Source organism: Polaromonas eurypsychrophila (assembly GCF_014641715.1).
GTDB classification, from domain to species: domain Bacteria; phylum Pseudomonadota; class Gammaproteobacteria; order Burkholderiales; family Burkholderiaceae_C; genus Polaromonas; species Polaromonas eurypsychrophila.
Genome location: NZ_BMIG01000006.1, coordinates 172415 through 226852, shown reverse-complemented (window position 1 = coordinate 226852; position 54438 = coordinate 172415). Strand labels below are relative to the sequence as shown.

The window sequence follows — 54438 nt, the reverse complement described above, 5'->3', positions numbered from 1 at the left end:
GCGGTAGAAAAAGTCCCAGTCGGCGGATGTGATGTCTGTACCCAGCGACCAGCGGAAGTGCACGCCGGCATCGAGCACCTTGCGCCGCTCCTGGCGGATTTTCTTGCGCTTGTCCTGGCTCAGCGACATCAGGAAGTCGTCGAAGTCGCGAAAGAAGCGAGGCTTGTCATCGGTGCCAGGCGTGAGGGCAGAATTTTCCGACGGGCCGCCCCTAGGAAAATTAGCCCCCTCGGGGGGCAGTGCAGTACACGAAGTGACAAGCGTGGGGGCCACATTCGTCCAATGAAATTGCACGTTGTGCCGGAGCATCAAGCCGGCTTGCGCGCAGGCTGCCACATCGGCCTCACTGGTGAAAAGCAGGTGCAATGAGGACAGCTTCTCCTCGCTGCACCAGGCCACCAGTGCTTTCACAAGCAGAGTACGGGTTGCGGCATCACGCGCCAGCAGGCGCGGGCCGGGCACTGGCGTGAAGGGCGGCGCCACCAGCGCCTTCGGGTAATACGAAAGGCCATGCTCGTGGTAGGCGTTGGCCCAGGCATGGTCGAAGACATATTCACCGTAGGAGTGGTCTTTTATGTACAGCGCGCAGGCGGCGATCAGTTCATCGCCGTGCCAGAGGGTGATGAAGCGTGGCGTCCAGCCGGTGGCTGGCGTGGCACTGCCGCTGTTGTGCATGGCACCCAGGTACTCGTGACGCATAAAAGGGTTCAGTCCGCCGTTCGGGTCCTGTAGCGCCACCAGCGTATTCCAGGCGGCGCCATCGACCAGCCCCGGCGTGTCCAGCACACGGATGACATAATCGTTTTCAGTCACAACACCCACCGTTTTCTTCTTTTTTCATGACTCTCAAAATCTGCGTTGCCCAATTGAACTACTGCGTTGGTGATATGACAGGCAACGCGCAAAAAATCATTGACGCGGCACGCACCGCTTATGCCGAGGGGGTCAGACTGCTGCTCACGCCCGAGATGGCGATTTGCGGTTACGCCGCCGAAGACCTGTTTTTGCGCCGCTCCTTCATCGAAGCATGTGATGATGCCGTGATTCGGGTTGCCCGTGAGCTGGCCGGGTTAAAGGGCCTGACCGTGGTGGTGGGCACACCCACCCATGGGGACAGCGACAAGGGCCTGCGCACCAAAAGCGTCGAGGTGCAGCAGCGCCACAACGCCGCGCGCGTATTGCGCGAGGGTGCGGTCATCGCCAGCTACGCCAAGCGTGAGCTGCCGAATTACCAGGTGTTCGACGAGCGACGTTACTTCACCCCGGGGCAGGGCGTGTGTGTGTTTGAGGCTGGTGAAGGCGCCGACGCGGTCCGCATTGGGTTGCTGATCTGTGAAGACGCCTGGTTCGATGAACCTGCGCGGCTGGCCAAAGAGGCCGGTGCGGAGATGCTGGCCGTCATCAATGCCTCGCCCTTTCATGTGGGCAAGGGTGGTGAGCGTGAGCTCATGATGCGCGAGCGCGTGCTGGCCACTGGCTTGCCCATGGTGTATGCGCATCTGGTGGGCGGGCAGGATGAGATTGTTTTCGAAGGCCGGTCCTTTGCCTTGCAGGCCGACGGCACGCTCGCTGGACGGGCCGAAAGTTGCAGGGAAGATCTGTTTGTAGCCCATGCGCAGCATGCGCAGGCAGCTATCAAATTAGTAGCGGATGTCGCGCCGGAACGTAGCGCCGAGGCTGATCTGTGGGATGCGCTGGTGCTGGGCGTGCGCGACTACCTCGGCAAAAACGGCTTCCCCGGCGCGATTCTCGGGCTGTCTGGCGGCATCGACTCGGCGCTGGTGCTAGCGATTGCGGTGGATGCCCTGGGCGCCGACAAGGTGCGCACGGTGATGATGCCTTCGCCCTACACCGCCGATATTTCGTGGATAGACGCACGCGAAATGGCGGCGCGGCTCAAGGTTCGGTACGACGAGATTTCGATTGTTCCGGAGTTTGAAGCCTTCAAGGCCTCGCTGGCTGACGAGTTCAAGGGCCTGCCCGAAGACACCACCGAAGAAAACATCCAGGCGCGGATTCGGGGCGTGTTCCTGATGGCGCTGTCCAACAAGTTTGGCGCCATCGTGCTGACCACCGGCAACAAAAGCGAGATGGCGACCGGCTACTGCACCTTGTATGGGGACATGGCGGGCGGTTTTGCCGTCATCAAGGATTTGCTCAAGACCACGGTGTTCCGGCTGGCCGAGTGGCGCAACCAGAACGACCCCTATGGCACGGGCAGCAAGCCGATTCCAGAGCGCATCATCACGCGGCCACCGAGCGCAGAGCTGCGTGCCGACCAGACGGATCAGGACAGCCTGCCACCTTACGAGATGCTGGACGCGATCTTGCAGCGCTACATGGAAAACGACGAGAGCATCGAGAGCATCGTCGCCGCTGGCTTCGACCGCGCGGTGGTCGAGCGCGTGACCCGTTTGATCAGGATCAACGAGTACAAACGCCGCCAGGCACCGGTCGGCATCCGGGTTAGCCACCGCAGCTTCGGCAAGGATTGGCGCTATCCTATTACCAGTAAATTCCGCGCTTAGGATATGCCCCCACGCTTGTCGCTTCGCGTACTGCGCTGCCCCCCGTGGAGGCCGCTGCGCCTGCGGACTGGCGGAGCCAGATCCGCGGCCCCTGCTGGGTTTAAGAGATGTTGCGCCTCGTGCTTTTATGACAATTTAAAAACCAACGGAGATATTCAGTGAAACAAATTACCGCCGTCCTCAAACCGTTCAAGCTCGAAGAAGTCCGCGAAGCCTTGGCCGAATGCGGCGTGACCGGCCTGACGGTGACCGAAGTCAAGGGTTTTGGCCGCCAGAAGGGGCATACCGAGCTTTACCGCGGCGCTGAATACGTGGTCGACTTTTTACCCAAGGTCAAGGTCGAGGTGGTGGTGAAGACCGAAGACGTGGACCGCTGCGTGGACGCCATCGTGCGGGCCGCCCGCACCGGCAAGATCGGCGACGGCAAGATTTTCATCACCAGTGTCGAGCGTGTGGTGCGTATACGCACCGGGGAAGAAGACGAAGCTGCAGTTTGAGCCCCCCCGCTTTTCACTTCGTGTAATACGCTGCCCCCCGAGGGGGCGCTGCGCCTGCCGGCCGGCGAAGCCGGCTCGCGGCCCCGGCTGGAAAAGAATCCTGAACCGAGGCGATGCGTTAAATCTGGTCCAGCCGCTGGCCTTCGGGCGCCATGCCGGCGACTTGAACCAGCTGTTGAAGCAGAGCTTCTGGCTCGGTGCCGACATGGATCAGCTCCATCTGCCAGTCGCTCATGAAGCCGCTTTTGACCGATGAGGCCAGAAAAGTCAGCAGTTCGGTGTAGTACCCGTTCAGGTTGAGCAGGCCCACCGGCTTGGCGTGGTAGCCGAGCTGGCGCCAGGTCCAGACCTCGAAAAATTCTTCCAGCGTGCCTATGCCGCCGGGCAGCGACAAAAAGGCGTCGGCGTGTTCGGCCATGAGGCGTTTGCGCTCGTGCATGGTGTCGACAATGTGCAGTTCGGTGCAGCCGGTGTGCGCCCATTCTTTTTCCACCAGCGCTTTTGGGATGACGCCGATCACGCGCCCGCCGGCCGCCAACGTGGCATCGGCCACGATGCCCATCAGGCCGTTGCGCCCGCCGCCGTAAACCAGTTGCCCATCATGGCCGCCTATCCATGTGCCGACCGCGTGCGCGGTGTCGGCAAAGACCGGCTCTGCGCCGGGGCGCGAGCCGCAATACACGCAGATTGAAAAAGCGGGGGTCATGCAACAAGCCGGTGGAACAGCGCCAGCGCCCAGGTTCCGGCGCACAGCAGCAAGCTCAGCAGCACGGCTGCGCTGCCCATGTCCTTGGCGCGTTTGGACAAATCGTGCCACTCGGGGCCGATGCGGTCGATCGCGGTTTCGATACCTGTGTTGAGCAGCTCAATGATCATCACCAGGATGACCGAACCGGCCAGCAGCACGGTCTCGACCCAGCTTCGGCCCAGCCAGAACGCGGCTGGCAGCAACACCAGCGAGGCAACAGCCTCCTGGCGGAAAGCGGTTTCGTGCCAGCCGGCGTGCAGGCCAGCCACCGAATAACCCAGCGCATGCCAGACGCGGCTCAGGCCCTTGCGATCTTTCTGGGGGTTGACGGGGGAGGCCGGTGCGGGAGGAGCGGCATCGGGAACGCGGAAGGAAGCAGAATCGGGCATCCGGCGATTGTGACCCGGCTCTGTGGCAGTTTGATGTGAAGCCTGCATGCGGGGCCCGCCTCAGGCCGCTTTGGGCGCTTTGCCAGCCGGCAGACTGGTGACCAGCCGGGTGCCTGCGATGGCGTCGTGCCAGAACTGCCGGTCTGGATGAAAACGCGCAAGAATCGCCCAGATCGGCACCCAGCCCAGAGCCAGCACAGCGGCCTCCCGGCCAGGCAGACCCAAAGCCCAACTGACGGCCAGCGGCGGCAAGAACCATAACCAGCTCAACACATACCGCAGCAAGGCACGGGGTTGGGTAATGGGTGCTCCATGCCTGTCCACCACACGGATGTTCCAGGTTTTCATGGCCAGGGTCTGGCCTTTGGCCCAGAACCAGACAAAGTAGATGCCGAAAATAACGAATAAAAACGCCTGCAGTGCGTGGCGGTTATCCAGCGCATTGCGCGTCTGGCTGAGCGTGCCGAACAGGTAACCGGCGATGAAGACCACGCCGAACATCAGCAGGCCTTCGTACATCCAGCAGGCCATGCGCCTGCGCAGCGACGGTGTAACAGCTTGGGGGGCGGAATTGACTATCAATTTTGTAGCGGCCAGGTGAGGGCGGATAAGGGCTACAGCACGAATTTGCCCTAAAAATTAGGCGCGCCGCGCGGCGCGCGGCCCTTCAAGCCTACTGGGGCTGGGCCGGCGTGCCGTTCGGGCCGGCTGGTGTGGCGGCGGGCGCCAGACCGGGCGGGGTGTCAATCGACTGCGAAACTGCAATTTTAGGCGCAGCTTTGGCTTTGGCCTGATCTGCCGCCGAAGGAATGGTGGCCAGCTTCTGCTTGGCGACGGGTTTGGAGGCCGGCGCAGCACCAGCCGGCTTGGCCGGCGCCTTGTCGGCCAGTTTTTGTTTTTCCTCGGAGCTGAGCGACTGGTAAGCCTCCCACTTGGCTTTTTTCTCTTCAGCCGTCAGCTCTTTGGACAGTTCCTTGGTTTTTGCAAAATTCAGCCGGGCCTCGATACGTTGCTGGGGGCTGAGCGCCACCCATTCCTTCATGCGGCCCTGCATTTTGGTCTGCTCGTCAGCCGGAAGAGAGCCATAGCTGCGAGCCATTTCCAGCCATTTGCGCTTGTGACTCTGGCTCAGGGAGGGCCAGGCCGAGGCCAGAGGCTGGAGAATATCGCGCTGCGCCGGGCTCAGTTCGGTCCAGCCGGGTCCGGTAAAAGCCTGGGCGACTATGGTTTTGGCCGGGGCCGCAGCTGGTACAGGTGCGGGCGTGACAGTCTGGGCAGTGGCGGCCATCGCCGAGAGGGTCACCAAAAGCAGTAGAGCCCACCGGCCAGCCAGCCTCGCAAGCTCCTTGCCAGGCAGGCAAAACCCGTCGTCAGCTAGGAAGGTAGGCGCAGTCATGGATAAGGTGTTGACGGTTTCAGCCGTGGCAAACGGCAGGCTTAAAGCGTTGTTTTGAGAAATTGCACAAAACCGGGGTCAGAAAAAGCATCCGGCGGCAGTTCGTCGGTCAGCAGGGCCGAGTCCACCTCGGCCAGTTCTTGCACCAGCTTGTCGGTTTGCAGCGAGCTGATGGCCAGCAGGCCCACCACCAGTGCGATCAGCGGCAGGATGGAGCCGATCCGGCTCCACAGGCTGAAACCTTCGTCCGAGCCCCAGGTCAGGGTGGAACCCATGCTGGCCGTGGCGCTGACGGGGGCAGTCTGTACCTTGGCAATCTTGCGAGCTGCGACGGCCTGAGCGCGCGCGGCGCGCAGGCGTTCCGAGATGTCGTAAGGCAGGTCGGCGGTGCCGGCAGACAGGTAGGAGGCGGTTTTCAGGCCGTAGCGGTCCTGCAGGATGTCGGTGTGGTTTTGCGGTGAGCGGTTCATAGTTTGATTCCCCTGGCGGCCAAAGCTTTACTGAGTGCATGGACGGCTCGCGAACAATGCGTTTTAACGCTACCTTCGGAGCAACCCATGGCAGCAGCCGTTTCAGCCACGTCCATTTCCTCCCAGTAACGCATGAGAAAGGCTTCCCGTTGACGGCCGGGCAGCTCCTTGATTTCCAATTCGATTTCTCGCAAGATTTGAGCCCGTTCCGTGGCGTCCTGGGCGCTTTCAGTTCCCTCTGAGTTGGTTGAGGACTCCAAAGTTTCAAGCAAATCGAAATCTCCGTCGTCACCGGCCGATTCGAAGTCGCTCATGTTGGAAAACAGCGCGTTGCGGGTCTTGCGGCGCCGGAACCAGTCCAGCGTGGTGTTGGACAGGATGCGCTGGAACAGCATGGGCAGCTCGGCGGCAGGCTTGTCGCCATAGTGGTGCGCCAGCTTCATCATGCTGTCCTGAACAATGTCCAGCGCCGCCTCGTCATCCCGAACGTGGTAAACGCTGCGCTTGAAAGCTCGTTTTTCAACGCTTTTCAGGAAGTCGGAAAGTTCTTGTTCGGTTGCCAACGGTTGATTTCCGGTTTGTCCCGGCGCTGTCCTTGTTTTTACTTGTTGCCGGCCGCTCTGGGTTGCGGCCGGCCCGACAGGCCTTGTGCCAGTGACACTCACCGGCAGCAAAATTATCGCATCAAGCACCACTTGGCCGGACTTTATTGCGGCTTGCTTCTGCGCACCAGCCCGTGCCCTATAATCCCGCTTGCAATTCAAACAGCAAACGGGTCATGATCCGGCGGTTTATGTTTCCGCCCATGGTTTTGGCCTCAAGTCTTGACGCTACTCCACAAGAGTCAGTGAAGAGGCACCCAAGGTATTTCGTTAGAGAAATTCACAAAGGTTCATCATGGAAATCACAAAGGCCGAACTCGCTTCGGCAGCGGCGGCAGCATCTGCCCCTACACATTCGCAAGAACTCCGCGGCGCGGAAATCCTCATCAAGGCCCTGCAGGCCGAGGGCGTCAAACACGTCTGGGGTTATCCCGGCGGCGCTGTGTTGCACATCTACGACGCTTTCTACAAGCAGGAAACGATTCAGCACGTCTTGGTGCGCCACGAGCAGGCCGCGGTGCATGCCGCCGACGGTTATGCGCGTGCAACGGGTGAGGTCGGCGTGGCCCTGGTCACCTCCGGCCCCGGCGTGACCAATGCGGTCACCGGCATCGCCACGGCCTACATGGACAGTATTCCGATGGTGATCATCACCGGCCAGGTGCCCACGCACGCGATTGGTCTGGACGCCTTCCAGGAGTGCGACACCGTCGGCATCACCCGCCCCATCGTCAAGCACAACTTTCTGGTCAAGGACGTGCGGCAGATGGCCGAAACCTTGAAAAAGGCTTTCCACATCGCCCGCAGCGGCCGGCCCGGCCCGGTGGTGGTGGACATTCCCAAGGATGTGTCCTTCAACAAGACGATGTATGCCGGTTATCCGCAAACCGTCGAAATGCGTTCCTACAACCCGGTGCGCAAGGGCCACGGCGGGCAGATCCGCAAGGCCTTGCAGTTGCTGATGACGGCCAAGCGGCCTTACATCTATACCGGCGGCGGCGTGTTGTTGAGCAACGCCTCGCAGGAGCTGCGTACGCTGGTGGACATGCTGGGCTATCCCTGCACCAACACGCTGATGGGCCTGGGCGCCTATCCGGCCAGCGACAAAAAGTTTCTTGGCATGCTGGGCATGCACGGGACCCTGGAAGCCAACAACGCGATGCAGAACTGCGACGTGTTGCTGGCCGTCGGCGCACGGTTTGACGACCGCGTGATCGGCAACCCGAAACACTTCGCGCAGAACGAACGCAAGATCATCCACATCGACATTGACCCGTCCAGCATCTCCAAACGCGTCAAGGTGGACATCCCCATCGTTGGTGACGTGAAAGACGTACTGACAGAACTGATCGCCATGATCCGTGAGTCGGGTCTGAAGCCCGACGGCGATGCTTTGGGCTGCTGGTGGGAAACCATTGAAGGCTGGCGCAAGCGCGACTGCATGAAATACAGCCTGGGCAAGGGCGATGTGATCAAACCGCAATACGTGGTCGAGACGCTCTGGAATATGACCAAGGACGCCGATACCTACATCACGTCTGATGTGGGACAGCACCAGATGTGGGCGGCGCAGTACTACAAGTTCGACGAGCCACGACGCTGGATCAACTCGGGTGGCCTGGGCACCATGGGCGTCGGCATTCCCTATGCCATGGGCATCAAGCTGGCCAAGCCCGACAGCGAGGTCTATTGCATCACCGGCGAAGGTTCTGTGCAGATGTGCATCCAGGAACTGTCAACCTGCCTGCAGTACAACACGCCGATCAAGATCGTTTCGCTGAACAACCGCTACCTCGGCATGGTGCGCCAGTGGCAGGAAATTGATTACGAGGGCCGCTACAGCAGCAGCTACATGGACGCGCTGCCCAATTTCGTCAAACTGGCAGAGGCCTATGGGCACGTCGGCATGCTGATCGAAAAACCGCAGGACGTCGAACCCGCCCTGCGCGAGGCGCGCAAGCTTAAGGACCGCACCGTGTTCATGGACTTCCGCACCGACCCCACCGAGAACGTGTTCCCGATGGTCAAGGCCGGCAAGGGCATCACCGAAATGCTGCTCGGGTCCGAGGACCTGTAAGCGGCGCACACCATTTTTTCACCCGTCTTCTGACGAATCTATTGTTTGCCGAGCCTGTGCATTACCGTGCACAGGGGAGGGCAGCGAAAAGAGGAATCTTCTTATGAAACACATCATTGCAGTTTTGCTGGAAAACGAGCCGGGCGCCCTGTCCCGCGTGGTGGGCCTGTTCTCTGCGCGCGGCTACAACATCGAAAGCCTGACGGTGGCGCCGACTGAGGATGCCAGCCTGTCGCGCATGACCATCCAGACCACCGGATCGGATGACGTGATCGAGCAGATCACCAAACACCTGAACCGGCTCATTGAAGTCGTCAAGGTGGTGGACCTAACCGAAGGCGCTTATACCGAGCGCGAATTGATGATGGTCAAGGTTCGCGCCGTCGGCAAGGAGCGCGAAGAAATGAAACGCATGGCTGATATATTTCGCGGCCGGATCATTGACGTGACCGAGAAGAGCTACACGATCGAGTTGACTGGCGATCAGTCCAAAAACGATGCGTTTCTGGAAGCGATAGACCGTACGGCGATTCTGGAAACGGTGCGCACCGGCTCCAGCGGCATAGGCCGCGGTGAAAGAATTTTGAGAGTCTGATTTTTACCTGTCCGTTCGCGCGTTTTCGACAGGCGGGGTGCGAACGGACGAGAAGCGGCGATGTGTGTTTACCGTTCGCCCTGAGCCTGTCGAAGGGCATTTTCGCCAGAACCATCAACGACACCTACGGAGAGAGAAATGAAAGTTTATTACGACAAAGATTGCGACCTGAGCCTGATCAAGGGCAAGACTGTTGCCATCATCGGTTACGGTAGCCAGGGTCATGCCCACGCACAGAACCTGAACGAGAGCGGCGTCAAGGTCGTGGTCGGCCTGCGCAAGGGTGGCGCATCGTGGCCCAAGGTCGAGAAAGCCGGCCTGAAGGTCGCTGAAGTCGCTGATGCCGTCAAATCGGCCGACGTCGTGATGATTCTGCTGCCTGACGAACAAATCGGCTCGGTTTATGCCAACGACGTGGCTCCCAACATCAAGCAGGGCGCTTCGCTGGTGTTTGCCCACGGCTTCAACGTGCACTATGGTGCCGTGGTTCCGCGTGCCGACCTGGATGTCTGGATGGTGGCGCCTAAAGCCCCTGGCCACACGGTGCGCAACACGTACACCCAGGGCGGCGGCGTGCCTCACCTGGTGGCGGTACACCAGGACAAGAGCGGCAAGGCCCGTGATCTGGCCCTGAGCTATGCCATGGCCAACGGTGGTGGCAAGGCCGGCATCATTGAAACCAACTTCCGCGAAGAAACCGAGACCGACCTGTTCGGCGAGCAGGCCGTTTTGTGCGGTGGCACGGTCGAGCTGATCAAGGCCGGTTTTGAGACGCTGGTGGAAGCCGGTTACGCCCCTGAAATGGCCTATTTCGAGTGCCTGCACGAGCTTAAGCTGATCGTCGACCTCATCTATGAAGGCGGCATTGCCAACATGAACTACTCGATCTCCAACAATGCTGAATACGGCGAATACGTGACAGGCCCGAACATCGTGACCTCGGCCACGAAAGAGGCAATGCGCAAATGTCTGAAAGACATCCAGACTGGCGAATATGCCAAGAGTTTCCTGCTCGAAAATCGCGCAGGTGCACCAACGCTGCTGAGCCGCCGCCGCCTGAACGCCGAGCACCAGATTGAAATCGTGGGCGAAAAACTCCGCGCCATGATGCCCTGGATCGCGAAGAACAAGCTGGTTGATCAGACCCGCAACTGATGAAGCTGCCAGGCCTCACCAGTCCTGGCCAGGTTCAGCTTTAAGCCGCGCAGAACACCTGCGCGGCTTTTTCCATTTCTGCGGACTACCGTTTGGTATCCTCTGTGCATGACTGAATCACTCTATGCGCCGCACATTGGGCGCGCCACTTTCCCCCCCACCCGGAGCAGCTTCCATGCATGACGGCCACGACCCTGACATCGACGTCGAAGAAGTTGTTCCGCGCAAGCGGCGCAAGGGCATCTACATCCTGCCCAACCTGTTCACGTTGGCAGGTTTGTTTGGTGGGTTTTACGCGATTGTGATGGCCATGAACGGCCGGTTCGACCAGGCCGCGATTGGCGTGTTCTCGGCCATGGTGCTGGACAGCCTGGATGGTCGCGTAGCACGCATGACCAACACCCAGAGTGCTTTTGGCGAGCAGATGGACTCCCTGGCCGACATGGTGTCATTTGGCGCGGCGCCTGCCCTGATTGCTTATGTTTGGGCGCTAACCGGGCTGGGTCGCTGGGGCTGGATTGCCGCTTTTGTGTATTGCGCCTGTGCTGCGCTCAGACTCGCACGTTTCAATGTCAACACGGCGGTCGTCGATAAACGGTTTTTCCAGGGCTTGCCTTCGCCGGCTGCTGCAGCGCTGGTGGCCGGGTTCATCTGGCTGATGGACGAAGCAGGTGTCCAGGGCGAGGATGTGCGTTGGTACATGTTTGCCCTGACGCTTTATGCTGGCCTGACCATGGTCACGAATGTGCCTTTTTACAGCTTTAAGGATCTGAGCATCAAGCGCAGTGTCCCTTTTGCCGTGATTGTGTTGATTGCTCTGGGCATAGCGGTGATCAACATTGACCCGCCTACGGTGATGTTTGCGCTCTTCATTGCCTACGGTTTATCAGGCTACGTGCTGTATGTGTGGCGCAAGGCCAAGGGTTTACAGACCAGCGTGATTTCGACCTCGACTGATGAACCCGATGAACGCGGCCTGCACAAATAAACCTGTCATCTCCGGAAGCCCGTACCTGAAAATTTTGTGATACATTGCAATCTATGAACAAGATTTCGCTAGCGCTGCTGCTATCTGCCAACGGGCGGAGACGGTAGAGCGCACGCGTTCACCCAATTCAACGGCCCGTTTGCACCAGCAACGGGCCGTTTTTCTTTGGGTTGCTGGGTTTGAAATGTCACAGTGGATGAGAACCAACATGTTGAAAACACCTTCAAGCAAATACAAGTCCTTTCCCCCGGTTCGCCTGGCCGACCGCAGCTGGCCGGATGTGGTGCTGACTCAAGCGCCGATCTGGTGCAGTGTGGACCTGCGTGACGGTAACCAGGCGCTGATCGAACCCATGGACATCCCGCGCAAGCTCAGGATGTTCGACACCCTGGTGAAGATCGGTTTCAAGGAAATCGAGGTGGGTTTTCCTTCGGCGTCGCAGGTTGAGTTCGATTTTTTGCGCAGATTGATTGATGGAAACCTGATCCCGGCAGATGTCACCATTCAGGTGTTGACCCAGGCCCGCGAGCCACTGATCCGGCGCACGTTTGAAGCACTGCAGGGCGCGCCGCGCGCCATCGTGCATCTTTACAACGCGACCGCGCCGGTCATGCGCCGCGTCGTGCTGGGCATGAACGAGGACGAAATTGTCAAGCTGGCGACCGACAATGCGAGGCTGTTCAGTGAACTGGCCGCAGCGCAGCCGAATACTCGGTGGACCTTCCAGTATTCACCTGAGATGTGGTCTGGCACCGAACTTGAATTTTCCAAACGGGTGGTCGATGCCGTCACCGAGGTCTGGCAGCCTACGCCAGCGCGCAAGTGCATCATCAACCTGCCATCGACTGTAGAACATTCGACGCCCAACATTTTTGCCGACATGATGGAATGGATGCACCGTCATCTGGCGCGGCGCGACGCGATAGTGTTGTCGGTGCATCCGCACAACGACCGCGGCACCGGTACGGCCGCTGGCGAATTTGCGTTGATGGCGGGGGCCGACCGCATCGAAGGCTGCCTGTTCGGCAACGGCGAGCGTACTGGCAATGTCGATCTCGTCAACATCGCGCTCAACCTCTACACGCAAGGCGTTTCACCGGGTCTCGATTTCTCGGAAATCGACGAGATCCGCCGTACCGTCGAGCATTGCAACCAGTTGCCGGTGCCTCCACGCCATCCTTATGCCGGTGACCTGGTCTACACCTCGTTTTCGGGCTCGCATCAGGACGCGATCAAGAAGGCCTTCGCTGCACGCAAGGAGGGCGACATCTGGGACATGCCTTACCTGCCAATTGATCCGAAGGACCTGGGCCGCAGCTACGAGGCGGTGATTCGCGTGAACAGCCAGTCGGGCAAGGGCGGCATTGCTTACCTGCTCGAAAGCGAGTTTGGGCTGGAGTTGCCGCGCCGCCTACAGATCGAGTTCAGTCAGGTGGTGCAAGGCGTGATGGACGCGACCGGCAAGGAGTTGACGGCGCAGGATTTGTTTGCGTTGTTTGAAACAGAATATGGTGTGCAGAGTGTTCCGGCGCCGCAGCACCTGGTGATTGAGGAAGTGGTTAACGCCGGTACCAAATCCTTCAACATCCGGGCCGATGTGCAGGTGCACGGTATTCGCCACCAGGTGGACGGCACGGGCACGGGGCCGATTGACGCTTTTGTGGCCGGACTCAACAATGCCACCGGTCACGCCGTGCGTGTCCTCGATTACCACGAACATGCCATCGGGTCGGGCGCCGCCGCGCAGGCCGTGGCTTATCTGGAGCTGCGCGTCAACGGCCAGACGCTGTTCGGTGTCGGCATGGACGGCAACATCGTTTCGGCGTCGTTGAAAGCCATTGTTTCTGGCCTGCAGCGCACCCGGACTTCCGAGGCAGTCGCCGTTAACATAGCGGACTGATTCGAATCTCAACGACGTATAGCGAGCACGCAGCAGGAGCCAGCCATGACCGACAAACTGATTATTTTCGACACCACCTTGCGCGACGGCGAACAGTCACCGGGCGCGTCCATGACGCGCGACGAGAAGCTGCGTATCGCGCGCCAGCTCGAACGTCTGAAGGTCGATGTGATTGAGGCCGGGTTCGCAGCGAGCTCCAACGGGGATTTTGAGGCGGTGCAGGCGATTGCCAATGCGATCAAGGACTCGACCATCTGCTCGCTGTCGCGCGCCAATGACCGCGACATATCTCGCGCTGCCGAGGCACTCAAGGGCGCCAACCGCGGGCGCATCCACACCTTCATCGCCACCAGTGCGCTGCACATGGAAAAAAAGCTGCGCATGAGCCCGGAGCAGGTGCTGGAGCAGGCCAAGCAGTCGGTGCGGTTTGCGCGCAACCTGGTGGCCGATGTCGAGTTCAGCCCGGAAGACGGCTACCGCAGCGACATGGACTTTCTGTGCCGCGTGCTGGAAGCCGTGATCAATGAGGGAGCGACCACCATCAATGTGCCCGACACCGTTGGGTATGCAGTGCCCGAGCTGTACGGAAACTTCATCAAAACCCTGCGTGAACGTGTGCCCAACAGTGACAAGGTCATCTGGTCGGTGCACTGTCACAATGACCTCGGCATGGCCGTGGCCAATTCGCTGGCCGGTGTCAAAATCGGCGGCGCGCGCCAGGTTGAATGCACCATTAACGGTCTGGGCGAACGGGCCGGCAATTGCTCACTCGAGGAAATTGTCATGGCCGTGAAAACGCGCCGCGATTATTTCCAGCTTGACATGAACATTGACCCGCTGCACATCGTGGCCGCCAGCCGCATGGTCAGCCAAACCACCGGTTTTGTGGTTCAGCCGAACAAGGCCGTGGTTGGCGCCAACGCCTTTGCGCATGCGTCCGGCATTCACCAGGACGGCATGCTCAAGGCGCGTGAAACCTACGAAATCATGCGTGCGGAAGACGTGGGCTGGAGCTCCAACAAGATAGTGCTGGGCAAACTCAGCGGACGCAACGCCTTCAAGCAGCGCCTGCTTGATCTCGGCATCCAGATGGACAGCGAGGCTGACACGAATGCGGCGTTTGCGCGTTTCAAGGAACTGGCGGACGGTAAAAGCGAAATTTTTGACGAAGACATCCTGGCGTTGGTCAGCGACGAAAGCGTCACGCACGAAAAAGAGCAATACGGCTTTGTCTCGCTGTCACAGCACAGCGAAACCGGTGAGCGCCCGCAGGCCAGCGTGGTGTTCACCGTGGACGGCAAGGAAGTCAGGGGCGAATCCGACGGCAATGGCCCGGTCGATGCTTCGCTCAAGGCCATCGAAACGCACGTCAAAAGCGGCGCCGAGATGGTGCTGTATTCGGTCAATGCGATCAGCGGTTCCACCGAAAGCCAGGGCGAGGTGACGGTTCGGCTGCAAAATAGCGGTCGGGTTGTCAATGGTGTGGGTGCCGATCCGGACATCGTGGTGGCCTCGGCCAAGGCTTATTTGAGTGCGCTGAGCAAATTGCACAGCAAAGCTGACCGGGTGGCAGCGCAGGGCTAAACCGTGCAGATTACAAAATCCTTATAAATCAATAACTTAGTAATTTTTTGTGGTTTTACATCGGCGCCAAAACAGAACTTGGGATTGAGTTAAACGTTGTGATTAGGAAAGTAACGCAAACGATTGATATTGCGTGACTTTTTCTATTTGGATACACTCCAGCATCGCATTAATTGCAACTGGAGGCGAACCAATGGTCAATACGCTGGACTTGATATTCAAACGCAGCTTACAACTCGTTGGACTTCTTACTTTTTCGGTCGCGTTGATTTTTCCGGTTGCTTCGGAAGCGGCTCCCGCCAAACGCCAGGTAATAAAAAAATCCCAGGCGACAAAGACGGTTTCCAAAAACGTCGTCTCCAGCCGCAAGAGCGTTCGCTTTGTAACCAAAGCCCCGCGTAAGCCCATCATCGTCGCACTACCTGCCAGGCCTTCGTTTGGGCAGATCGCCGGCCTGCACAGCGCGCAGGATCCGCTGGACCTGAAGTCCAGTGTGGCGCTGGTGATTGATCAGGATACGCATGAAGTTTTGTTCAGCAAGAACGACCAGGCCGTGTTGCCGATTGCGTCTTTGACCAAGTTGATGACCGGCATGATCATTAGCGGTGCCCAGTTGCCGATGGATGAAAGCATCACCATCACGCAAGACGACGTGGACACGGAAAAAGGCAGCAGCTCACGCCTGCGCGTCGGTTCCAGCCTGACCCGTGGCGAACTGCTGCATCTGGCTTTGATGTCCAGCGAAAACCGCGCTGCGCATGCGCTGGGCCGCACTTACCCCGGTGGCATGCCTTCGTTTGTCAATCTGATGAACGCCAAGGCCAAACTGCTGGGCATGAAGGGCACCCGTTATGTCGAGCCCACCGGCCTGTCCAGCCAGAACCAGTCCAGCGCGCAGGACCTTGCCACATTGGTCAATGCCGCGCACGCCGACCCGGTGTTGCGAGAACTCTCTACCTCCACCGGTTACCAGGTGGCACTGGGCCGGCAGACGCTTCAGTACAACAACACCAACCGGTTGGTCAAAAACCCCGACTGGGACATCGGCCTGCAAAAGACCGGCTACATCTCGGAAGCAGGTCAGTGTCTGGTGATGCAGACAAAAATTGCAGGCCGCAAGCTGATCATGGTGTTTCTGGATTCGGCCGGCAAACTCAGCCGCCTCGGTGATGCCGAACGTGTTCGCCGCTGGGTCGAATCGCAGCCGGTCAATGTGCCGAAAATCAGCGCAGCCGCCAGACCCAGCGCTGGCTGAAGCAGCGCAAAACCTGTTTTTCAGCTTCTCCGACCAGCGATCCTGCTATCTTATTGATAGCTTATGCCGCTTGCTGAAAAAGGGCCAGACCTCTTTTTTACTTGAAATTTTCGGATCTGTAGCCGAGCGCTGCAGAAATTTCATGTGCGGTTGCCTCAAGCTTTTGCAACCAGCTTTCGTCCAGCCTGTCCGCAGGGGCCGAGATCGAAAGGCCCGCCACCAGTTTGCTCTGGTCGTCGTAAATACCGGCAGCCATGCAGCGCACCCCGAGTTCCAGTTCCTCATTGTCGCGGGCAATGCCGTATTGGCGAGCTTTTGACAGTTCGCGCTCCAGCGTGGGTAGCTGGGTGATGCTGTTTTTTGTCTGGCCCGGCAAGCCGGTGCGGGTGGCATAGGTTCGCAGGCGCTGCGGATCATCAAAGGCCAGGAACAGCTTGCCCACAGAGGTCAGGTGCAGCGGCGCGCGCCCGCCAATCGCCCGCACCACTTGCATGCCCGAGCGTTCGCTGTAGGCGCGCTCCACATAAATGATTTCATCACCTTGGCGCACGCTCAGGTTCACCGGTTGCTGGATCAGGCGATGCAGCTCGCGCATCGGCGTCAGGGCAGCATCACGCACGCTGAGCCGTGCTTTCACGAGGTTGCCGAGTTCGAGCAGTCGCATGCCCAACCGGTAGCTGCCGGCGACAGGTCTGTCCACAAAGCGGCCGGTCGCCAGATCGTTCAGGATGCGGTGCGCCGTGGACGGATGCAGTCCCGATTTTTCGCTGATTTCCTTGAGCGAGACTGCTTCCTCACGCGTCGACAGAATCTCCAGCAAGGTGAACATGCGTTCTATCACCTGAACTGTAGGTTTGGCGGGCTGAGCGGAGGGGTCGGATTTTTTCATAGGAGGCCAGGGCCAAATTTTACCCTGTGAAATGCGAGTTAACTGCCAAAGCGCAGCGTGCTTTGCGCTGCGAACGGTTTCAGCCAGCGCTGCGCTCGGCAGGGGCTGTAACCCATTCTCCATCGACCAGAATCTGGTTCGGCAAAAACCGGGCCTTGTAGTTCATCTTCGGACTCTGGGCGATCCAGTAACCGAGGTAAACATGGGGCAGCCCCAACTGCCGGGCCTGTTCAATCTGCCAAAGCACGCTGTAGTTGCCGTAGCTGGCCTGGGCATCGGGCTCGTAAAAGGTGTACACAGCAGAAACGCCGTCTTCGAGTACGTCCAGAATCGACACCATTTTCAACGCGCCCGCCTCCCCACTGGGCAAGGTCTCACGGAATTCCACCAAGCGCGAGTTGACGCGACTTTGCAGCAGAAACTGGGTGTACTGGTCCACGCTGTCGTGGTCCATGCCGCCGCCGGAGTGGCGGCCGTTCTGGTAGCGCAGGTAGAGCTGGTAGTGCTCGGGCATGAAACACAGTTTGAGCACACGCGACAGAAGCAGTTGGTGGCGCTTCCAGGCACGACGCTGGCTACGGTCGGGCGTAAAGCTGGCGACGGGAACACGCAAGGGCACACAGGCCTGGCAGCCATCGCAATAGGGGCGGTAGGTGAACATGCCGCTGCGGCGAAAGCCGTTGGTGACAAGTTCCGAATAGGCTGCGTTGTGAATCAGGTGGCTGGGTGTGGCAACCTGAGAGCGTGCCTGCCGGCCGGGCAGGTAGCTGCAGGGGTAAGGCGCTGTGGCATAAAACTGCAGCGCCTGAAGGGGCAGGTCTTTGAGATGCGTCACGTAGTCAGGTAGTTCTGAATTCGAGCGTCAATAACTGATTCCAGTATAGGGGCTCAAATTCCCAACTTGGTGGCGTCTGTGTCGCGCTGCTTGCCACCTGCGCGACAAATTGCGCACGCGGAATTTCCGCCGCGCCCAGCGAAGCCAGGTGCCGGGTATTCTGCTGACAGTCGATCATGGTGAGGCCTTGAGCCCGGCAAAATGCCACCAGAGCCGCCAGCGCGAGTTTGGATGCATCGGTACGGTGCGCAAACATGGACTCGCCAAACACCATACCGCCGATGTTCACGCAGTACAGCCCCCCGGCGAGTTCGCCGTCTATCCAGGTTTCAACGCTGTGTGCATGGCCCGCCCCGTGAAGCGCGATGTAGGCCTGCACCATGTCCGGAACAATCCAGGTGCCTGCCTGTCCCGCGCGCGGTGTGTTGGCGCAGGCGCCTATCACCTGGGCAAACGCCGTATCGAAGCGTATGTCGTGTCCGGGCGTTTCACGGAAGTGGCCGATGCTTTTGCGAAGCGAGCGATGCAGCCTGAAATCCTTTGTGCGCAGCACCATGCGTGGGTCAGGGCTCCACCACAAAACAGGCTGTCCAACGCCAAACCACGGAAAAATGCCGAGAGCGTAGGCTTGCAGCAAGGTCGGCACATTAAGAGTTCGTCCCGCCGCCAGCAAGCCCGGCGCCGGATCGCTCTCGCCCCAGGCCGTATCAACCAGGGGGAAGGCGTCGTTGGCATCAAGCCAGGGCAGGGTATGGGGAGACTTGCGCATCGCAGGCAAATAAAAATAGGAGCTTGGAGCCAGCCTGTCGATTCACTCCCGCGATGTGTGCACGCAGAGTAGAGACGCAGCCTGCGGGAATGGTACTCCACGCGGCCATTCGCGTGCACTGCCAGTGCTCGCGATGCTTGTCGGGGGGAGAAGCGCAAATATTTAAGGCTATAATGTTAGGCTGTATTCCTCAATAGCTCAGTTGGTAGAGCGCCGGACTGTTAATCCGTAGGTCCCTGGTTCGAGCCCAGGTTGAGGAGCCAATTAGGTTCCGATCTGGGCACTCTTGTAGTGCCCATTTCTTTTTGTGCCGCAGCAGCCAGCAAAACCGCCTTTTTGCCGCGCATCACGATCCGCTTTCCATCGAACCGGATTTCGCTCACGAACTCGCGCAGATAGCGCTTTGAGAACCCTGCCGTTCGATCCAGCACCCGAGCCCGCAAAGCTGTGCCGAACGTGTCCAACTGCCGGGCTGACAGCATAGTCACCGGAAGCTCCTTCATGCGGTTGGTGCCCGCGACCTCAATCAATAGGGCTTCACGCCTTGCCTTGAGCTTTTGAGCCCGTCCCTTGAGCGTGTCATCCATTGGCAGTAGGCCTTTCTCCACGGCCTCATAAAGCCGGTTGGTGGCGGTTTCCAGCTCGACCAGCTCCTTTTTCAGGGTGCGCAGCGTTTCATCTTGTCCTGAAGCGGCCTGTTTCAGGTGTTGCTTCATCTCCTGCAGCATTGCCCGCAGGCGTTCTGGAGTCAGTACCTTGTCCGCAAACGCAGCCAGGACAAGATCGTCCATCTTCTGCATCGGCACGGCCGGGGTACAGCAAGCGCCAGCGCCCCGACCGATGCGGGTATTGCACTTGTAATACTGGTACCGCCCGCCTTTGCCCGTGGCAGTCGTCATACCCGCGCCGCAGTTATCGCAGCGCAGCAGGCCAGTGAGCAGCGTCGGTGTGCTGACCACCCGGGCAGGCGTGACAGCCGGCGATCTGTCGTGACGCCTCTGGGCCACCGCCAAAAATACCTGCTTATCAATAATGGGGTCGATGGACACGCGCACCCACTCTTCCTCGGGCTTGATCTGCTGCGCCTGCATATCCTTTTTGTTGAAAACGTAGTCGCCCATGTAGGCCGCGTCACCGAGCAGCTGCTGCACCCTGTTTCGCGTCCATTTGGCACCCCTGCGCTTTACCCCGTGTTCGTCCAAGTTCGCAGCAATCTGCAAGCACCCCATCTCGCAGCCGTTCAAGCCGCTGTAGTAGAGCTCGAAAATTCGCCGCACCGTGGGCGCTTCGGCCTCATCAATCACCAGCCGCTTTTTCTTGCCCTTGGCCGCTGGCAAATCCAGTTCTTCGGTCTTGTAGCCAAAGGGCGGTTTGGAGCCATTAAAGAAGCCTTGCCGAGCGTTCTCTTTCAAGGCCCGCAGCGTGTGCTTGCCGGTTTCCTTACTCTGATACTCATCGAACATGCTGAAAATCTTGCGTGCCATCTCCCCGCCCGCATCGTCGCTGGTCTGCTGGGTGATCGAAATGAGCTTGACGCCAGACTTTTTGAGCTGGCGTTCATAGAGCGCAAATTGCAGCGAGTCCCGAAAGAAACGCGACAGGCTGTGCACGATGATCGCCTCATAGGGTGAAGGCTTGAGGGTGGAGTCCGAGATCATCTGCTGGAACTCTGGCCGCCGGTCATCGGTGGCAGAGGCTCCGGGCTCGACGTACTCCTTGGCGACGGAATACCCGTTGCGCTTTGACCAGTCCCGCATCTGTCGCAATTGGTCAGGGATGGATAAATCCTTGTCCGCCTGCTTGGTGGTGGATACCCGGGCATATAGCGCAACAGCCATTTTTTACTCCTTGTCGTCTTGCAGCCAAAGAACATCTTTGACCAGCTCGGGCAGCAGTTCCTGCACCAGTTTCAGTTCAGCAGGCAGCAAAGGCAAGTTTGCTTGCAGATCGCAATCGACGATCAGTTCGGATTGTGGTTTTTTCAATCATGGGGCACCTCCTTTCCTGCATGTATCGGCCTGCCCAATTCCGCTCCTTTTCGCTTTTGATCTTCGGCCACGATCCGCGCCAATTCCGTTTCCAGTCCATTACGGCCAAACTCATCCAAGAACAGTCGCCGGAAGGCCCGGAACTGTGATTCCGACAGTGAAGCTTCAGCCACCAGCAGCGCCCGGTTCTTGCGAGCGTTGACAGCTTCCAGCAGGTGATCGAGCAACATCACGACGCAAGCCTCAATTGATCCATGCGCTTTTGCACATCCCCGCGCCAGGTCAAAGCGTTGTGCACTTTGTCCAGCAAGGGAATCAGCCGGTCAATGGTTTGGACTTGCGAGAGCATGGGCCGGCCTTCTTTCAAGCACTCAATCGCTGCAATTTTCTTGAGGTAGCCTTCCATGCTGATCGCCATGCGTAGGAGGATTTCGTCCAGCGCCATCCGGGGATCAATCTCCCGGTACACGCCTTGAGCGGGCAGGGTGTTGATGTGTTCGCCCAGCATGGTCCAGAGGGGATGTACGGGCCAGCGTGAGCGGTTGGCGTCCTCGGTCTTGACCCGCAGGCTAGTGTGTTCGCTGATGAGGTAGCGCAGCACGTCGCCGTAGCCGTCAAACAGGTCCTGAAAGGTACGCAGGCCAAAGCGTTTCAAGGTTTCCTTGCGAATCTGCCACTCCACGCGCCAGACGTTTTCTGTTTGTTCTTGCCAAAAGAGATAAAACCAGTATTTGCCGCTGGCCTCTTTGATTTCGTCGGACTTGTTGTAGACCCGCAGGACGATTTCATCCCGCCCGAAGGTGAAGGTCTGCACCTTGCCATTTTTTCGATGCTGGCTGTCTTTCTCGGCGGTGGTGACGAAGTTGTCCTCATCAAAGTCAATCTGCGGCAGCAAGAAGTCAAACGCGAAATCGCACCGAGAGAGTCCTTCCGGCCTGAGCGCCTGCAAGCCCAGCGACTCAGCCCAAGCCAGGAATCGTTCATGTAAAAACTTGGCCCCCTTGCACCACAGCGCAAAGCTGCTGTAACGCACGAAGAAGCTGGGATTGTTGAATTCTCCAAACTGGATGGTGCAATCCTGATTGGAAATGACGAAGGGGTAGCCAGACTTGGTGCCGTTCGGCGACAGCAAAAACTCCATGCCTCCCAGTTCCAGCACAGCCGCCTCAGGCTGTTTGGATTCACGCATGTACTCACGCTGAAGCCGCAGAGCAGCGAAGTCCAGCTTGCACCCACTACCGGCATGCAGGTAATACGCGCACTCGACGGTATCGAGACCAGAGGCGAGAAGGTTCATTTTCCTTCTGCCGTGACAGAGTAATTTGCGGCAAACAGGAGGCTAGGGTTCTCATTACCCAGTTCAGTCTCAATAGCCGCGTAATGTTTGTTTGCCGCTTGATGGAATTGGAGAATTTGTCCCGCCATTGCGAACATTTCCTCGTCAGTTTCTGGATGTTTGTGCCCCATCGGAACGCCTGCATGACACTCAAGATTTTTCTCAACTTCGGCAAGAGCAGCGGTAAGCAAATCGCCCACAAGTTGAGTGCGTGAGCGCGTTGGATAAAGCTCCTCCAAGGCAGCGAGTTTTGCAGCTACGTGAACCGGTAAGCGGAAGGAATACTGCTTGGCTGTGAGGCGCGAGTTGTCCGGCGCAGACCATACTGTGACGAGATCGGATGCTTTCATGGAGACTCCTGAAGTTCTCCTGAATGTCTCAAATATTTAGTTAAACGTCAAATGACATTTATTCGACAGTTGTAAAAAGGCTGCATCCGGGGGCGGTGCGCCCACGGGGCACCTCCGCCCCGGTCGCAGCCTATCCCACAATTGAATGAGGGGAATTGGTAACAAACCTCGTACTATGTGTGTTTTGTATTTATAGCCCCCCGTGTTACTTGAACGGGGGCAACCCGAGGGTATCCCCCACGGGGAAAAGCAACTAAAAATAGTTGCATAATTGCCATATCGAAGGTTTACTACGTGAGTCGAAAAGAAAAATTACTCGAGCGCTTGCGAAGCAAGAGTGCTGACTTCACATGGAATGAAGCTGTAACTTTGATGAAGTACTCCGGGTTTGATTTGATTAATGGCGATGGGGCTAGTCGCAAATTCGTGCACAAGGAAGCAAAAGTGAAGGTTTTCATCCACAAGCCTCACCCAGGAAATGTTGTCAAAGCGTATGCGCAAGAGGACCTACTGCAAGGGCTACGAAACGCAGGAGTGATTAAATAGTGAGTAAATTTTTAGAGTACAAGGGCTATCTAGGTTCTGTCGAGGTCGATCTGGACGAATTGTTTGTGTTCGGAAGATTGATGTTTATTAGGGATGTCGTTAGCTATCGCGCCGATGTTCTCGGAAACATTGGAACGGCGTTTGAAGAAGCTGTTGATGACTACCTAACCACATGTCAGCAACTTGGGGACGCGCCAGAACTGCCGTGTAAGGGTACTTTCAACGTTAGAGTTGGTCCTAGCCTTCATCAAAGAGTGGCAATTGACTGCTCTACCGAAGAAATTAGTCTCAACGAGTGGGTCAAGCAGGCATGTGAGTTAAAGCTTGCATGTAGCGATTCAGCATCCACCGATAGTTCAACAATGAGACCGGGTACGTTGCTAGAGGTGAAGTTCGAGGAAGAGCAGGTGTTCGAATTTGGAGGTAATTTAGATTGGCAGACGCAAAACAACCGCCGCACTCATTGAACTATAAGATCAAAAATTTAGCGACTTTGAAGGCTGCTTGTGAGAGATTTACTCCGTTCGGCGAAGCGGCTAGTGGGGTATTTCGTAATACTGGTAAGTTGGAAGTGACTCAGCCACCCGGCAAATCAAATGAGCTAGAGATCAAATTTCAAAGAACAGTGACTGGCCAGCCCAAGGGGCAAGAAAATGGACAGGTGGCGTTCATTGCTAGCTGTCAAGTTAGTTGCTTGATAATTTTTGATGAAGCGCAAAGCAACGATTTGCCAGAACCGCTTTTGAGGGAGCTGACGGCCCCGTTATTCTTTGTTGCTGCCGAGAGATGTCGTCACTTGGTATCAAGCATGGGATATCCCAGTCCAGTTGTCAACGCGATGCCCTTACTCGAAGTGTCTAAGCCAGATTCTCAACCGGCAGCACGAGTCAGTACTATTAATCGCCCCGCCAAAAGTGCTCTGGCTAGTAAGTCGCGTACTAAAGCCAAGGCATAAGGTTTCCATTAGGTTGTCCAGTTATGCCAAAGATCTACCGCGCAGTTTCACATGTGAACGGCTATGAGGCGATGCCACAGTACGAGATAAGAGGTACCAAGATCTACCGCACAGTTTCACATGTGGATGGCTATGAGGCGATGCCACAGTACCAGATAAGGGATACCAAGATCTACCGCACAGTTTCACATGTGGACGGCTATGAGGCGATGCCACAGTACCAGATAAGGGATACCAAGATCTACCGCACAGTTTCACATGTGGACGGCTATGAGGCGATGCCACAGTACGTAATTAAGGGTTAACTTGGATTATCGAGCGCTCTTTTAGTTGATCGACATCACTACACTCCAGTTCTCAGCATGGCCCGGATAGGGGAGCCACCGAATCAAGGGCTTGCACACATCGTGCAGGCCTTTTGTTTTTGTAGGCCTGGTCGGCGAGTTGTTCGTTGCTCTCGCCGGACTGGCGCGTGCGTCCCACAAACTTTCCAGCTTGCGATGTTACGGGAACGCCGTTTCCGGACTGTTCGGTATTTGTGCGCAATGCCCATCGTCATGGTCCGCCGCTTGGAGGAAAAGACCTTTCCGCTGGCTGCTATGGTCGATAGGTGGAAACCCTCTGCAGCTCCTTTGAGAGCGAAAGTTAGCATGCAAATCTTCGCCCCAATAATTCAATCAAAGGGAGATCTTCCATGACAAGAAACCGGACATTCTGGAGTTCACTGATTGCGATCGGTGTTTTGTCAGGCTGCGCGCAGACGCCGCCTCCTCCTGCTTCAACTCCCGCGGCCCCTCCCGCAGCCGCTGCGCCCGCGTGGCAACAGGGTCGGACGGCCGATATGGCCAGCTCCAAGCTTGCCCCGCATGCGGGAAAATTGACCGCGACTCCGGCGGCTGACATTCCCGTGCAGAATCTGAAATTGCCAGCGGGCTTTAAAGCAGAGATCTGGTCGCATGGCACCCCTGGAGGGCGGGCCATGGCCCGCGGTGAAAGCGGAAAAATCTACGTAGGCACCCGAGGGCTGGGCCGTGTCTACGAAATTTCCGATAACGGCAGGGAGCGCACGAGTCGCGTGGTGGTGGACAAGCTGAATCAGCCAGCGGTCGCTATGCACAATGGCTCACTTTATGTCATGGCGATCGACAAGGTGTTGCGCTATGACGGGATCGAGAGCAATCCGAACGTCCAGCCGGTCGACTTGACGGCCAAGTTCAACTTGCCGCCCGAGCAGCACCACAACTGGAAGTACATTCGTTTCGGTCCTGATAACAAGCTGTATGTTCCGTTTGGCGCGCCCTGCAATATCTGCCTGTTGCCGGCGGAAGGCTACGCGCAACTGCGGCGTTATAACGCGGATGGGTCCAACATGGAGGTGGTTGCCCGTGGCATACGGAACACGCAGGGCTTCGACTGGCATCCGGTCACCAAGGAACTCTGGTTCAGCGACCATGGACGGGACTGGATGGGTGACGACTCCCCTGAGGACGAACTCAACCGCATCACGCGGGTCGGGCAGAACTTCGGCTTTCCCTATTGCCATGCCAACGGCGTAGCTGACAAGGACATCAAGAAGGACAAGCCCTGCGAAGGCGTCACCTTGCCGGTGCAAACCCTGGGCGGCCACACCGCCGCCATGGGCGTGCATTTCTACACGGGCAACATGTTCCCCGCCGATTACAAAAACGCGATGTTTGTCGCCCGCAAGGGATCATGGAATCGCACCAAGAAAAGCGGCTATGACGTGCTTATGGTGCGTACCGACGCCAATGGGCAGAACCCCCAGGTCACTCCTTTTGTCACTGGTTTCCTCGACGACAAGACCGATGCATTCTGGGGCCGTCCGGTGTACATGCTGCAACTGCCTGATGGCTCCCTGCTGCTGTCTGACGAGCAGTTGGGCGCGATCTACCGCATCACCTATGCCCGGTCCTGAAACCGGCAAACTCCCGCGGGCATGCAGGGCACTGGCAGCAGTCGCCCTGCTTTTTTTTCTGGGTCAGCCCCAAGCCCAGGTGCTGCAACCCAACGCCGCGCAATTGACCCTGTGCATGGCTTGCCACGGTCCCCAGGGCAACTCACAGATTCCCCTGACGCCCTCACTGGCGGGTCAACCCAAGGTGTTCATTGAAAACCAGCTCGTGCTGATCCGGGAAGGCTTGCGGGATATTCCGCAGATGAAGGGGCTTCTCGATGGCGTGAAAGACCCCGAAATCGTCGGGCTGGCCACCTATTTTTCAGCGCAGACGCCAGCCAAGGTGTCGGGGTCCGCTAATAGCGCAACGTATCAGCGTGGTCTGCAGACATCCCAGCGGATGCTGTGCGGCACCTGTCATTTGCCTGATTACTCCGGACGTGAACAGATTCCCAGATTGGCGGGCCAGCAGGAAGCATTTCTGCTGTATGCCATGAAACAATTCCGCGACCATCCCGGCCTCGGGCGCGACACCATCATGGCTGCCTCGCTGTACGGACTCAAAGATGCCGACCTGGTGGATATGGCGCATTTCTTGACGTACTTTAAATAGACGGCTCATCGGGCGTCGGAGGGCCTTCGCAGGTGCTGTCCGATAATCGGATTCTTTCCCACGAGATCCGGGCGACCGGATGGCAACTGCCTCATGAGCAACGACCTTTTTGTATTTGAATACCCGCGCGTGTTGTCGATTGCCGGCTCCGACAGCGGCGGTGGTGCGGGCATCCAGGCCGATCTAAAAACCTTTGCCGCGCTCGGTTGTTACGGCATGACGGCGATCACCGCGTTGACCGCCCAAAATACCCAGGGGGTGCGCGCCATTCACGGTGTCCCACCGGACATCCTGCGCCACCAGATTGACGCGGTGATCGAAGACATCGGTGTCGATGCCGTCAAAATCGGTATGCTACATGCGCCCGAGATTGTGCTGGCGGTGGCCGAGGCGATAGACCGCCATGCACTCCGGAAAATTGTTCTCGATCCTGTCATGGTGGCCACCAGCGGCGCGGTACTGATCGACAACCCGGCCATAGCAGTGCTGGAGCGCGAACTGTTTCCGCGCGCTGTGCTGGTAACGCCCAACCTCGATGAGGCTGCTTTGCTCGTAGGCCGGCCCTTGCGCAATGCGCAGGACATGGAGCGCGCGGCGAACGAATTGCTGGCCCGCGGAGCCCATGCGGTGCTGCTCAAAGGGGGCCATTTGCCGGGCGATACGGTGATCGATTTGCTGGTCACGGCTCAAGGTGGCAAACACTGGATGCAGGCGCCGCGTATCCAGAGTCCCAACACCCATGGAACCGGCTGTACCCTGTCGTCGGCGATTGCAGCTGGACTGGCGCTGGGCCAGCCCTTGCTTGAAGCTGTCGAGATGGCACGGGCCTATGTGCGCGCGGCCATGCTGGCCGGAGCGCAGGTGAAAACCGGCGCAGGCGGCGGCCCGCTCAACCACGGCCACGCACCTGTGCCGATGCGGCTCAAACCGTTGGTTTAAAGGCGGATCGCGGACGACTGGCGGGTGCCCGGAGTCAGTCGACTAGGGGCGGCTCCACACCCAGCAGCTTGTGCAGTTTAGGACTCGTGGTGGTGTACTGGAGCTGGATCTTCTGGTCAGGGAAAATCAGTGCGGCCGCCCCGAAAGCTGCGAGTGCGCACTCATGGAAGCCGCAGAGGATCAGTTTTTTCTTGCCAGGGTAGGTGTTGATGTCGCCAACCGCAAAAATACCGGGGATGCTGGTGGAGAATTTTTCGGTGTCTACCAGCAACTGCTTGCGTTCCATGTCCAGCCCCCACTGCATCAGCGGTCCGAGCTTGGGTGACAGGCCGAGCAGAACCAGCATCATGTCCACTTGCAAGGCAGAGGTGTTGCCGTCCACGTCGGTGATACGCACTGCTTTCAGTTTTCCGTCTTCGCTATCGATCCCGGTAACTTGCCCCACCTGAAAACGCGCACCGCCGTTGATGCGCAAGGCATCGAAGCGGACCAGGACTTCTGGAGGGGCTTGCAGAACATCACGCCGATGCAGCAAGGTCACGCTTTTCGCCTGCTGCGGTCCGGCCTGGGCCAGACGCGCCGTCTGGTCGATGGCTGTTTCGTCGCCACCCACTACCAAAACGTTTTTACCCGCAAAGAGCGCTGATTCGCTGGCGTGGTGAAAGAGCTGGCTATTTTCAAAGGCATCCAGCCCGGCAATCTTCAAGCGCTTTGGCTGGAAGGAGCCTACACCGGCAGCAATGAACAGCGTTTTGGCAAGGAACATCGTGCCATGGGAGGTTTCCACCAGGAAGCGGCCATCAGCCTGCGGCGCCACCGAGGTGACTTCCTGGCCCAGATGGAAGCTGGCGCCGAAAGGCTTGATCTGTTTGAGGAGACTCGCAACCAGCTCTCGACCGCTGGTGCGCGGCGTGCCGGGAATGTCGTAAATCGGCTTGTCGGCGTAAAGCTCAATGCACTGTCCGCCCGGGTGGGGCAAGGTGTCCACCACGTGGGCCTTGATGTCCAGCAAGCCGAGCTGGAACACCTGGAACAGACCCACCGGTCCTGCGCCGATCACGACCGCGTCGGTCTGAATCATTGAGGTGCCGGTCATACCTCTAACCTTACCAAGCCAGCAGGGGCCGCGGAACTGGCTTTGCGAGGCCGCAGGCGCCGTCCCGTGCAAGGGGAGGTGGTGCTACACGAAGTGAGCATCCGGCAGGGGTGTGCATGTTTAGCGGATCAGTTCAGACAGTTTGCCGGTCTTGTCTTTCCACTCTTCGGCATCGGGCAAGGCTTCCTTGCGCTTGGTGATACTTTTCCAGCCTGCGGCCTGGCTCAGCTCGACATTGATCTTGATGAAGGCGATCTGGTCGGCTGGCACGTCCTCCTCGGCATAAATCGCATTGACCGGGCACTCGGGTATGCAAACCGCGCAATCGATGCATTCGTCCGGGTCGATCACCAGCATGTTCGGGCCTTCGCGGAAGCAGTCCACCGGGCACACATCGACGCAGTCGGTGTACTTGCAGCGGATGCAGGATTCGGAAACGATGTGAGTCATGTTGTTCTGGCAAGGATCGGTGGAAACCCTCAATTTTAAGAGGATTCCGCGAGCAGGGTTAAGTCGGCAGGGTGCAGCTGCTGATCAGGTCAAAGAATCAGCGCAGCGCCCGATGTTTTGTTCGATGCCGTGTCCACCAGCACCAGCGAGCCGAGCACGCGTGAACGTGCATACGGCAGGGTGGCCAGCGGCTCGTGCAGGCCCAGCTCAATATGGCCAATGGCATTGGGCGGCAGCGCACTGGCATCTTCCTCGGCCAGGGTATTGACATCGAGCTTGTGAACGATGCGTTTGACCTTGGCTTTGACCCAGCGGTGGCCGTGCAGCGCCCAGTAAACACGTCCAGCGACCAGCGGCTCGTCGTCCATCCAGGCGATGGTGACCGATAGTTCGCGGCTCGGCTCGAAGGTGTCCGACGCGAGCAGCCAGTCGCCGCGCGACACGTCCACTTCGCGATCCAGCACAATGCCGGCGCTGTGGCCGGCCAGGATCGATTTGGGCTGGCGTGTGTGGTCCAGCACCTGGGCCACGACGGCGGTTTGGCCGCTGGGCAGCACGGTCACGCTTTGGCCTGGTTGAACTCCACCGGTGGCGACACGGCCCCAGAAGACGCGGCGGCCCTGCGAGGTGTCCGATGAAGACGAGAATTTCTCCACCCACTGCACCGGGAAGGAAAAAGCTTCGGTGCTTTCGGCGGCGGTGGCCGGCAGGTGTTCAAGCAATTGCAACAGTGACAGACCCTGATAGTCGCACCAGCCGGGCAGCGCATCCACCACGTTGTAGCCCTTCAGGGCCGACACAGGAACGGTTGCCTTGACCGGAATGGACGCGGCTTTCGCAAACGCGGCGAGGGCCGCACTGATGTTGCGGAAGGCCAGGGCGGGATCTTCCACCGCGTCGAGCTTGTTGACCGCGAACACGATGGATGGCACCCGCAGCAGGTTGACCAGCAGCGAATGGCGCCGGGTCTGCGGTAGCAACTCCATGGACGGATTTTTCCAGTCCAGCTTGGTGGCGTCGACCAGCACCACGGCGGCGTCGGCGCTGGATGCGGCGGTGACCATGTTGCGGGTGTACTGCTCGTGGCCGGGCGCGTCGCCAATGATGAATTTGCGATTTTCGGTGTTGAAGTAGCGGTAGGCCACATCGATGGTGATGCCCTGCTCGCGCTCGGCCGACAGGCCGTCGGTCAGCAGCGCGAGGTCGGTCTCGCCGCCGCGCTGCACACCGGCCAGGTGGTCCTGCAGCACGGCCTTGCTGTCCACCAGCAGGCGGCCGATCAATGTACTTTTCCCGTCATCGACCGAACCGCAGGTGATGAACTTGAGTGCAGATTTCAAGTCATTTTGGCCTGTAGCCCCTGCCTGACGGGCGTCATCAGCTATCAAATCAGTAGTGGTTGTGCTTGTATTCATCTCAGTCTCAAAAATTGAGGGAAGGTCCTTGTCAGTTGGGGCCGCAGGTCCGGCTCCGCCGGCCTGCAGGCGCCGCCCCCTGGGGGGAGCAGGCGAAGCCTGCACTGGGGAAAACTAAAAGTACCCGTCTTTCTTGCGCTTTTCCATCGAAGCGTCGGAGGTTTTGTCGTCCATGCGTGTGGCGCCGCGCTCACTGACATCAGCTGCCAGGGTTTCGATCACGATCTCGGCGGCCGTGACGGCCGGGCTGTCCACCGGGCAGGTGCAAGTGATGTCACCCACGGTGCGAAAACGCACGGTTTTTTCGACCACTTCCTCGCCGTCACGCGCTGGCGTAAGTTCAGTCACTGGCACCAGCAGGCCTTTGCGCTCCACAACCCTGCGCTGATGTGCGTAGTAGAGCGAAGGCAGGGCGATCTGTTCGCGTTCGATGTACTGCCAAACGTCGAGCTCGGTCCAGTTGGAAATCGGGAACACGCGGAAGTGTTCGCCGGGCTGCAGACGGGTGTTGAACAGCGTCCACAGTTCGGGTCGCTGGGCCTTGGGCTGCCACTGGCCAAAGCTGTCGCGGTGCGAAAAAACGCGCTCTTTGGCGCGAGCTTTTTCCTCGTCGCGCCGCGCCCCGCCGATCAGCGCGTCGAAGCGGAACTCCTCAATCGCCTCCAACAAGGTCACCGACTGATGCACATTGCGCGACTCGCCTGGATGCGCCAACCGCACGGTGCCGCGTTTCATGGAGTCTTCGACGTTGCGCACAATCAGCTCGGCACCGAGCTCTTTGGCGCGCAGGTCGCGGAAGTCGGTCACCTCGTGGAAGTTGTGGCCGGTGTCAATCATCAGCAGCGGGTAGGGGATGCGGCCCACACCAAAAGCCTTCTCGGCGCACTTGAGCATGACCAGCGAGTCCTTGCCGCCCGAAAACAGCAGGGTCGGACGTTCGAAGGCTGCGGCCACCTCGCGCAAGATGAATATCGTTTCCTCCTCAAGCGCGTCAAGGTGGGCGTTGGACAGCCGCGCGGTGGAGATTGCCGGGTCGGCTGGCAGCAGGGTGGAGGGTGTGCGGGCGTTCATAGTTCAGTGTGCGAGGTGCAGACCGCATTCGCGGTTGTCTTCGCCCTTGGTGGGGTCTACATAGTCAAAGTTGTTCGGCAGGCTGTGGATTTCACAGTACTGGTACAGGTCTTTGGCCGACCAGTGCAACAGGGGCGCGACCTTGATCAGCCCGTCGGGGTTGACGGTGACCGCATCCATCTGGGCGCGCACGGCGGTGTCGGTGGCGCGCAAGGCCGTGAACCACACTTGGGGCGCAGTTTCTCTCAGGGCGCGGGCAAAGGGCTCGAGTTTGACCTCTTCGGTGAAAGCGGCATGGCGGGGATCGTCCAGCGCCGGGGGCGGGCCTTCCACGGCCTCGCGGTGTGCACGCGAGCGGCGCGGCAGGTAAATGTGCAGGTCCAGCTTGAGCCGCTTCGTCACTTCATCGGCAAAGCGGTAGGTGGCCTCGGTGTTGAAGCCGTTGTCCATCCAGACCACCGGCACGCGGGGATTGGCGCGCGTCACCATGTACAGGATGACCGCCTCGAAGGGGCGGAAATTGGTGGTGACGATGGCGGGCTGGCCCAGCGCCACGGCCCAGTCCACCAGGCCCTGTGCGTTGCGGCCGAGTTCTGCGTTGATCTTTACGAGGTCAAGGTTCATGGTGTTCAGGCCGCAGCCTCTTCCTGAGATTCCTTGAAGTGGGGTTGAACGTCGACGGCATCGCCCTGGTATTTGCCGACGCCGTAGCCGGGGTAGGACGCCAGCACGCGCTGGGCGGTCGCCATGTCCTGGTCGGCGCGCAGCACGGCCACGTCAAAGCCGCTGCGCTCCATCTGCGCGAGTTGGTCGGCCAGCACGTCACCGGTGGCGCGTATCTCGCCATTGAAGCCGCGACGGCGGCGCAGCAAAAAAGCCTGGCTGAAGGCTCGGCCGTCGGTGAATTTCGGAAAGTGCAGGTCAATGCGTGTCACGCCGTCCAGCGCGGGCTGCAGCGGGTCAGCGTCGTTAGGCAGCACGAGCAGCGTGCTTTCTGCGGTGGCGCTGTGATCGCTCAGTGGCAAAAGTTTCATGCTGTGCTCCTCAGACGGCTGCAGACGCTGCAGCGGAAAAACGCGCGCTGTTGGCCGCGGCCTTGAACGGGTCGATGCCAGTGCGGCGCAAGGTGGCAATAAAAGTTTCGCCGGCTTCGCGTTGCCGGCGGTAGGTCTCCAGCACGGCCTCAATCGCTTCCGGCACTTCAGCCGCCGAGAACGAGGGGCCGACCACCTTGCCGGGCACGGGTGCGCCACTCAAGGTGGAGCCATCCGAGCCGCCCAGAGAAACCTGGTACCACTCAAGGCCGTCCTTGTCGACGCCGAGAATGCCGATGTGGCCGCTGTGGTGGTGGCCGCAGGAGTTGATGCAACCACTGATGTGCAGGTCGATCTCGCCCAGGTCGTGCAACTCGTCCATGTCCTGATAACGCTCGGTGATGGCTTCGGCGATCGGGATCGAGCGCGCATTGGCCAGCGAGCAGAAATCTCCGCCGGGACAGGCGATCATGTCGGTCAGCAAACGGATGTTAGGGCGTGCAAAGCCGGCTTTTCGCGCGGCACGCCAGAGCTCGGGCAGCTCGTCGCAACGCACCCAGGGCAGCAGCAAATTCTGGTCGTGTGTGACGCGCACCTCACCTGCGCTGAACTGGTCGGCCAGGTCGGCGGCCACGTCCAACTGGTCGGCGGTTGCGTCGCCTGGCGCCTGGCCCAGGCGCTTGAAAGACAGGGTCACGCAGCGCAGATCAGGGTTCTGGTGCGGCGCCACGTTTTGCTTGAGCCAGCGGCCAAACTCGATGTCGTCTTCCGCCGCGGCGCGCAGGATGTTGGCAATTTTGGCGTCAGCGCTCTTGCGGTCGCACTTCAGCGTGGGCGGCACAAAGGACGCAGTGACACGGTCCAGCTCAGCCTGCGTGATGGTGTGCGGACCGCCGTCGTGTTCCATGATCTGCAGGTACTCGGCCTCGACGTCGTCGATGTACTTTTGACCCTCGGCCTTGACCAGGATCTTGATGCGGGCCTTGTACATGTTGTCGCGGCGGCCATAACGGTTGTAGACGCGCACGATTGCTTCGATGAAATTCATGATCTGGTGCCACGGCAAAAATTCACGAATCACGGTGCCGATGATAGGTGTGCGGCCCATGCCGCCGCCGACCTGGACCTTGAAGCCCAGTTCGCCTTCCGCGTTGCGTATCAGGTGCAAGCCCACGTCGTGCCAGGCGGTGGCCGCGCGATCTTCCCTGGCGCCACTGATGGCGATCTTGAACTTGCGCGGCAGGAAGGCGAACTCCGGGTGCAGCGTGCTCCACTGTCGCAGGATTTCGCCGAAAGGCCGCGGGTCGGCGATCTCGTCCGCGGCGATGCCGGCACGTTCGTCGCTGGTGATATTGCGTATGCAATTGCCGCTGGTCTGGATGCCATGCATGCTCACGCTGGCCAGCAGGTCCATCACGTCGGCGGACTTGTCGAGCGGAATCCAGTTGTACTGGATGTTCTGGCGCGTGGTGAAGTGCGCGTAACCGGCGGTCAGTTTGGACGCCACTGACAGGCCACTTTTGAGGTTCACTGGACCGAGCTTGTCCTGGGCCGCTTGGGCGTCCTCGAACAATGCGGCGTTTGGCTGGTCGTACTCACGGGCTATCTTCGCCAGCACACGCACCTGTGCGCTCGACAGCTCACCGTAAGGCACGGCCACGCGCAGCATGGGGGCATAACGCTGGACATACCAACCGTTTTGCAGGCGCAGCGGGCGGAAGTCGTCTTCGGCCAACTGGCCGGATTGCCAGCGCGTGAGCTGGTCGCGGTACTGGTCCGCGCGTGCCTGCACGAACTGGCGATCAAATTCTGTGTATTGGTACATGGCTGTCAGAGATCAAAAAGTGGATTCAGATGGCGATGAGCTTGACGCCGGCATAAGCCAGCAGCACGGAAAGCAGGGAACGTATCCAGCGGTCAGGCGTGCGAGTGACCAGCCGCGCCCCGAGCCAGATACCCGGCAGCGAGCCGACCAGCAGCTTGGCCAGCAGGACCCAGTCCACCGAACCGATGGACGCATGACCGAGACCGGCGACCAGGGTCAGCGGCACGGCGTGGGCGATGTCGGCGGCCACAATGCGCGGCAAAGGCAGGGCGGGGTAGAGCAGCATCAGCACAATCACGCCGATCGCGCCCGCGCCCACCGAGGTAATGGTCACCATGGCGCCAATCACCGCACCGAACAGAACGGGTAGTGCCCAGTGCCGGGCCTGCGTCGCGGCACCGAGGGCTGCGGCATCGATATGGCGTGGAGCGGCTTTGCCGTAGACGGCTTTGTAGAGAGTTGCGCTTGCTGTGAGTAACAGTGCGATGCCCAGCGTGGTGGTCATCACCGCATGGGCGGCCGGGCTGGCCGGCCCAAGCAGATGCAGTGCGTACAGTGTGGCCAGCGCGGCCGGAATGCTGCCAGCGGCGGTCTGGCCGACGATTTTCCAGTCCACGATACGCGCGCGCGCGAGGCTGACGGTACCGCCCATCTTGGTGAAGGCGGCAAACAGCAGGTCGGTGCCTATGGCCAGGTGCGGTTTGACGCCGAAAAAGAAAATCAGCAAGGGCGTCATCAGTGAGCCGCCGCCGACCCCTGTCAGGCCAACCACCAGGCCCACCGCAAAACCGGCGAAGACAAAAGCAAAATCATGCATAAGCCGGTGACTGTAAAACTGCCGGTTATGAAAACAAACTACAGATTTGTTGTTCGCTTATTCGCATAAGCTTATTCACCAGTGTTCATGCGGCTTCTCAGCGTTTTGAACTCCAGATTCCTTGAATCCGTCAAACCAAACAAGCCCTGGATTGGGGCAAGCCCGCTGTGAGGACCGGCGAGAGCCCCGCATAATCCACCGCAAATGACATTCAGGGGAGCGCTGGGGGCTGTGAAACCAATATTCGTCAAGTATTACGGCTTCAGTGATGCCGAGCGCCATGCCTTGCACACCCTGTTTCGCCTGTCTGAATCGCACCGGGTGGTTTATGCACCCTGGACCGCAGCAAGCCCTGAAGCACCGCAAGTTGTGCTGATAGAGGGTGATAGCTGGGAGGCAGCTCTGGCCCTGGCCAATCCGCTGCACGACAGCCTCAAGCTGGCTTGGGTGGGCGCGGGTGCGCCGGCCATGGCCTGGCGGGTGTTTGATTCACCGGTCAAATGGTCGGCCTTGATTGAAGCGATGGACGAGGAGTTTTCGCCGGTGACATCAACGGCCTTGTCGCTCGACCTCGATTTGGCGCACGATGCGGACCTGGATGTGCACTTTGAAGGCGACGACGACACCGCGCCTATGGCGCTGGAAGGTGCGGTACCGGCAGCCGCGCGGCGAGTGCTGGTGGTTGATGCCGGGCGCGACGAGCGCCTCTACCTGCGCGCCAAGTTGTCATCGGCCGGCTTGCATGAGGTGGACGAAGCCGCCAGTGGCGCCGAGGCGCTGGAGCTGCTGCGCGGCGCTGCCTACCAATTGGTCATCGTGGACCTGGGTCTGACCGACATGGACAGTTGGCAGTTGATCAAGGCGGTGGACGGCATGCGGCCCAGGACGGCCCATCTTTTTGTCACCGCCTCCATGCAGTCCTGGGGCCAGAGCGCACGCGCATGGATGTCTGGCGCGGTCTATTTGAAGAAGCCGCTGGACCCCGAAAAGCTCAAAATTTTGCTACAAAATATATAGCTGCTTACTTCAACGTAGCATGGGCTAGAGGCCGAAAAGCCATGAGGTTTAGCGGTTCAGGCTTGGAAGCGCTGCGGCGACAAGGCCTGCGCCAGGCGATGTTCCAGCGGCAAAGGCTCGCCATGCAAGCGGGCCGCCAGCAGCTCGCCGCACAACACGGCGAAGCTGAGGCCGCGCGAACCCATGGCGGTGCTGACCCACAATCCCGGCCAGGTGCGGGCGTCAACCCGGCCCACCAGCGGCAGGCGGTCAGGCGCAGCGCAGCGCACACCGGCCCAGGCGCGTGCCGAGCCGTTTTGAAAAAATGGCCCCAGCAGTTGCGCCGTGGCCGGCAGCAGGGCTTGCAGGCGTTCGGCATTGGCTTGTTGGTCGGCGGGCTGGGTTTCGGTGCTGTCCTCGTCGCGCTCAAAAGTCGCGCCTGCGAGCCAGGTCCGTCCTTCATCGGTCGGCACGGAGGGAATGAAACTTCCGCTGCCGTTCACCACAAAAGGCGGGAAAGTTGCGGTGCCCGGCGCGTCTGCGTGCAGGCCCCAGGACATCTGCCCGCGAATGGCCTGCAGCGGCAAGCCGCCTTCAATCAAAAGGCGGCTGGCATGGCCGGCGGCAAGCACCACCATGCCCGCTTGCGCCAGACAGCGTCCTTGCACATCCAGCACCTGCCAGTGGCCGGTTGCCAGGTCTCGCTGCAAGCGTGCAGCTTGCATGCCGCCGCGCCAGCGTATGCCCGGCTGTGCGAGCAGGTCATTGACCAGCCGGGCCGGTTTGATCCAGCCGCCGCGGTGGTGCCAGCAGGCGGGTCCGTCGTTCGTGCTGAGCCCCGCCTGCGCCAATTGCGCTCCGGACGCGATATCGCTCCAGTCGCGGCCGGCCTCTGGCCAATCTGCGGGCAGGCCGGGGCTGCCGTCCAGGCGCCGCTCCAGCACACCGCAGGCCTGCCAGTCCTTTCCCGCCTGCAGCAGGGCGTGGGCCTGCTGCCAGGTGGCGCGCACGCCGCAGCGCGACAGCCGCGACAGCAGGCTGTCATCGGGCGAGACATGCGGCACCAGCACGCCGGCCGGCAGCCCTGATGCGCCGCCAGCCGGGGCGACATGGCTGTCCAGCACTTCGACCTGCCAGCCGCGCCGCGCCAGGCTGGCCGCTACGGCCGCGCCCGCGAGGCCGGCGCCTATCACCACGCAACTGGATGGGGTGACCGGTGTGAAGGGTGTGAACGACATCGGCTTGCGCGGCTCCCAGCGCGGGTCGAACTCGCCTTGCAGGTTGTCACGCTTGGGTGGCAGGCCCGGTATCTTGCGTACGGTAAAGCCGCACTGGCTCAAGCCGTCGAGCACTGTCCGGGCAATGGTCCAGCTCACGATACGCGTGCCGCGGCGGCAGCAGCGCGCCACCGCCTTGAGCGTGTACAGGTCCCAGATGTCGGGGTTTTTCGAGGGGCTGAAGCCGTCCAGGTAAACCGAGTCGGCCTCGAAATGCTGTTCGCGCAGCACCGCCTTCGTGTCACCTATACACAGGCTCAGTAACACCCGGCCTTCTTCAAACACCAGCCGGTGCACCCCTGGCAGCAGGCCCCAGCACTGCGTCTGCAGTTGCTGCGCCAGCGGCATCAGTTCAGGGTGCGCGGCAGCAGCACGCAGCATGTCGGCGGCGCTGGCGGGATACGCTTCGGTAGAGACGAAATGCAGCAGGTGTGGACGCGTCAAGTCGGCTTTCCAGGCCTGCCAGGTGACCAGGAAGTTCAAGCCCAGGCCGAAGCCGGTCTCCAAAATGCGCCACTGGGGCTGGTTCGCCCAAGCTTCAGGCAGGCCGCAGCCGTGCAGAAAAACCTCAAGCGATTGCGCCAGCCCGCCGAGCTCACTGCGGTAACGGTCGCCAAAGCGCGGGCTGTAGGGCGTGCCGTCCGGCAACCACTCAATCAGTTCAGCCATGAGGGCGAACTGAGGGAGCAGCCTTCGACAAGCTCAGGACGATCGGATGTAGAGGGCATGTCTTTTCAAGCAGGGGCCGCGGGTCCGGCTTTGCCGGCCCGCAGGCGCAGCGGCCCCCTCGGGGGGCAGGGAGCGACACGAAGTGCGCGACCGTGAGGGCCCTATGCAGTCGGTGGGATGTAGCCCTGCACTTTGTCGGCACCGGTGCCGAAGAAGTGGTTTTCCATCTGGCGCGCCAGGTACTGGCGGGCACGGGCGTCGGCCAGGTTCAGGCGGTTTTCATTGACCAGCATGGTCTGCTGCTTCATCCATTCGGCCCAGGCTTCCTTGCTGACTTCTTCCCACAGGCGTTTGCCCAGCGGGCCGGGGTAAGGCGGAAAGTCCAGGCCTTCGGCTTCTCGGCCCAGTTTGATGCAGTTGACAGTGCGTGCCATGTGGATTTTCTTTCGTGCGATGTCGCGTTATAGATGTTTTGGGTATTAAGAACTGAATTTTTATTCGTTCCTGTTTGGTGCGAAGGCTTTCAAAATCCAGCTTCTTACTTAAATCGCATGCAAATGCACTGGAATCAGGAAAGCAGACCATGACCACACGCCGCCATTTTATGAATGTTTCGACCCGTCTGGCATTAGCCGTTGCGCTGGCAGGGTCGGCAACGGCCGCCCTGGCCCAGGCGCCAGCCGCCAAACCGCCGGTGACTTTGCTCAATGTCTCCTACGATCCGACGCGCGAGCTCTACGTGGAGTACAACGCCGCTTTTGCCAAACACTGGAAGGCCAAGGCCAACCAGAACGTGACCATCAAGCAGTCGCACGGCGGCTCCGGCAAGCAGGCCCGCTCGGTGATTGACGGGCTGGACGCCGACGTCATCACGCTGGCGTTGGCTGGCGACATCGACGCCGTCCACCAGAACGGTGCATGGATTCCCAAGGACTGGCAGAAGCGCCTGCCGCTCAGTTCATCGCCCTACACCTCGACCATTGTGTTGGTGGTGCGCCAAGGCAACCCCAAAGGCATCAAGGACTGGGACGACCTGATCAAGCCCGGTGTCAGTGTGATCACCCCCAACCCGAAAACATCGGGCGGCGCGCGCTGGAATTACCTGGCAGCCTGGGAGTTTGCCAAGCGCAAGTATGGCGGCGATGCTAAAGCCAAAGAGTTTGTTGGCAAGCTGTATAGCAACGTCGCCGTGCTGGACACCGGTGCGCGTGGATCGTCCATCAGTTTTGCGCAGCGCAACCAAGGCGACGTCTTCATCTCATGGGAAAACGAAGCTTATTTGCTTGAAAAAGAGTTTGGCAGCAAGGTGGACTTTGTTTACCCCAGTTTGAGCATCCTGGCCCAGCCGCCAGTGACGGTGGTGGACAAAAACGTCGACAAGAAGGGCACCCGCGCGGTCGCCGAGGAATACCTCAACTACCTGTATTCCGAAGAAGCCCAGGACATCATCGGCAAGAACTTTTACCGCCCGACATCCGCCAAGGCCCAGGCGAAGTACGCCAAGCAGTTGCCCAAGCTGAACCTGTTCACCATCGACCAGGCCTTTGGCGGCTGGGACAAAGCGGCCAAGGATCATTTTGCCGACGGCGCGGCATTTGATCAGATCTACCTTCGCAAGTAGGAACGAGGATACTGACGTCGCTATAAGCACGCAGCGTGCTCAGGGCAGATGCTGCCGCAGGTAGGGCCCGGTCCGGCTGTCCCGGCTGGCGCACACCTCCGCCGGCGTGCCGGTAGCCACGATGCGCCCGCCCTGTTCGCCGGGGCCGGGCCCGACGTCGATGACCCAGTCACTGGCCGACACCACGCGCAGTTCATGCTCGACCACAATGACGGTGTTGCCGGCATCCACCAGGCCCTGCAACTGCGCCATCAGCTTGTCCACGTCGGCCGGGTGCAGGCCGGTGGTGGGCTCGTCAAGCACATACAGGGTGTCACCGCGTTGCGGGCGCTGCAGCTCGGTCGCCAGCTTGATGCGCTGGGCCTCGCCGCCTGACAGCTCGGTGGCCGGCTGACCCAGGCGCAGGTAGCCGAGGCCGATGTCGCGCAGCAGCGCCAGCGGGTTGAATACCGCGGGTTCGGCTGCGAAAAAGTCGCAGGCCTCCTCCACCGTCATGCCCAGCACCTCGGCAATGGTCTTGTCTCGCCAAGTGATTTTCAGGGTCGCCTCGTTGTAACGCGCGCCATGGCAGGCCGGGCACGGCGCGTAGACGCTCGGCATGAATAGCAGCTCGACACTGACAAATCCCTCGCCTTCACAAGTTTCGCAGCGTCCCTTGGCCACGTTGAAGGAAAAGCGGCCTGCGTCGTACCGTTTGGCCTTGGCGGCACGGGTGGCGGCAAACAGCTTGCGCACAGTATCGAACAGACCGGTGTAGGTTGCCAGGTTGGAGCGCGGCGTGCGGCCTATCGGCTTCTGGTCGACCCGCACCAGCCGCTTCAGCCCCTGCAAGCCATCCGCAAGGCGGCCCCCGGTCTGTGCCGCCACCCTGGGTTCGCCATCGACCTCGGCCTCCTCGGACGCGGTCGCTTCATGGCCCAGGTGTTCGCCCACCAGTTCGACCAACGCCTGGCTGACCAGGCTGGACTTGCCTGACCCCGAGACACCGGTCACTGCAGTGAGCACGCCCAGTGGAAAACGCGCGTCCACGCCGTGCAGGTTGTTGCGCTGGATGCCTTGCAGCTCCAGCCAGCCTTTCGGCTTGCGTGAGCGACGGGGCAGTGGCGAGTGCGAGCCGAAAAGATAGGGCGCAGTGCGGGAGGCCGTGACAGCTTCCAGTCCGGCGGGCGGCCCGCTGTACAGCACATGGCCGCCGCGCTCGCCGGCGTCCGGCCCCACGTCGACCAGCCAGTCGGCACGCCGCATCATGTCCAGGTCGTGCTCCACCACAAAAATGGTATTGCCCGACTCCCGCAACTGGTCCAGCGCCAGCAGCAGTGCCTCGTTGTCGGCAGGATGCAGCCCTGCCGAAGGTTCGTCCATCACATAAACCACGCCGAACAGGTTGGAGCGGATCTGTGTGGCCAGCCGCAGGCGCTGCAGCTCGCCGGACGACAGGGTCGGCGTGCTGCGCTCCAGCGCCAGGTAACCCAATCCCAGGTCCTGCAGGGTGGCAATGCGAGCCAGCAAATCCTGCGCGATACGCTGGGCGGCGATGCGTTTTTCTTCGGAGAGGTTGGGAGTGCGCCGCACGTCGGGCGCCGCGTCATGGGCGGCACCGCCGGCCGCCACGCGGCGCGCCTTGTCGGCTCCGGCTTTTTTTAGGCTCAGGGTGACGCCGTTCGGCGTCGGACCCAACTCTCCACGCGCGACCGGTGCCAGCAGGTCAGCCATGCGGTCCAGCGGCATCTGCGACAGCGTGCCGATGTCCACACCGGCAAAGGTGACTGACAACGCTTCGCGCTTGAGCCGCCTGCCGTCACAGACCGGGCAGACGCTGCCGGCCATGAAACGCGCCACCCGTTTTTTCATGAGCGCGCTTTGCGTGCTGGCAAAGGTGTGCAGCACGTATTTACGTGCGCCTGTGAAGGTGCCCTGATAGCTCGGTTCGGTCTTGCGGCGCAGGGCGGTGCGAGTTTCTGCGGGCGTGAACCCGGCATACACCGGCACCGTGGGTTGCTCATCGGTGAAGAGAATCCAGTCGCGGTCCTTTTTCGGCAGGTCCCGCCACGGCCTGTCCACGTCGTGACCCAGCGTGACCAGGATGTCGCGCAGGTTCTGGCCATGCCAGGCCGGCGGCCAGGCGGCCACCGCGCGCTCGCGGATGCTCAAGGTGTCGTCCGGCACCATCAGCTTTTCGGTCACCTCAAAAACGTGGCCCAGCCCGTGGCAGTGCGGGCAGGCGCCTTGCGGCGTGTTTGGCGAGAAGTCCTCGGCATACAGCATGGGCTGGCGGGGCGGGTAACTGCCTGCGCGTGAATACAGCATGCGCACAAAGCTCGAGAGTGTGGTGAGGCTGCCGACCGATGAGCGTGTGCTGGGTGTCCCGCGCTGCTGGTGCAACGCAACCGCAGGGGGCAGCCCCTCGATCGAATCGACATCGGGGACACCGACCTGGTCTATCAGCCGGCGCGCATACGGCGCCACCGATTGGAAATAACGTCTTTGCGCCTCAGCATACAGGGTGCCGAAGGCCAGCGAGGACTTGCCTGAACCGGAAACACCGGAAAACACCACCAACGCGTCACGCGGGATGTCCAGGTCCACGTTTTTCAGGTTGTGTTCGCGTGCGCCGCGCACCTGCACGAAGTGGCTGCGCCGGCCGGCGCCTGAAGCCTCGCTGGCTCTCACTGGCCTGGTTGGTTTGGGCATGCCGTCGGGCTCAGTAAGGCGGAGGCGCCAGCGACTGCCTGGTGAGCCTTTTTTTGAGCAGGAAGGACAGCAGCAACAGAGCGCCCGAGGCGGCGCCATAAACGATGGCGCGCTGTTTCAATGTGGGCCGAGCAGTGCGGCGACGAGCGGGAGACGGGGCTGCGGCAGACGTTGCCAACATCGGTACGGTTTTGTCCGCCTTCTCGCTGCGGCGCGGCACTTCGACCGCCGGGGCAAGCACGCTTCCCGCGGCGGTTGCCGGTGCGGCCGCAGCAGCGGGGGCCATCCGGGTGCCAGCCTCGCCGCGCAGTGAGCCATGTTCGTGGGCAAACACCCAGGTGAATTCCGCACCCAGCAGGAAAATCTGCGCCGAGTAATAAACCCACACCAGCAGTACCACCAGCGAACCCGCCGCTGCGAACGACGAGGTCACGCTGCTTTTTCCGATGTACAGGCCAATCAGTGCCTTGCCGACCTCGAACAGCACCGCGGTAACCGCTGCACCCACCCAGACATCGCGCCAGCTAACCCGGGCCTGCGGCATCAGTTTGAAGATCATGGCGAACAGCAGGCTGGAAATGCCCAGCGAGATGGCGGTGTTGACCACCTGCAGCAACAACTCCCAGCCCGGGAACAGCCCGTCGGCCCAGCCCCCGAAAGCCGCCACACCGGCGCTGAAGACCAGCGACACCATCAGCAAAAAGCCCAGGCCCAGGATGAAACCGAGGGACAACAGCCGCGCGCGCAAGGTGGCCCAGATGCCAGATGCCTTTTGCGAGGGCGGCACGTCCCAGATCCGGTCCAGCGCGCTTTGCAACTCGGCAAACACCGTGGTCGCACCGACCAGCAGCACGCCCACGCTGATCAGCGTGGCAATCACCCCTGCGGCGGGCTTGTTGGCGCTTTCGATCAGGGCCTGCACGCCGGTGGCGCCGTCCTGGCCGATCAGGCCGGTAAGTTGGGCGACGATTTCGCCCTGTACGGCGTCGCGGCCCCAGACCAGCCCGGCGACCGCGATCACGATGATCAGCAGCGGTGCGATCGAGAACACCGTGTAATAGGAGATCGCCGCCCCCATGCTCGGCGCGTAATCGTCGATCCAGGCGGCAATGGATTGCCGGGCGAGGCGGTAAAACAGCTTGAAATGCACGGTGGCCTTTGGCAGAACCGGCGAAGACCGGTTGACGATTCAAAGTGTTTCAGACTCGCGCCGCCTGCGTCGTCGGCTCCTGCTGCATCCCGCTGTAGGCGGGCTGCGACTTGTGCGGGAAACTCTGAGCTTGTCCGCCGTGGCCAGCAGGAACCCTGAAATACTGAGAAAATCGTGCTCCAGAGCCTGTCCGTCGGTCCTGGTTCGCTATGAAAATAATAGTGAATGGCGTGGCCACCAGGCGCTGCCGGGCCACAGGCTGCGGGTAAAATGGCTGCTCTGACGCTTGTTTTTCGGCCCGGACCCCCCAGCTTTGATGCATGACCACCACCCACACCCCTTCCAGCGCCAACCTGACCGTGACCCACGTTCTCGCAGAGTTGCTTGAACGTCTGGAGCACAGCCAGCAACCGGTCGGTCCGGAGCAATACCTTTCTGTGGTGAACCACTTGGTCGAGGCCTTTGGCGACGTGACGCCAGGCATGGAGCTGGGGGCTTTGCTCGATACCCACCCGGCTGCGGCCGAGTTGTACGAAAATATCAATTACCAGTACGCGGGTTTATGCCGCTCTCCGCTGCAAACATCCCTCAGCGCCGAGCAGCAAGCCAGGCAAGTTATCGAGCGCGCCATGCGCTCATCCAATAAAGGAACCCCCTATGGCCAGAGCTGATGCCAAAACCACTGTCCTCGCCGACGGGCTGCGCTACAAATCCAAGGTGTCGGGTTCGCCGTTTGTTGCATCCGCTTCCTTCGGCGCAGCGACCATGTCCTGTTTCATGTGTGGCAAACACCGCCCGCGTTCACAAATGGGCACCCGCAAGGTGCTCGGCAAGTCGCACGCCGTTTGCGCGCCTTCGTGCAAGGCGCTGGACGAAGCCAGTAGCTGACACCGCGCTGAAACGCACGCCGGGCAAACACGAAAGCCACGATGGCTGACCCTCTGCACATCGTCTGCCCGCATTGCCACACCACCAACCGCGTCCGCCAGGACGACTTGGCAAAGGCGCCCGACTGCGGTAGCTGCCACAAGATGTTGTTCACGGGCCATCCGGTAACGCTGGGTGAGGGCGCGTTTGAACGCCATATCAGCCGCAGCCAGATCCCGGTGCTGGTCGATTTCTGGGCTCCCTGGTGTGGCCCCTGCCTGCAAATGGCGCCCGCCTACGCGCAGGCCACCGCCCAGCTTGAGCCCGGCTTTCGTGTCGCCAAGGTCGATACCGAAGCTTGGCCCGCGCTGGGCGCGCGTTTCAACATCCGCAGCATCCCGACCCTGGCCCTGTTTAACAACGGCCATGAGCTTGCGCGCCAGGCTGGCGCCATGGGTGCAGCCGACATCGTGCGCTGGGCCAAGTTTCACGCGCTCTGAGTCGGGGTATCTTTTGTTTTGCCGCGCAGCGTGATACGCGTCGTGCTGTCTGTCATGTGCTGGACATACGCCGTGCCTACGATTCACAGATTCTTACAGTCTGGGCCGTTTGCGCCGCACCATGCAGCTACACAGATCAGAAAAAGCCAAACTCGAGCTTGCCTCCAGGGCACGCGTGCTCAACGTGCGTGAGCGCGGAGCGCTTTTTCTTGCGGACGGCCTCAAAACGCGTGACCAAATGCAGGGCTTGCTGCAAGACGACGGTCGCATCCTGCAAAAGTTGATCGTCGACGGTTACCTGATCGTGCTGGGAGCGGAAAGCGCTGGTATGACGCCTGTTAAAAAACCGGCACTGGCGCGGCAGGCCTCTTATGCACCGCCATTGCCAAGCCCTTCCTTGCCCGTGGCTGCAGCTATTCCTGCACCTGCACCTGCACCTGCACCTGGCCCCCAGGGTGACAACTTTGAAGGCAAGCGTTCGCTGGCGACCACACGCATGTTTCTGTTTGACATTTGCGAGCGGATGTTCGTCAGAAAGATGCCGGAGCTGGCCAAGCATTACCGCGACCAGTTGCGCGAGGCGCGTGACCGCGAGTCCATGATGGCGATTGCCCGCGACATCATTCTCAATGTCGAGGAAGTCGCGGGTCCCGAGCGAGCCGATGGCCTGAGCGAGCGTATTGCGATGCTGTTGCCGCCCGAGCACTGAAAAAATTCAGTCGCCGGCTCTGGCGACATCATGGTGTCATGCCGCACCTTCAAGATCAGGCTTCTTAAAGCCTAGACTCATGATTCGTACCCAAACTATTTCCACCAATCAAGCCTCCATCGTTGCTGTCGCGGCGCTGGATGATCTGGTCATTGATCTTGTGAAGGCGAGCCACCTGCGCATGTCGCCTGCGTTTCTGGATTGGGTGGCCGATGAAGCCACGCCCCTGGTCGAGCGTTGCGTGGCGCGCGCATTCAACAGTCCACGGTTTGCCAACAGCTTGCACATGGGGGACCCGCGGATCGCGCTGGCGCGCTGGGTTCGCCATTGGGTGGGGCCATGGATCGTGGCCAACTTTGACGACCTTGCCGCATACTTGCCGGAGTTTGCCAACAGCCGCCCCTCGAGCTTGCCAGCGGCGAGCCCTGAACTGCCTGTGCGGGGGCAAGCCCCCGTCTGGCGCCGGCCCCGCGCGTGGCCACACGAAGGTGCAGTCGTCGCCAGTCCGGTTTAGGCGCCTCGGGTTCAACGGCCTTGCGGTTCTTTCGCTATCAATAAAATAGCTACTTGCGCCTGCTGCATATGGGCTAGAGCCCGATTTGCTGCATAAATCCGGCCACAGCCAGGGTCCTGGCTTGATCACGGCCTGAGTGCGTGACTCGGCGGCGAGATGTCCGTTTTCGGCGAGTCTGGCCATGGCAAGCCGCCTAAGCTGGCGCTCCACAACTCCTGGGCCACCATGACACCGACCGCGATTTCAATCTCATCAGCCGCCCGAGACTGGGCTTTGCTCACTGACGAGCTGCAATTGCATGGCCGTGCCGTGCTGCCGCAGTTGCTCAGTCCGGACGCGTGTTTGGCCATCAGCCGCCTTTACCCGCAGGCCGACAATTTTCGCAGCCGCGTCGTGATGGCGCGCCATGGCTTTGGCCGGGGCGAATACCAGTACTTCAACTACCCGCTGCCGGCGTTGGTGCAGCAGTTGCGCAGCGCGCTGTACCCACTGCTGGTCGATGTGGCCAACCGCTGGAACGAAGCCATGGGCGTTGCCGTGCGTTACCCACTGGAGTACGCGGTTTTCCTGGCGCGTTGTCATGCGGCGGGGCAAACGCGGCCGACACCGCTGCTGCTGCAATATGCCGGGGGCGACTACAACTGCCTGCATCAGGACTTGTATGGTGAGCATGTGTTCCCGCTGCAGGTCACGATTGTGCTGTCGCGGCCAGGGGAAGACTTCAGCGGCGGCGAATTTGTGCTAACCGAACAGCGCCCGCGCATGCAGTCGCGCGCCACGGTGGTGCCGCTGGCGCAGGGCGATGCGGTGGTGTTTGCCGTGCAGCACCGGCCGGTGGCCGGCAGTCGGGGCTTTTACCGCGTCAACATGCGCCACGGCGTGAGCGAAGTGCGCGCCGGCCAGCGTCACACCCTGGGCATTATTTTTCATGACGCGCAATAAGCCCCGGCCGGGGACAATGGTTGCGTGACGACAGACCTGTTTGAAGACATCAATACATCCGAGCCAGCGCAGCAGACGCTGGCGCCCGGCGCCGCGCTGCTGCGCGGCTTTGCGCGCGAGGCGGGGGCTGAGCTGCTGGCAGCGCTGGACGGGGTGCTGGCCGCCGCGCCATTGCGCCACCTGGTCACGCCGGGTGGCCACACCATGTCGGTGGCCACGAGCAACTGCGGCCCGCTGGGCTGGGTCTCCGACAGGCGCGGCTACCGCTATACCAGGGAGGATCCGCTCGCAGGCCAGCCCTGGCCCCCCATGCCGGGAAGCTGGCGTGAGCTTGCCGCCCGCGCGGCCGCAGAGGTCGGCTTCGACGGGTTCGTGCCCGATGCCTGTCTGATCAACCAGTACCTGCCGGGCAGCAAACTGTCGCTGCACCAGGACAAGGATGAAAACGATTTTTCAGCGCCCATCGTGTCGGTGTCGCTGGGCCTGCCGGCCGTCTTCTTGTTCGGCACGCCGGAGCGAAGTGACAGGCCGCAGCGGTACCGGCTGCAGCACGGCGATGTGGTGGTCTGGGGCGGGCCGGCGCGGCTGGCTTTTCACGGGGTGGCCGCGCTGGCCGACGGCCACCACGTATTGCTGGGCCGGCGACGCATCAACCTGACCTTCCGCTGTGCGGCCTGATATTTTCGAACCAAATCCGCCCCTCAGCCCATACTGGACGGGTGCAACCAGCTATCAAAAAAGGAGCTAAATCCGCGCAAGAGGCTCATCGGCACATGCCGTAACCGCCGGTTTCCAGATGAAAGTGGTCGCGGTGGGCAGCGTTGTAGTCCGGCCCCAGTACTCCGTTGAAGTAGCGGCAGGCGCTGCGATGGGCTTCCTTGAGAAACAGCGCGTCCGATCCGGCCACGGTGGCGGCATCATCGGTTTGCCATTGACGCAGAACGGCTATGTATTTGCCATTGGTCAGCGTGAAGCCCGCGATGTCCAGCGCATCGGCGGTGGCATGCTGGCTGCGGTTGCCGGGCGGTGCATTCGGGGCCGCACCATCGCCGCGGTTGACATTGCGGCAGGCGTAGCTGCCCAGGTGGCTGATGGCCGCTATGCGCTGGCCGGTATGCAGCACGGCCGCTGACTGCAGCGCGTGGCGTTCCCACATGGCCAACGACAAGGCCATCGGGCAACTGAGCGACACTGGCGCGCCTATGCGCACACCGGCCTCACGCAACAAAACAGCGTTCTCAAAGCCGCAGCCCGGTCCGGTGACACGGTCCGGCAAGGGGCTGTAGCGCATCCCGGTCTGCGCCAGCGCGGCCAGGCAGCGGGCGGGATCGCCGCGCGCCCGCGCCAGCTTTGTGGCCGTGAGAAAGTTGGGCGGCGCCGCGACATCCAGCGCAGCCCAGGGGTTGAAGCGTTCGGGGATGATGAGCGCGCCGCTGTAGACCGCGTAGCCGCCGGCCACGGCCGCGCCCCACAGCAGCGCAAAAATCCAGCGGCCCCAGCGCGGGCTGCGTGTGCTTGTTGGCTGGTTTGCTGTGGCGTGCGGACGTGGAGCGGGGGACATGCCCTGTTTGTAGCCCTGTAACAGCACTGTGTCTGCCAGCCGAAACCGCATGAGCTTGAAGGGCCGGGTGCGGCGCTGCCGGACATCGTGGACCTGGCAGACTCCCTAAAAATGTTCTGGGCCCAGCACCAGCGGAGGGTCCGCCGTGTAAGCCGTATCGCTGGTGCTGCACGAAACGGCTAAATTCAGGCCATGGCAGATTTACGTTTGGCGTACGAGCGCGCGGTGGCAGAACTCGGTGTGCAGGTATCGGGCATGCTTGGCGCCGGCGTGGCGCAGGAGCAGGTCGCGCGTTGGGCGGCAGGCGAGCGCGACCGGCTCAAGCAGGTTTACCGCGACATGACGCCCCCGGCAGCATTGGCCGTCATCGAGGCCAGGAGCCTGGCGGAGTATGGAAACACGACCGGGCCGTCGGTGGAGCAGCTCAGGGCCGATGGCAAATCCTGGGCGGAGATTGCCGCGTCGGCCGGTCGTCCGGGCAAGCAGCCCGACGGCCTTTGATGCAGCACTTCGGGCAGGGCGATGGCTAGGGTGATGCCGTTGGCAGCGGAAGCATGCAGCCGAGCGCCGCCAGCGCCACACGTACATCGGCCGGGCTGCGCACAAACACGGCTTGCAGTCCTGCAGCACGCGCGCCGGTCACGTTGTCGACCAGGTCATCAAAAAACAGAATCGCGCCGGGAGGGGTGTTGATCTCACGGGCGATGTGTTCAAAGGCCCGCCGCTCGGGCTTGCGAAAACCGATGTCGGACGACACAAAAATCCGGTCAAAGGCCTGCACCACTGCCGGGTACATACGCGACCAGGCCGCCTGGTGCACGGCGTTGGAGTTGCTGAATGCATAACAGGGCAGGGAGGTACGTGCGGCATTTACCAGCGCGAGGGTTTCGGTGATCTGTCCGGTGAAGATGGCGTTCCAGCCCTGGGCAATACCTTCGGGATCGTCCCGCAGCTGAAGTTTATTGATCAGGTGTGCGAAGTACTCGGTGGCGCCGATCTCGCCGCGTTCGTGTTTTTCATAGGCGTCGTCGAAGCGAAAGGCGGCCCGGATGCCTTCCAGCGGCAGCGCCGAGAGGCATCGCCAGTGTTCGAAGGCGCGCCCGAAGTCAATGTCGATCAGTACACCGCCCAGGTCGAACAGCAGGGCCTTTACCGCGGGTACCTGTTCCGGGTGTGTGAGTTCCTGATTCATGGAAAGCCTTTGTAAGCGCCGGGAAATGGCGGGAAAAGAAGGGAATAAATACTACATCGGATGCGGCAGACTGGTGAGGGACAAAGGGGGCCGGCTGCTTTGCATAATGAGCCTGTCGTTTTTAGATTTTTCCCATTCAGGAGAACCCATGACCCAATACACCATCGCCGTTGTCGTCGGCAGCATTCGCAAGGATTCCTTCAACCGCAAACTCGCCAAGGCGCTTGAAAAGCTGTTCCCGACGGAGTTCAGCTTTACCCAGGTACGCATTGACGACCTGCCGCTGTACAACCAGGAAGACGACGCCAGCCCGGCGGCCTCAGTGACGCGCCTGAAAGGCGAGATCACAGCTGCGCAGGGCGTGCTGTTTTTCACGCCAGAGTACAACCGATCCATCCCCGGCGTGCTGAAAAACGCCATCGATCACGCGTCGCGCCCCTATGGCGAAAGTGTCTGGAACGGCAAGCCTGCCGCTGTGATCGGCGCCTCGGTCGGCCCCGTTGGTACCGCACTGGCGCAGCAGCACCTGCGAAACATCCTGGCCTACCTGAACATGCCGACTCTGGGCCAGCCAGAGGCCTTCATTCACAACAAGGAAGGCCTGTACGACGAGGCCGGCAACATTGGCGAAGCCAGCAAAAAATTCCTGCAGTCCTGGGTCGACGCCTACGTGGCCTGGGTAAAACAAAACCAGGCCTGACCATGGCCGGCGCCGACAACACCCCATCGTAAGCCGGCACAGCGGCCGAACCTTCACTGCACCGCGTGATGGGGCCCCTGGCTGTTGCTGCTGTTCATCGTCGCGACATCCTGGGCACTGGCATTTACGCCCTCACCGGTTAGGTCGCCAAACAGGTGGGCGGCGTGGTCTGGCTACCGTTTCTGCTGGCGTTTGCGGTGGCGCTGGTCACTGCCTTCAGCTATCCGGAGCTGGTGACCATGTACCTACGCCCGGCCGGCGCAGCACTGTATGCGCACGAGGTTTTCGGCGTGCATTTCATCACTTTCCTCGTCGCGTTCACGGTAATGTGTTCGGCCATCACCTCGGCGTCCACCGCATCGCGTGCCTTTGCGGCCAAGCTGTCGGGTGCCTTCGGGCTGGACCTGGGCGCAGGCTTTGGCGTCACGGCCGTGGGCCTGGTCTTCATGGCAATGGTGGCGGCGGTGACCCTGCGCGGTGTTGGGGAAAGTGTCAAGGCCAATGTGCTGCTGCCCCGTGTCGAGTTGACCGGTTTGCTGATCATCATCTGTATCGGTTTCTGGGCCATAGGCACGGGGCAAGGTGATGTCGGCCGGGTGATGGAGTTCAAGACGACGATGGACGGCGGCAGCGCTTTCTGGTCGGTGATTGCCGGCACCTCGCTGGTGCCGCCCGAGAAACTGGCCGAAGGCGAAACCCCGCTGCTGCAGGTGGTGCAGGCCGGCGCGCCGGGCTTTCCAGTCGAGCTGTTTGGCTTCATCACCATGTTTGCGGCGGCCAACAGCGCGCTGATGAAAATGCTGATGGCCAGACGTCTGGTCTACGGCATGAGCCACGAAGGTGTGTTTCCGCCGCTGCTGGGCAAGGTGCATGCAGCGCGCCGCACACCTTATGTCGCGATCGGCTTCACGACCTTGCTGGCCTTTGGCCTGATCACTTTTGTCGGCGAGATACCGGCCCTGGGTGGCACCACCGCGCTGCTGCTGCTGGCCGTGTTCACAGTGGTCAACATCGCGGTGCTGGTGCTGCGAAGGGAAAAAGTCGACCACAGGCACTTTCGCACATCCGTGGTGTTGCCAGTGGTTGCGGCCCTGTGCTGCGTCCTCCTGCTTGGCCCCTGGACCGGCCGCGACCCGGTGCAGTACACCATTGCCGCTGCCTTGCTGAGCATAGGCGTGCTGCTTTGGGGCGCGACGGTGTTGTTCCAGCGCGCGGCGCGACGCAAGGCCGCGGGCGCGTAGAACCCAACGCCTTATGCGGCCAGCGCGGCTTCAGGCTGGTTGGCAGCCGGCGTGGCAACGGCTTTAATCTCCAGCTCGGCAGCGGCCAGCGCACTTGTTTTGGCAGCCTCACCCATGGCCAGGCCTTCGGCGCGAACAAAACGCAGGTCGGTGATGCCGAAGAAACCGAACACCACCTTGAGGTAACTTTCCTGGTGTTCGGTGGCATTGCCGGCCTCGCTGGTCGAATACATCCCGCCGCGCGAAGACGCCACGATCACGGTCTTGCCGCCGGCCAGGCCGACCGGTCCCTTGTCGGTGTACGAGAAGGTGCGGCCGACTTGCGCCACGCGGTCGATCCAGGCCTTGAGCTGGCTCGGAATGCTGAAGTTGTACAGCGGCGCACCGACCACGATCACATCGGCGGCCAGAAACTGTGTGACCAGCGCTTCAGACACGGCGTTTTCACGCTGCTGCACCTCGCTGAGCGCGCTGCCGGCGGGCAGGCGAAATCCCAGGGAGTTGGCCGACAGGTGGCTGGGCGCGTCTGCGGCCAGGTCCAGGTAGCTGACCTCGGTTGCGGGATGGCTGGCGCGCCAGGAGGCCACGATCTGGGCCGTGAGCTGGCGCGAGACCGAGTTGCCGCCGAGGATGCTGGAATCGATGTGAAGAAGCTTGCTCATGATTTGATTCCTTGAAACAGTCGTTCGGGTTGTTGGTCGAGTTCACTCTGATCTCAACCGTGGATAGATTGTGTTGGTGAGTCGATTGGTTGATAAGTCGGAAAAATCGCGATACATTGTTCTATCAACAGGACAATAGAGACGAATCATGCAGGATTTGAATGACATGTTGTATTTCGCCGAAGTGGTGGAGCGGGGCGGTTTTGCCGCCGCCGGTCGCGCCCTGGGCCTGCCCAAATCACGGCTGTCGCGGCGCGTGGCCGAGCTTGAGGCTCGCCTGGGCGCGCGGCTGCTGCAACGCACCACCCGCAAGTTGTCGCTGACCGAGGTCGGTGAGATTTACCTGCGCCACTGCAGCGCGATGCGCGACGAGGCCCAGGCTGCCGACGAGGCGGTGGCGCAACTGCAGGTCGAGCCGCGCGGCACCCTGCGCATCAGTTGCCCGGTCACGCTGGCGCAAAGCACGCTGGGTTACCTGGTGCCGCGTTTCATGGCGCTGTACCCGCAGGTCAAGGTCGACATGCGGGTCACCAACCGGATTGTGGATCTGGTGGAAGAAGGCATGGACATCGCGCTGCGTGTACGCCCCACGCTTGAGGACAGCGGCAGCCTTATCATCAAGAATCTCGGCCCCAGCGCCGGCCGTTTGCTCGCCAGCCCGGACCTGTTGCGCCGCCAGGGCGTGCCTGACAAGCCGGAAGACCTCTACCTGCTCGACACGGTTGCCATGTCCTGGACCGACGGTCGCTCCTCCTGGACGCTGCTGGGCCCCGACGGCAGGGAGTTTGTGCTGCAGCACCAGCCGCGTTATGTCGCGGACGATTTGCAGACCCTGAAGCTGGCGGTACTGGCCGGCACCGGTATGAGTTTTTTGCCGGAGTCGATGAGTGCGGCCGAGCAGCAGGCGCAATTGCTGGTGCCGGTGCTGCCGGGCTGGGCCTTGCGCGCCGGGGTGGCGCATGCCGTGTTTACATCGCGTCGCGGCCAGGTGCCGGCGGTGCGCAGTTTTCTGGATTTTCTGGGTGAGCACATGTGCGGCGAGACACTGGTCTAGCCAAGATTTGCTCCTGATTTAATAGCTGCTTGAGCTTTCTGGCTATGGGCTCAGACCACTTTAGATGCTTATTCCCGAAGCTGTAACCACGGCCAGCGCGCCTGGTAGTCGCGGGCTTTCTGGCTGTACAAGGCGCCGTGGTCGACACGGGGATTGCAGCGCAGGGTGCCCTGGTACAGGTCAGCCAGGCCATAAGGCGCGTATACGCTTGTCTGTCCCTGTGTTTGTTGCATACCGACGCTGGTGCTGCCTACCAGAAACCGGTCCACGCCTCCACAGGCACTTTGCAGCGGCGGGCAGGGCCGGCCGAAGTACGCCGGGTACCAGGTGTGGACCCGCGCCTGGTTTTTGACTTCGAGCTGCACGCCCAGATCACCGAAGATTTGTAGTGCGCGCAGATTCGCGGCGGTTTCCGCGGCTTCGGACAGGTCGTCGACATCAAAGTAGAAGATGTCGTAGTCGCGGATACCGGCCTCCGGCGGCTGGCCGCCCAGCAGGTTCCACACGGTCTGAAACAGGCAGCCGCCGACCAGCCAGGTGTCCGGCAAGTTCAGTTCAGGCAGGCGTTTCAGCAAGACCTGGTTGCAGCGGTTGCGCAGGGCGTCCTGCACAAAACGCTGCGCCACATCGACCATGGGCCGGGTTACAGAACCTTGGCGATGGACGCGCAGACGTGGTTGATGTTCTGGCTGTTCAGCGCAGCGACACACATGCGGCCGGTGTCGGTGCCATAGACGCCGAATTCATTGCGCAGGCGCACCATCTGGTCCTTGCTCAGGCCCGAGTAGCTAAACATGCCGATCTGGGTCGTGATGAAACTCATGTCTTCCTTGACGCCGGCGGCTTTCAGGCCGTCCACCAGCTTCTGGCGCATGGCCTTGATGCGCACACGCATTTCGGCCAGCTCTTTTTCCCAGAGCGCGCGCAGCTCGGGGTTGTTGAGCACGTTGGCGACCACGGTGGCGCCGTGAATCTGCGGGTTGCTGTAGTTGGTGCGGATCACGACCTTCATCTGCGACAACACACGCTCGGCTTCTTCCTTGCTTTCGCACAGCACCGACAGGG

60 protein-coding genes and 1 tRNA gene (2 of these 61 only partly in view) are annotated in these 54438 nt (G+C 60.7%); 29 read left to right on the top strand and 32 right to left on the bottom strand.

Going from position 1 to position 54438, the window contains the following annotated elements; translation table 11 throughout:
• Positions 1-813, bottom strand: partial view of a GNAT family N-acetyltransferase gene (locus IEX16_RS10700; protein WP_188708462.1) — the 5' portion only. Its footprint begins 522 nt before the window's first position; the window shows 813 of its 1335 coding nt (coding positions 1-813); the start codon lies at positions 811-813; its stop codon lies off the left edge, out of view.
• Between the two features lie 26 nt (positions 814-839).
• On the opposite strand from IEX16_RS10700, the gene IEX16_RS10695 reads away from it, so the two are divergent.
• Together IEX16_RS10695 and IEX16_RS10690 are read left to right on the top strand one after the other, a co-directional pair.
• On the top strand, positions 840-2528 hold the full coding sequence (locus IEX16_RS10695; protein WP_188708461.1) for an NAD+ synthase: 1689 nt from the start codon (positions 840-842) through the stop codon (positions 2526-2528).
• Between the two features lie 158 nt (positions 2529-2686).
• Positions 2687-3025, top strand: a complete 339-nt coding sequence (locus IEX16_RS10690) for a P-II family nitrogen regulator (RefSeq protein ID WP_096665314.1) — start codon at positions 2687-2689, stop codon at positions 3023-3025.
• 118 nt (positions 3026-3143) lie between these two features.
• Here IEX16_RS10690 and IEX16_RS10685 read toward each other — a convergent pair whose 3' ends face one another.
• From IEX16_RS10685 to IEX16_RS10660, 6 genes are all read right to left on the bottom strand, one after another.
• Positions 3144-3731, bottom strand: a complete 588-nt coding sequence (locus IEX16_RS10685; protein WP_188708460.1) for an LOG family protein — start codon at positions 3729-3731, stop codon at positions 3144-3146.
• Positions 3728-4162 (bottom strand): diacylglycerol kinase, encoded by a 435-nt coding sequence (locus tag IEX16_RS10680; RefSeq protein ID WP_229676290.1) that lies wholly within the window; start codon positions 4160-4162, stop codon positions 3728-3730. Before IEX16_RS10680 ends, IEX16_RS10685 begins: the two co-directional genes overlap by 4 nt.
• A gap of 60 nt (positions 4163-4222) precedes the next feature.
• Positions 4223-4744 (bottom strand): RDD family protein, encoded by a 522-nt coding sequence (locus IEX16_RS10675; protein ID WP_268236612.1) that lies wholly within the window; start codon positions 4742-4744, stop codon positions 4223-4225.
• 91 nt (positions 4745-4835) lie between these two features.
• Positions 4836-5558: a DUF3106 domain-containing protein gene (locus IEX16_RS10670; RefSeq protein ID WP_188708459.1), complete on the bottom strand. Its 723-nt coding sequence runs from the start codon at positions 5556-5558 to the stop codon at positions 4836-4838.
• A gap of 41 nt (positions 5559-5599) precedes the next feature.
• A complete protein-coding gene (locus tag IEX16_RS10665) occupies positions 5600-6028 on the bottom strand; it encodes a DUF3619 family protein (RefSeq protein ID WP_188708458.1) in 429 nt (142 codons plus the stop codon).
• A complete protein-coding gene (locus IEX16_RS10660) occupies positions 6025-6591 on the bottom strand; it encodes an RNA polymerase sigma factor (protein WP_188708511.1) in 567 nt (188 codons plus the stop codon). Before IEX16_RS10660 ends, IEX16_RS10665 begins: the two co-directional genes overlap by 4 nt.
• A 334-nt stretch (positions 6592-6925) precedes the next feature.
• Between IEX16_RS10660 and IEX16_RS10655 the strand changes: the two genes are divergently transcribed.
• From IEX16_RS10655 to pbpG, 7 genes are all read left to right on the top strand, one after another.
• The gene (locus IEX16_RS10655; RefSeq protein WP_188708457.1) at positions 6926-8707 is read left to right on the top strand and encodes an acetolactate synthase 3 catalytic subunit; all 1782 of its coding nucleotides are present in this window, start codon (positions 6926-6928) and stop codon (positions 8705-8707) included.
• Between the two features lie 103 nt (positions 8708-8810).
• A complete protein-coding gene (gene ilvN / locus IEX16_RS10650; protein WP_188708456.1) occupies positions 8811-9302 on the top strand; it encodes an acetolactate synthase small subunit in 492 nt (163 codons plus the stop codon).
• Positions 9303-9440: 138 nt separating this feature from the next.
• Entirely contained in the window at positions 9441-10457 is a 1017-nt protein-coding gene (ilvC, locus tag IEX16_RS10645; RefSeq protein ID WP_188708455.1) for a ketol-acid reductoisomerase, read from the top strand.
• 175 nt (positions 10458-10632) lie between these two features.
• Entirely contained in the window at positions 10633-11445 is an 813-nt protein-coding gene (gene pssA, locus IEX16_RS10640; RefSeq protein WP_188708454.1) for a CDP-diacylglycerol--serine O-phosphatidyltransferase, read from the top strand.
• A gap of 208 nt (positions 11446-11653) precedes the next feature.
• Positions 11654-13345 carry a 2-isopropylmalate synthase gene (leuA, locus tag IEX16_RS10635; protein WP_188708453.1) on the top strand — a complete coding sequence of 564 codons (1692 nt, stop codon included), beginning with the start codon at positions 11654-11656 and terminating at the stop codon, positions 13343-13345.
• A gap of 45 nt (positions 13346-13390) precedes the next feature.
• Positions 13391-14929: a 2-isopropylmalate synthase gene (locus tag IEX16_RS10630; protein ID WP_188708452.1), complete on the top strand. Its 1539-nt coding sequence runs from the start codon at positions 13391-13393 to the stop codon at positions 14927-14929.
• A gap of 193 nt (positions 14930-15122) precedes the next feature.
• On the top strand, positions 15123-16184 hold the full coding sequence (pbpG, locus tag IEX16_RS10625; protein WP_188708451.1) for a D-alanyl-D-alanine endopeptidase: 1062 nt from the start codon (positions 15123-15125) through the stop codon (positions 16182-16184).
• Between the two features lie 97 nt (positions 16185-16281).
• On the opposite strand, the gene IEX16_RS10620 is transcribed toward pbpG, so the two are convergent.
• The 3 genes from IEX16_RS10620 to aat all read right to left on the bottom strand — a co-directional run bounded on the left by IEX16_RS10620 (position 16282) and on the right by aat (position 18677).
• Positions 16282-17073 carry an IclR family transcriptional regulator gene (locus IEX16_RS10620; protein WP_188708450.1) on the bottom strand — a complete coding sequence of 264 codons (792 nt, stop codon included), beginning with the start codon at positions 17071-17073 and terminating at the stop codon, positions 16282-16284.
• A gap of 79 nt (positions 17074-17152) precedes the next feature.
• Positions 17153-17908 (bottom strand): arginyltransferase, encoded by a 756-nt coding sequence (locus IEX16_RS10615; RefSeq protein WP_188708449.1) that lies wholly within the window; start codon positions 17906-17908, stop codon positions 17153-17155.
• Between the two features lie 4 nt (positions 17909-17912).
• Positions 17913-18677: a leucyl/phenylalanyl-tRNA--protein transferase gene (gene aat, locus IEX16_RS10610; RefSeq protein ID WP_188708448.1), complete on the bottom strand. Its 765-nt coding sequence runs from the start codon at positions 18675-18677 to the stop codon at positions 17913-17915.
• A gap of 187 nt (positions 18678-18864) precedes the next feature.
• Here aat and IEX16_RS10605 point away from each other — a divergent pair.
• Positions 18865-18940, top strand: a tRNA-Asn gene (locus tag IEX16_RS10605).
• Here the strand turns inward: IEX16_RS10605 and IEX16_RS20370 are convergent.
• The 5 genes from IEX16_RS20370 to IEX16_RS10575 are packed head-to-tail and all read right to left on the bottom strand — an operon-like array spanning position 18899 to position 22351.
• Positions 18899-20515 (bottom strand): recombinase family protein, encoded by a 1617-nt coding sequence (locus IEX16_RS20370; protein ID WP_373288320.1) that lies wholly within the window; start codon positions 20513-20515, stop codon positions 18899-18901. The genes IEX16_RS10605 and IEX16_RS20370 overlap by 42 nt on opposite strands.
• Positions 20516-20518: 3 nt before the next feature.
• Complete coding sequence (locus IEX16_RS10590; protein WP_188708447.1) at positions 20519-20662, bottom strand: hypothetical protein; 144 nt, start codon at positions 20660-20662, stop codon at positions 20519-20521.
• Positions 20659-20898, bottom strand: coding sequence for a hypothetical protein (locus IEX16_RS10585; protein WP_188708446.1), 240 nt, complete (start codon positions 20896-20898; stop codon positions 20659-20661). Before IEX16_RS10585 ends, IEX16_RS10590 begins: the two co-directional genes overlap by 4 nt.
• Complete coding sequence (locus tag IEX16_RS10580; protein ID WP_188708445.1) at positions 20895-21962, bottom strand: hypothetical protein; 1068 nt, start codon at positions 21960-21962, stop codon at positions 20895-20897. Before IEX16_RS10580 ends, IEX16_RS10585 begins: the two co-directional genes overlap by 4 nt.
• A complete protein-coding gene (locus IEX16_RS10575) occupies positions 21959-22351 on the bottom strand; it encodes a hypothetical protein (protein ID WP_188708444.1) in 393 nt (130 codons plus the stop codon). Before IEX16_RS10575 ends, IEX16_RS10580 begins: the two co-directional genes overlap by 4 nt.
• 545 nt (positions 22352-22896) lie before the next feature.
• Between IEX16_RS10575 and IEX16_RS10565 the strand changes: the two genes are divergently transcribed.
• The 6 genes from IEX16_RS10565 to thiD all read left to right on the top strand — a co-directional run bounded on the left by IEX16_RS10565 (position 22897) and on the right by thiD (position 27319).
• The gene (locus IEX16_RS10565; protein WP_188708442.1) at positions 22897-23364 is read left to right on the top strand and encodes a type II toxin-antitoxin system HicB family antitoxin; all 468 of its coding nucleotides are present in this window, start codon (positions 22897-22899) and stop codon (positions 23362-23364) included.
• The gene (locus IEX16_RS10560) at positions 23361-23852 is read left to right on the top strand and encodes a hypothetical protein (protein ID WP_188708441.1); all 492 of its coding nucleotides are present in this window, start codon (positions 23361-23363) and stop codon (positions 23850-23852) included. Before IEX16_RS10565 ends, IEX16_RS10560 begins: the two co-directional genes overlap by 4 nt.
• A 23-nt stretch (positions 23853-23875) precedes the next feature.
• Positions 23876-24157 (top strand): hypothetical protein, encoded by a 282-nt coding sequence (locus tag IEX16_RS10555; protein WP_188708440.1) that lies wholly within the window; start codon positions 23876-23878, stop codon positions 24155-24157.
• 674 nt (positions 24158-24831) lie between these two features.
• A complete protein-coding gene (locus IEX16_RS10550) occupies positions 24832-25788 on the top strand; it encodes a PQQ-dependent sugar dehydrogenase (protein WP_229676288.1) in 957 nt (318 codons plus the stop codon).
• A complete protein-coding gene (locus tag IEX16_RS10545) occupies positions 25775-26380 on the top strand; it encodes a c-type cytochrome (RefSeq protein ID WP_229676287.1) in 606 nt (201 codons plus the stop codon). The genes IEX16_RS10550 and IEX16_RS10545 overlap by 14 nt, the downstream gene beginning before the upstream one ends.
• A 93-nt stretch (positions 26381-26473) precedes the next feature.
• Positions 26474-27319 (top strand): bifunctional hydroxymethylpyrimidine kinase/phosphomethylpyrimidine kinase, encoded by an 846-nt coding sequence (gene thiD, locus IEX16_RS10540; protein WP_188708438.1) that lies wholly within the window; start codon positions 26474-26476, stop codon positions 27317-27319.
• Positions 27320-27353: 34 nt separating this feature from the next.
• Here the strand turns inward: thiD and IEX16_RS10535 are convergent, their stop codons facing one another.
• From IEX16_RS10535 to IEX16_RS10500, 8 genes are all read right to left on the bottom strand, one after another.
• A complete protein-coding gene (locus IEX16_RS10535; protein ID WP_188708437.1) occupies positions 27354-28415 on the bottom strand; it encodes an NAD(P)/FAD-dependent oxidoreductase in 1062 nt (353 codons plus the stop codon).
• Between the two features lie 120 nt (positions 28416-28535).
• Positions 28536-28865, bottom strand: coding sequence for a ferredoxin FdxA (fdxA, locus tag IEX16_RS10530; RefSeq protein ID WP_188708436.1), 330 nt, complete (start codon positions 28863-28865; stop codon positions 28536-28538).
• Between the two features lie 89 nt (positions 28866-28954).
• On the bottom strand, positions 28955-30280 hold the full coding sequence (locus IEX16_RS10525; RefSeq protein ID WP_188708435.1) for a sulfate adenylyltransferase subunit 1: 1326 nt from the start codon (positions 30278-30280) through the stop codon (positions 28955-28957).
• A 114-nt stretch (positions 30281-30394) separates the two neighbouring features.
• Positions 30395-31351 carry a sulfate adenylyltransferase subunit CysD gene (gene cysD, locus IEX16_RS10520; RefSeq protein ID WP_188708434.1) on the bottom strand — a complete coding sequence of 319 codons (957 nt, stop codon included), beginning with the start codon at positions 31349-31351 and terminating at the stop codon, positions 30395-30397.
• Between the two features lie 3 nt (positions 31352-31354).
• Complete coding sequence (locus IEX16_RS10515; protein WP_188708433.1) at positions 31355-31975, bottom strand: phosphoadenosine phosphosulfate reductase domain-containing protein; 621 nt, start codon at positions 31973-31975, stop codon at positions 31355-31357.
• Between the two features lie 5 nt (positions 31976-31980).
• Positions 31981-32385 carry a DUF934 domain-containing protein gene (locus tag IEX16_RS10510; RefSeq protein ID WP_188708432.1) on the bottom strand — a complete coding sequence of 135 codons (405 nt, stop codon included), beginning with the start codon at positions 32383-32385 and terminating at the stop codon, positions 31981-31983.
• A gap of 10 nt (positions 32386-32395) precedes the next feature.
• Positions 32396-34210: a nitrite/sulfite reductase gene (locus IEX16_RS10505; protein WP_188708431.1), complete on the bottom strand. Its 1815-nt coding sequence runs from the start codon at positions 34208-34210 to the stop codon at positions 32396-32398.
• Positions 34211-34235: 25 nt separating this feature from the next.
• Positions 34236-35027: a sulfite exporter TauE/SafE family protein gene (locus IEX16_RS10500; protein WP_188708430.1), complete on the bottom strand. Its 792-nt coding sequence runs from the start codon at positions 35025-35027 to the stop codon at positions 34236-34238.
• 231 nt (positions 35028-35258) lie between these two features.
• Here IEX16_RS10500 and IEX16_RS10495 point away from each other — a divergent pair, with 231 nt between their 5' ends.
• Complete coding sequence (locus IEX16_RS10495) at positions 35259-36044, top strand: response regulator (protein WP_229676286.1); 786 nt, start codon at positions 35259-35261, stop codon at positions 36042-36044.
• A 56-nt stretch (positions 36045-36100) separates the two neighbouring features.
• Here the strand turns inward: IEX16_RS10495 and mnmC are convergent, their stop codons facing one another.
• On the bottom strand, positions 36101-37969 hold the full coding sequence (gene mnmC / locus IEX16_RS10490; RefSeq protein WP_188708428.1) for a bifunctional tRNA (5-methylaminomethyl-2-thiouridine)(34)-methyltransferase MnmC2/FAD-dependent 5-carboxymethylaminomethyl-2-thiouridine(34) oxidoreductase MnmC1: 1869 nt from the start codon (positions 37967-37969) through the stop codon (positions 36101-36103).
• Between the two features lie 161 nt (positions 37970-38130).
• The gene (locus IEX16_RS10485) at positions 38131-38403 is read right to left on the bottom strand and encodes an oxidative damage protection protein (protein WP_188708427.1); all 273 of its coding nucleotides are present in this window, start codon (positions 38401-38403) and stop codon (positions 38131-38133) included.
• Between the two features lie 149 nt (positions 38404-38552).
• Between IEX16_RS10485 and IEX16_RS10480 the strand changes: the two genes are divergently transcribed.
• Positions 38553-39590, top strand: a complete 1038-nt coding sequence (locus tag IEX16_RS10480; RefSeq protein WP_188708426.1) for a sulfate ABC transporter substrate-binding protein — start codon at positions 38553-38555, stop codon at positions 39588-39590.
• 39 nt (positions 39591-39629) lie between these two features.
• Here the strand turns inward: IEX16_RS10480 and uvrA are convergent, their stop codons facing one another.
• Both uvrA and IEX16_RS10470 read right to left on the bottom strand, forming a co-directional pair.
• Positions 39630-42281 carry an excinuclease ABC subunit UvrA gene (gene uvrA / locus IEX16_RS10475; RefSeq protein WP_188708425.1) on the bottom strand — a complete coding sequence of 884 codons (2652 nt, stop codon included), beginning with the start codon at positions 42279-42281 and terminating at the stop codon, positions 39630-39632.
• 10 nt (positions 42282-42291) lie between these two features.
• Complete coding sequence (locus IEX16_RS10470; protein WP_229676285.1) at positions 42292-43431, bottom strand: YihY/virulence factor BrkB family protein; 1140 nt, start codon at positions 43429-43431, stop codon at positions 42292-42294.
• A 320-nt stretch (positions 43432-43751) separates the two neighbouring features.
• Here IEX16_RS10470 and IEX16_RS10465 point away from each other — a divergent pair, with 320 nt between their 5' ends.
• The 7 genes from IEX16_RS10465 (at position 43752) to alkB (ending at position 47641) form a co-directional block, all read left to right on the top strand.
• Positions 43752-44102, top strand: a complete 351-nt coding sequence (locus IEX16_RS10465; RefSeq protein WP_188708424.1) for a hypothetical protein — start codon at positions 43752-43754, stop codon at positions 44100-44102.
• A complete protein-coding gene (locus IEX16_RS10460) occupies positions 44089-44319 on the top strand; it encodes a hypothetical protein (RefSeq protein WP_188708423.1) in 231 nt (76 codons plus the stop codon). The genes IEX16_RS10465 and IEX16_RS10460 overlap by 14 nt, the downstream gene beginning before the upstream one ends.
• Before the next feature lie 41 nt (positions 44320-44360).
• A complete protein-coding gene (trxC, locus tag IEX16_RS10455) occupies positions 44361-44798 on the top strand; it encodes a thioredoxin TrxC (protein ID WP_188708422.1) in 438 nt (145 codons plus the stop codon).
• Positions 44799-44919: 121 nt separating this feature from the next.
• Positions 44920-45507: a hypothetical protein gene (locus tag IEX16_RS10450; protein ID WP_188708421.1), complete on the top strand. Its 588-nt coding sequence runs from the start codon at positions 44920-44922 to the stop codon at positions 45505-45507.
• Between the two features lie 79 nt (positions 45508-45586).
• The gene (locus tag IEX16_RS10445; protein ID WP_188708420.1) at positions 45587-46021 is read left to right on the top strand and encodes a hypothetical protein; all 435 of its coding nucleotides are present in this window, start codon (positions 45587-45589) and stop codon (positions 46019-46021) included.
• A gap of 225 nt (positions 46022-46246) precedes the next feature.
• Complete coding sequence (locus IEX16_RS10440; RefSeq protein ID WP_188708507.1) at positions 46247-46963, top strand: 2OG-Fe(II) oxygenase; 717 nt, start codon at positions 46247-46249, stop codon at positions 46961-46963.
• A gap of 24 nt (positions 46964-46987) precedes the next feature.
• Positions 46988-47641, top strand: coding sequence for a DNA oxidative demethylase AlkB (gene alkB, locus IEX16_RS10435; protein ID WP_188708419.1), 654 nt, complete (start codon positions 46988-46990; stop codon positions 47639-47641).
• An 85-nt stretch (positions 47642-47726) separates the two neighbouring features.
• Here the strand turns inward: alkB and IEX16_RS10430 are convergent, their stop codons facing one another.
• On the bottom strand, positions 47727-48524 hold the full coding sequence (locus IEX16_RS10430) for an extensin-like domain-containing protein (RefSeq protein WP_188708418.1): 798 nt from the start codon (positions 48522-48524) through the stop codon (positions 47727-47729).
• 192 nt (positions 48525-48716) lie between these two features.
• On the opposite strand from IEX16_RS10430, the gene IEX16_RS10425 reads away from it, so the two are divergent.
• The gene (locus IEX16_RS10425) at positions 48717-49025 is read left to right on the top strand and encodes a hemagglutinin (protein WP_188708417.1); all 309 of its coding nucleotides are present in this window, start codon (positions 48717-48719) and stop codon (positions 49023-49025) included.
• 25 nt (positions 49026-49050) lie between these two features.
• Here the strand turns inward: IEX16_RS10425 and IEX16_RS10420 are convergent, their stop codons facing one another.
• On the bottom strand, positions 49051-49716 hold the full coding sequence (locus IEX16_RS10420; RefSeq protein ID WP_188708416.1) for an HAD-IA family hydrolase: 666 nt from the start codon (positions 49714-49716) through the stop codon (positions 49051-49053).
• Between the two features lie 148 nt (positions 49717-49864).
• On the opposite strand from IEX16_RS10420, the gene IEX16_RS10415 reads away from it, so the two are divergent.
• Entirely contained in the window at positions 49865-50416 is a 552-nt protein-coding gene (locus IEX16_RS10415) for an NADPH-dependent FMN reductase (protein ID WP_188708415.1), read from the top strand.
• A 164-nt stretch (positions 50417-50580) separates the two neighbouring features.
• A complete protein-coding gene (locus IEX16_RS10410; RefSeq protein ID WP_229676284.1) occupies positions 50581-51657 on the top strand; it encodes an APC family permease in 1077 nt (358 codons plus the stop codon).
• 11 nt (positions 51658-51668) lie between these two features.
• On the opposite strand, the gene IEX16_RS10405 is transcribed toward IEX16_RS10410, so the two are convergent.
• Entirely contained in the window at positions 51669-52319 is a 651-nt protein-coding gene (locus tag IEX16_RS10405) for an FMN-dependent NADH-azoreductase (protein ID WP_188708414.1), read from the bottom strand.
• Positions 52320-52467: 148 nt separating this feature from the next.
• On the opposite strand from IEX16_RS10405, the gene IEX16_RS10400 reads away from it, so the two are divergent.
• The gene (locus tag IEX16_RS10400) at positions 52468-53373 is read left to right on the top strand and encodes a LysR substrate-binding domain-containing protein (protein ID WP_188708413.1); all 906 of its coding nucleotides are present in this window, start codon (positions 52468-52470) and stop codon (positions 53371-53373) included.
• Between the two features lie 68 nt (positions 53374-53441).
• Here IEX16_RS10400 and IEX16_RS10395 read toward each other — a convergent pair whose 3' ends face one another.
• Together IEX16_RS10395 and IEX16_RS10390 are read right to left on the bottom strand one after the other, a co-directional pair.
• A complete protein-coding gene (locus IEX16_RS10395; protein WP_188708412.1) occupies positions 53442-54008 on the bottom strand; it encodes a nucleotidyltransferase family protein in 567 nt (188 codons plus the stop codon).
• An 8-nt stretch (positions 54009-54016) separates the two neighbouring features.
• Positions 54017-54438: the 3' portion of an amino acid aminotransferase gene (locus IEX16_RS10390; RefSeq protein ID WP_188708411.1), read on the bottom strand. 775 nt of this gene lie beyond the right edge of the window; 422 of the gene's 1197 nt are visible here — the last part of the coding sequence; its start codon lies off the right edge, out of view; its stop codon occupies positions 54017-54019.

Excerpts from the sequence above, each read along its gene's own strand:
- IEX16_RS10695 (WP_188708461.1), top strand. The coding sequence starts at position 840 with ATGACTCTCAAAATCTGCGTTGCCCAATTGAACTACTGCGTTGGTGAT.
- IEX16_RS10685 (WP_188708460.1), bottom strand. The coding sequence starts at position 3,731 with ATGACCCCCGCTTTTTCAATCTGCGTGTATTGCGGCTCGCGCCCCGGC.
- IEX16_RS10680 (WP_229676290.1), bottom strand. The coding sequence starts at position 4,162 with ATGCCCGATTCTGCTTCCTTCCGCGTTCCCGATGCCGCTCCTCCCGCA.
- IEX16_RS10670 (WP_188708459.1), bottom strand. The coding sequence starts at position 5,558 with ATGACTGCGCCTACCTTCCTAGCTGACGACGGGTTTTGCCTGCCTGGC.
- IEX16_RS10665 (WP_188708458.1), bottom strand. The coding sequence starts at position 6,028 with ATGAACCGCTCACCGCAAAACCACACCGACATCCTGCAGGACCGCTAC.
- IEX16_RS10655 (WP_188708457.1), top strand. The coding sequence starts at position 6,926 with ATGGAAATCACAAAGGCCGAACTCGCTTCGGCAGCGGCGGCAGCATCT.
- ilvN (WP_188708456.1), top strand. The coding sequence starts at position 8,811 with ATGAAACACATCATTGCAGTTTTGCTGGAAAACGAGCCGGGCGCCCTG.
- ilvC (WP_188708455.1), top strand. The coding sequence starts at position 9,441 with ATGAAAGTTTATTACGACAAAGATTGCGACCTGAGCCTGATCAAGGGC.
- pssA (WP_188708454.1), top strand. The coding sequence starts at position 10,633 with ATGCATGACGGCCACGACCCTGACATCGACGTCGAAGAAGTTGTTCCG.
- leuA (WP_188708453.1), top strand. The coding sequence starts at position 11,654 with ATGTTGAAAACACCTTCAAGCAAATACAAGTCCTTTCCCCCGGTTCGC.
- IEX16_RS10630 (WP_188708452.1), top strand. The coding sequence starts at position 13,391 with ATGACCGACAAACTGATTATTTTCGACACCACCTTGCGCGACGGCGAA.
- pbpG (WP_188708451.1), top strand. The coding sequence starts at position 15,123 with ATGGTCAATACGCTGGACTTGATATTCAAACGCAGCTTACAACTCGTT.
- IEX16_RS10620 (WP_188708450.1), bottom strand. The coding sequence starts at position 17,073 with ATGAAAAAATCCGACCCCTCCGCTCAGCCCGCCAAACCTACAGTTCAG.
- aat (WP_188708448.1), bottom strand. The coding sequence starts at position 18,677 with ATGCGCAAGTCTCCCCATACCCTGCCCTGGCTTGATGCCAACGACGCC.
- IEX16_RS20370 (WP_373288320.1), bottom strand. The coding sequence starts at position 20,515 with ATGGCTGTTGCGCTATATGCCCGGGTATCCACCACCAAGCAGGCGGAC.
- IEX16_RS10580 (WP_188708445.1), bottom strand. The coding sequence starts at position 21,962 with ATGAACCTTCTCGCCTCTGGTCTCGATACCGTCGAGTGCGCGTATTAC.
- IEX16_RS10575 (WP_188708444.1), bottom strand. The coding sequence starts at position 22,351 with ATGAAAGCATCCGATCTCGTCACAGTATGGTCTGCGCCGGACAACTCG.
- IEX16_RS10555 (WP_188708440.1), top strand. The coding sequence starts at position 23,876 with ATGCCAAAGATCTACCGCGCAGTTTCACATGTGAACGGCTATGAGGCG.
- IEX16_RS10550 (WP_229676288.1), top strand. The coding sequence starts at position 24,832 with ATGGCCCGCGGTGAAAGCGGAAAAATCTACGTAGGCACCCGAGGGCTG.
- IEX16_RS10545 (WP_229676287.1), top strand. The coding sequence starts at position 25,775 with ATGCCCGGTCCTGAAACCGGCAAACTCCCGCGGGCATGCAGGGCACTG.
- thiD (WP_188708438.1), top strand. The coding sequence starts at position 26,474 with ATGAGCAACGACCTTTTTGTATTTGAATACCCGCGCGTGTTGTCGATT.
- IEX16_RS10535 (WP_188708437.1), bottom strand. The coding sequence starts at position 28,415 with ATGACCGGCACCTCAATGATTCAGACCGACGCGGTCGTGATCGGCGCA.
- fdxA (WP_188708436.1), bottom strand. The coding sequence starts at position 28,865 with ATGACTCACATCGTTTCCGAATCCTGCATCCGCTGCAAGTACACCGAC.
- IEX16_RS10525 (WP_188708435.1), bottom strand. The coding sequence starts at position 30,280 with ATGAATACAAGCACAACCACTACTGATTTGATAGCTGATGACGCCCGT.
- cysD (WP_188708434.1), bottom strand. The coding sequence starts at position 31,351 with ATGAACGCCCGCACACCCTCCACCCTGCTGCCAGCCGACCCGGCAATC.
- IEX16_RS10515 (WP_188708433.1), bottom strand. The coding sequence starts at position 31,975 with ATGAACCTTGACCTCGTAAAGATCAACGCAGAACTCGGCCGCAACGCA.
- IEX16_RS10510 (WP_188708432.1), bottom strand. The coding sequence starts at position 32,385 with ATGAAACTTTTGCCACTGAGCGATCACAGCGCCACCGCAGAAAGCACG.
- IEX16_RS10505 (WP_188708431.1), bottom strand. The coding sequence starts at position 34,210 with ATGTACCAATACACAGAATTTGATCGCCAGTTCGTGCAGGCACGCGCG.
- IEX16_RS10500 (WP_188708430.1), bottom strand. The coding sequence starts at position 35,027 with ATGCATGATTTTGCTTTTGTCTTCGCCGGTTTTGCGGTGGGCCTGGTG.
- mnmC (WP_188708428.1), bottom strand. The coding sequence starts at position 37,969 with ATGGCTGAACTGATTGAGTGGTTGCCGGACGGCACGCCCTACAGCCCG.
- IEX16_RS10485 (WP_188708427.1), bottom strand. The coding sequence starts at position 38,403 with ATGGCACGCACTGTCAACTGCATCAAACTGGGCCGAGAAGCCGAAGGC.
- IEX16_RS10480 (WP_188708426.1), top strand. The coding sequence starts at position 38,553 with ATGACCACACGCCGCCATTTTATGAATGTTTCGACCCGTCTGGCATTA.
- uvrA (WP_188708425.1), bottom strand. The coding sequence starts at position 42,281 with ATGCCCAAACCAACCAGGCCAGTGAGAGCCAGCGAGGCTTCAGGCGCC.
- IEX16_RS10465 (WP_188708424.1), top strand. The coding sequence starts at position 43,752 with ATGACCACCACCCACACCCCTTCCAGCGCCAACCTGACCGTGACCCAC.
- IEX16_RS10460 (WP_188708423.1), top strand. The coding sequence starts at position 44,089 with ATGGCCAGAGCTGATGCCAAAACCACTGTCCTCGCCGACGGGCTGCGC.
- trxC (WP_188708422.1), top strand. The coding sequence starts at position 44,361 with ATGGCTGACCCTCTGCACATCGTCTGCCCGCATTGCCACACCACCAAC.
- IEX16_RS10450 (WP_188708421.1), top strand. The coding sequence starts at position 44,920 with ATGCAGCTACACAGATCAGAAAAAGCCAAACTCGAGCTTGCCTCCAGG.
- IEX16_RS10445 (WP_188708420.1), top strand. The coding sequence starts at position 45,587 with ATGATTCGTACCCAAACTATTTCCACCAATCAAGCCTCCATCGTTGCT.
- IEX16_RS10440 (WP_188708507.1), top strand. The coding sequence starts at position 46,247 with ATGACACCGACCGCGATTTCAATCTCATCAGCCGCCCGAGACTGGGCT.
- IEX16_RS10430 (WP_188708418.1), bottom strand. The coding sequence starts at position 48,524 with ATGTCCCCCGCTCCACGTCCGCACGCCACAGCAAACCAGCCAACAAGC.
- IEX16_RS10425 (WP_188708417.1), top strand. The coding sequence starts at position 48,717 with ATGGCAGATTTACGTTTGGCGTACGAGCGCGCGGTGGCAGAACTCGGT.
- IEX16_RS10420 (WP_188708416.1), bottom strand. The coding sequence starts at position 49,716 with ATGAATCAGGAACTCACACACCCGGAACAGGTACCCGCGGTAAAGGCC.
- IEX16_RS10415 (WP_188708415.1), top strand. The coding sequence starts at position 49,865 with ATGACCCAATACACCATCGCCGTTGTCGTCGGCAGCATTCGCAAGGAT.
- IEX16_RS10405 (WP_188708414.1), bottom strand. The coding sequence starts at position 52,319 with ATGAGCAAGCTTCTTCACATCGATTCCAGCATCCTCGGCGGCAACTCG.
- IEX16_RS10400 (WP_188708413.1), top strand. The coding sequence starts at position 52,468 with ATGCAGGATTTGAATGACATGTTGTATTTCGCCGAAGTGGTGGAGCGG.
- IEX16_RS10395 (WP_188708412.1), bottom strand. The coding sequence starts at position 54,008 with ATGGTCGATGTGGCGCAGCGTTTTGTGCAGGACGCCCTGCGCAACCGC.